Annotated in this window: 54 protein-coding genes, 1 tRNA gene and 3 pseudogenes (1 of these 58 running past the window's edge); 18 read left to right on the top strand and 40 right to left on the bottom strand. The window is 70.8% G+C overall.

Annotated elements, in window-relative coordinates; genetic code table 11:
• Positions 1-86: 86 nt before the first annotated feature.
• The 3 genes from MDN94_RS08635 to MDN94_RS08625 all read right to left on the bottom strand — a co-directional run bounded on the left by MDN94_RS08635 (position 87) and on the right by MDN94_RS08625 (position 1,456).
• On the bottom strand, positions 87-596 hold the full coding sequence (locus tag MDN94_RS08635) for a phosphoribosyltransferase (protein ID WP_482725297.1): 510 nt from the start codon (positions 594-596) through the stop codon (positions 87-89).
• Between the two features lie 13 nt (positions 597-609).
• On the bottom strand, positions 610-1,185 hold the full coding sequence (dcd, locus tag MDN94_RS08630; RefSeq protein WP_005314571.1) for a dCTP deaminase: 576 nt from the start codon (positions 1,183-1,185) through the stop codon (positions 610-612).
• 79 nt (positions 1,186-1,264) lie between these two features.
• A complete protein-coding gene (locus MDN94_RS08625; RefSeq protein ID WP_482725296.1) occupies positions 1,265-1,456 on the bottom strand; it encodes a hypothetical protein in 192 nt (63 codons plus the stop codon).
• A gap of 219 nt (positions 1,457-1,675) precedes the next feature.
• Between MDN94_RS08625 and MDN94_RS08620 the strand changes: the two genes are divergently transcribed.
• A tRNA-Gly gene (locus MDN94_RS08620) sits at positions 1,676-1,749 on the top strand.
• Between the two features lie 51 nt (positions 1,750-1,800).
• On the opposite strand, the gene MDN94_RS08615 is transcribed toward MDN94_RS08620, so the two are convergent.
• From MDN94_RS08615 to MDN94_RS08590, 6 genes and pseudogenes are all read right to left on the bottom strand, one after another.
• Positions 1,801-2,985 (bottom strand): tyrosine-type recombinase/integrase, encoded by a 1,185-nt coding sequence (locus MDN94_RS08615; protein ID WP_482725295.1) that lies wholly within the window; start codon positions 2,983-2,985, stop codon positions 1,801-1,803.
• Positions 2,985-3,193: pseudogene (locus MDN94_RS08610) on the bottom strand (excisionase family DNA-binding protein). Before MDN94_RS08610 ends, MDN94_RS08615 begins: the two are co-directional and overlap by 1 nt.
• A 124-nt stretch (positions 3,194-3,317) precedes the next feature.
• Positions 3,318-3,923 carry a hypothetical protein gene (locus MDN94_RS08605; RefSeq protein ID WP_482725294.1) on the bottom strand — a complete coding sequence of 202 codons (606 nt, stop codon included), beginning with the start codon at positions 3,921-3,923 and terminating at the stop codon, positions 3,318-3,320.
• Positions 3,924-3,934: 11 nt separating this feature from the next.
• Positions 3,935-4,126: a hypothetical protein gene (locus MDN94_RS08600; protein WP_482725293.1), complete on the bottom strand. Its 192-nt coding sequence runs from the start codon at positions 4,124-4,126 to the stop codon at positions 3,935-3,937.
• A 160-nt stretch (positions 4,127-4,286) separates the two neighbouring features.
• Positions 4,287-4,538, bottom strand: coding sequence for a hypothetical protein (locus MDN94_RS08595; protein ID WP_482725292.1), 252 nt, complete (start codon positions 4,536-4,538; stop codon positions 4,287-4,289).
• Positions 4,539-4,677: 139 nt separating this feature from the next.
• Positions 4,678-5,994, bottom strand: a pseudogene (locus MDN94_RS08590) (cell division protein FtsK); the annotation flags it as partial.
• A gap of 665 nt (positions 5,995-6,659) precedes the next feature.
• Between MDN94_RS08590 and MDN94_RS08585 the strand changes: the two are divergent.
• Positions 6,660-7,346 carry a hypothetical protein gene (locus MDN94_RS08585; RefSeq protein ID WP_482727120.1) on the top strand — a complete coding sequence of 229 codons (687 nt, stop codon included), beginning with the start codon at positions 6,660-6,662 and terminating at the stop codon, positions 7,344-7,346.
• 21 nt (positions 7,347-7,367) lie between these two features.
• Here the strand turns inward: MDN94_RS08585 and MDN94_RS08580 are convergent.
• Positions 7,368-7,481 (bottom strand): annotated as a pseudogene (locus MDN94_RS08580) (hypothetical protein); the annotation flags it as partial.
• On the opposite strand from MDN94_RS08580, the gene MDN94_RS08575 reads away from it, so the two are divergent.
• Together MDN94_RS08575 and MDN94_RS08570 are read left to right on the top strand one after the other, a co-directional pair.
• Positions 7,431-7,562 carry a hypothetical protein gene (locus MDN94_RS08575; protein ID WP_482727119.1) on the top strand — a complete coding sequence of 44 codons (132 nt, stop codon included), beginning with the start codon at positions 7,431-7,433 and terminating at the stop codon, positions 7,560-7,562. The pseudogene MDN94_RS08580 and the gene MDN94_RS08575 sit on opposite strands and share 51 nt — an antisense overlap.
• 107 nt (positions 7,563-7,669) lie before the next feature.
• Positions 7,670-7,936 (top strand): DUF6959 family protein, encoded by a 267-nt coding sequence (locus MDN94_RS08570; RefSeq protein WP_482725291.1) that lies wholly within the window; start codon positions 7,670-7,672, stop codon positions 7,934-7,936.
• A 287-nt stretch (positions 7,937-8,223) separates the two neighbouring features.
• Here the strand turns inward: MDN94_RS08570 and MDN94_RS08565 are convergent, their stop codons facing one another.
• Entirely contained in the window at positions 8,224-8,469 is a 246-nt protein-coding gene (locus MDN94_RS08565; RefSeq protein WP_482725290.1) for a hypothetical protein, read from the bottom strand.
• A 371-nt stretch (positions 8,470-8,840) separates the two neighbouring features.
• Between MDN94_RS08565 and MDN94_RS08560 the strand changes: the two genes are divergently transcribed.
• Entirely contained in the window at positions 8,841-10,055 is a 1,215-nt protein-coding gene (locus MDN94_RS08560; RefSeq protein WP_482725289.1) for a PP2C family protein-serine/threonine phosphatase, read from the top strand.
• Between the two features lie 653 nt (positions 10,056-10,708).
• On the opposite strand, the gene MDN94_RS08555 is transcribed toward MDN94_RS08560, so the two are convergent.
• On the bottom strand, positions 10,709-11,947 hold the full coding sequence (locus MDN94_RS08555; protein WP_482725288.1) for an IS256 family transposase: 1,239 nt from the start codon (positions 11,945-11,947) through the stop codon (positions 10,709-10,711).
• 832 nt (positions 11,948-12,779) lie between these two features.
• On the opposite strand from MDN94_RS08555, the gene MDN94_RS08550 reads away from it, so the two are divergent.
• Entirely contained in the window at positions 12,780-13,355 is a 576-nt protein-coding gene (locus MDN94_RS08550) for a hypothetical protein (RefSeq protein ID WP_482725287.1), read from the top strand.
• Between the two features lie 22 nt (positions 13,356-13,377).
• Here MDN94_RS08550 and MDN94_RS08545 read toward each other — a convergent pair whose 3' ends face one another.
• The 14 genes from MDN94_RS08545 to MDN94_RS08480 all read right to left on the bottom strand — a co-directional run bounded on the left by MDN94_RS08545 (position 13,378) and on the right by MDN94_RS08480 (position 27,977).
• Positions 13,378-14,658 carry an MFS transporter gene (locus MDN94_RS08545; protein WP_482725286.1) on the bottom strand — a complete coding sequence of 427 codons (1,281 nt, stop codon included), beginning with the start codon at positions 14,656-14,658 and terminating at the stop codon, positions 13,378-13,380.
• Between the two features lie 454 nt (positions 14,659-15,112).
• Positions 15,113-15,520: a hypothetical protein gene (locus MDN94_RS08540; RefSeq protein ID WP_482725285.1), complete on the bottom strand. Its 408-nt coding sequence runs from the start codon at positions 15,518-15,520 to the stop codon at positions 15,113-15,115.
• Between the two features lie 457 nt (positions 15,521-15,977).
• Positions 15,978-17,228 carry an MFS transporter gene (locus MDN94_RS08535; RefSeq protein WP_482725284.1) on the bottom strand — a complete coding sequence of 417 codons (1,251 nt, stop codon included), beginning with the start codon at positions 17,226-17,228 and terminating at the stop codon, positions 15,978-15,980.
• Positions 17,225-18,550 (bottom strand): amidohydrolase family protein, encoded by a 1,326-nt coding sequence (locus MDN94_RS08530; protein ID WP_482725283.1) that lies wholly within the window; start codon positions 18,548-18,550, stop codon positions 17,225-17,227. The genes MDN94_RS08535 and MDN94_RS08530 overlap by 4 nt, the downstream gene beginning before the upstream one ends.
• Positions 18,547-19,800 carry an ATP-grasp domain-containing protein gene (locus MDN94_RS08525; protein ID WP_482725282.1) on the bottom strand — a complete coding sequence of 418 codons (1,254 nt, stop codon included), beginning with the start codon at positions 19,798-19,800 and terminating at the stop codon, positions 18,547-18,549. The genes MDN94_RS08530 and MDN94_RS08525 overlap by 4 nt, the downstream gene beginning before the upstream one ends.
• A gap of 123 nt (positions 19,801-19,923) precedes the next feature.
• Complete coding sequence (locus MDN94_RS08520) at positions 19,924-20,871, bottom strand: transketolase family protein (RefSeq protein ID WP_482725281.1); 948 nt, start codon at positions 20,869-20,871, stop codon at positions 19,924-19,926.
• Entirely contained in the window at positions 20,868-21,683 is an 816-nt protein-coding gene (locus MDN94_RS08515) for a thiamine pyrophosphate-dependent enzyme (protein ID WP_482725280.1), read from the bottom strand. The genes MDN94_RS08520 and MDN94_RS08515 overlap by 4 nt, the downstream gene beginning before the upstream one ends.
• Positions 21,683-23,533 (bottom strand): M20/M25/M40 family metallo-hydrolase, encoded by a 1,851-nt coding sequence (locus MDN94_RS08510; RefSeq protein WP_482725279.1) that lies wholly within the window; start codon positions 23,531-23,533, stop codon positions 21,683-21,685. The genes MDN94_RS08515 and MDN94_RS08510 overlap by 1 nt, the downstream gene beginning before the upstream one ends.
• Complete coding sequence (gene argC / locus MDN94_RS08505; RefSeq protein WP_482725278.1) at positions 23,530-24,591, bottom strand: N-acetyl-gamma-glutamyl-phosphate reductase; 1,062 nt, start codon at positions 24,589-24,591, stop codon at positions 23,530-23,532. Before argC ends, MDN94_RS08510 begins: the two co-directional genes overlap by 4 nt.
• Entirely contained in the window at positions 24,584-25,903 is a 1,320-nt protein-coding gene (locus tag MDN94_RS08500; RefSeq protein WP_482725277.1) for a DegT/DnrJ/EryC1/StrS aminotransferase family protein, read from the bottom strand. The genes argC and MDN94_RS08500 overlap by 8 nt, the downstream gene beginning before the upstream one ends.
• Entirely contained in the window at positions 25,900-26,547 is a 648-nt protein-coding gene (locus MDN94_RS08495; protein WP_482725276.1) for a PLP-dependent aminotransferase family protein, read from the bottom strand. Before MDN94_RS08495 ends, MDN94_RS08500 begins: the two co-directional genes overlap by 4 nt.
• A 14-nt stretch (positions 26,548-26,561) precedes the next feature.
• Positions 26,562-27,431, bottom strand: a complete 870-nt coding sequence (locus MDN94_RS08490) for a RimK family alpha-L-glutamate ligase (protein WP_482725275.1) — start codon at positions 27,429-27,431, stop codon at positions 26,562-26,564.
• Entirely contained in the window at positions 27,428-27,616 is a 189-nt protein-coding gene (locus tag MDN94_RS08485) for a lysine biosynthesis protein LysW (RefSeq protein ID WP_364587540.1), read from the bottom strand. Before MDN94_RS08485 ends, MDN94_RS08490 begins: the two co-directional genes overlap by 4 nt.
• Before the next feature lie 208 nt (positions 27,617-27,824).
• Positions 27,825-27,977 (bottom strand): hypothetical protein, encoded by a 153-nt coding sequence (locus MDN94_RS08480; RefSeq protein ID WP_482725274.1) that lies wholly within the window; start codon positions 27,975-27,977, stop codon positions 27,825-27,827.
• A 200-nt stretch (positions 27,978-28,177) separates the two neighbouring features.
• Between MDN94_RS08480 and MDN94_RS08475 the strand changes: the two genes are divergently transcribed.
• Positions 28,178-29,146, top strand: coding sequence for a helix-turn-helix transcriptional regulator (locus MDN94_RS08475; protein ID WP_482725273.1), 969 nt, complete (start codon positions 28,178-28,180; stop codon positions 29,144-29,146).
• A gap of 70 nt (positions 29,147-29,216) precedes the next feature.
• Here MDN94_RS08475 and MDN94_RS08470 read toward each other — a convergent pair whose 3' ends face one another.
• The 5 genes from MDN94_RS08470 to MDN94_RS08450 all read right to left on the bottom strand — a co-directional run bounded on the left by MDN94_RS08470 (position 29,217) and on the right by MDN94_RS08450 (position 37,636).
• On the bottom strand, positions 29,217-29,825 hold the full coding sequence (locus tag MDN94_RS08470) for a pentapeptide repeat-containing protein (RefSeq protein WP_482725272.1): 609 nt from the start codon (positions 29,823-29,825) through the stop codon (positions 29,217-29,219).
• 27 nt (positions 29,826-29,852) lie between these two features.
• Positions 29,853-34,559: a putative T7SS-secreted protein gene (locus tag MDN94_RS08465; protein ID WP_482725271.1), complete on the bottom strand. Its 4,707-nt coding sequence runs from the start codon at positions 34,557-34,559 to the stop codon at positions 29,853-29,855.
• Positions 34,560-34,562: 3 nt separating this feature from the next.
• Entirely contained in the window at positions 34,563-35,213 is a 651-nt protein-coding gene (locus MDN94_RS08460; RefSeq protein ID WP_482727037.1) for a hypothetical protein, read from the bottom strand.
• Complete coding sequence (locus tag MDN94_RS08455) at positions 35,210-35,632, bottom strand: SseB family protein (RefSeq protein ID WP_482725270.1); 423 nt, start codon at positions 35,630-35,632, stop codon at positions 35,210-35,212. Before MDN94_RS08455 ends, MDN94_RS08460 begins: the two co-directional genes overlap by 4 nt.
• A 282-nt stretch (positions 35,633-35,914) precedes the next feature.
• Positions 35,915-37,636, bottom strand: a complete 1,722-nt coding sequence (locus MDN94_RS08450; protein WP_482725269.1) for a ricin-type beta-trefoil lectin domain protein — start codon at positions 37,634-37,636, stop codon at positions 35,915-35,917.
• Positions 37,637-37,957: 321 nt separating this feature from the next.
• Between MDN94_RS08450 and MDN94_RS08445 the strand changes: the two genes are divergently transcribed.
• Both MDN94_RS08445 and MDN94_RS08440 read left to right on the top strand, forming a co-directional pair.
• Entirely contained in the window at positions 37,958-38,725 is a 768-nt protein-coding gene (locus tag MDN94_RS08445; protein WP_482725268.1) for a DUF72 domain-containing protein, read from the top strand.
• Between the two features lie 165 nt (positions 38,726-38,890).
• Positions 38,891-39,451, top strand: a complete 561-nt coding sequence (locus tag MDN94_RS08440) for a potassium channel family protein (RefSeq protein WP_482725267.1) — start codon at positions 38,891-38,893, stop codon at positions 39,449-39,451.
• Positions 39,452-39,515: 64 nt separating this feature from the next.
• Here MDN94_RS08440 and MDN94_RS08435 read toward each other — a convergent pair whose 3' ends face one another.
• The 5 genes from MDN94_RS08435 to MDN94_RS08415 form a co-directional block, all read right to left on the bottom strand.
• Positions 39,516-39,698, bottom strand: a complete 183-nt coding sequence (locus MDN94_RS08435; protein WP_482725266.1) for a hypothetical protein — start codon at positions 39,696-39,698, stop codon at positions 39,516-39,518.
• Between the two features lie 12 nt (positions 39,699-39,710).
• Complete coding sequence (locus MDN94_RS08430; RefSeq protein ID WP_482725265.1) at positions 39,711-40,286, bottom strand: PadR family transcriptional regulator; 576 nt, start codon at positions 40,284-40,286, stop codon at positions 39,711-39,713.
• Between the two features lie 109 nt (positions 40,287-40,395).
• Positions 40,396-41,280: a septum formation family protein gene (locus tag MDN94_RS08425; RefSeq protein ID WP_482725264.1), complete on the bottom strand. Its 885-nt coding sequence runs from the start codon at positions 41,278-41,280 to the stop codon at positions 40,396-40,398.
• Between the two features lie 177 nt (positions 41,281-41,457).
• A complete protein-coding gene (locus tag MDN94_RS08420) occupies positions 41,458-43,512 on the bottom strand; it encodes an FAD-dependent oxidoreductase (RefSeq protein ID WP_482725263.1) in 2,055 nt (684 codons plus the stop codon).
• 307 nt (positions 43,513-43,819) lie between these two features.
• Positions 43,820-44,215 (bottom strand): hypothetical protein, encoded by a 396-nt coding sequence (locus tag MDN94_RS08415; RefSeq protein WP_482725262.1) that lies wholly within the window; start codon positions 44,213-44,215, stop codon positions 43,820-43,822.
• Here MDN94_RS08415 and MDN94_RS08410 point away from each other — a divergent pair.
• The 5 genes from MDN94_RS08410 (at position 44,208) to MDN94_RS08390 (ending at position 47,543) form a co-directional block, all read left to right on the top strand.
• The gene (locus tag MDN94_RS08410; protein ID WP_482725261.1) at positions 44,208-44,369 is read left to right on the top strand and encodes a hypothetical protein; all 162 of its coding nucleotides are present in this window, start codon (positions 44,208-44,210) and stop codon (positions 44,367-44,369) included. The two genes, MDN94_RS08415 and MDN94_RS08410, sit on opposite strands and share 8 nt — an antisense overlap.
• Positions 44,370-44,415: 46 nt before the next feature.
• Positions 44,416-45,207 (top strand): bestrophin-like domain, encoded by a 792-nt coding sequence (locus MDN94_RS08405; RefSeq protein ID WP_482725260.1) that lies wholly within the window; start codon positions 44,416-44,418, stop codon positions 45,205-45,207.
• Positions 45,208-45,325: 118 nt separating this feature from the next.
• Complete coding sequence (locus MDN94_RS08400) at positions 45,326-46,414, top strand: LLM class flavin-dependent oxidoreductase (protein ID WP_482725259.1); 1,089 nt, start codon at positions 45,326-45,328, stop codon at positions 46,412-46,414.
• A complete protein-coding gene (locus MDN94_RS08395) occupies positions 46,411-47,022 on the top strand; it encodes an FMN reductase (protein ID WP_482725258.1) in 612 nt (203 codons plus the stop codon). Before MDN94_RS08400 ends, MDN94_RS08395 begins: the two co-directional genes overlap by 4 nt.
• 68 nt (positions 47,023-47,090) lie before the next feature.
• Entirely contained in the window at positions 47,091-47,543 is a 453-nt protein-coding gene (locus tag MDN94_RS08390; protein WP_482725257.1) for a universal stress protein, read from the top strand.
• 73 nt (positions 47,544-47,616) lie between these two features.
• Here MDN94_RS08390 and MDN94_RS08385 read toward each other — a convergent pair whose 3' ends face one another.
• The 3 genes from MDN94_RS08385 to MDN94_RS08375 all read right to left on the bottom strand — a co-directional run bounded on the left by MDN94_RS08385 (position 47,617) and on the right by MDN94_RS08375 (position 50,062).
• Positions 47,617-48,474 carry an ABC transporter permease gene (locus tag MDN94_RS08385; protein WP_482725256.1) on the bottom strand — a complete coding sequence of 286 codons (858 nt, stop codon included), beginning with the start codon at positions 48,472-48,474 and terminating at the stop codon, positions 47,617-47,619.
• Entirely contained in the window at positions 48,471-49,439 is a 969-nt protein-coding gene (locus MDN94_RS08380; RefSeq protein WP_482725255.1) for an ATP-binding cassette domain-containing protein, read from the bottom strand. The genes MDN94_RS08385 and MDN94_RS08380 overlap by 4 nt, the downstream gene beginning before the upstream one ends.
• A gap of 218 nt (positions 49,440-49,657) precedes the next feature.
• Positions 49,658-50,062 carry a hypothetical protein gene (locus MDN94_RS08375; RefSeq protein ID WP_482725254.1) on the bottom strand — a complete coding sequence of 135 codons (405 nt, stop codon included), beginning with the start codon at positions 50,060-50,062 and terminating at the stop codon, positions 49,658-49,660.
• Positions 50,063-50,252: 190 nt separating this feature from the next.
• Here MDN94_RS08375 and MDN94_RS08370 point away from each other — a divergent pair, with 190 nt between their 5' ends.
• The 3 genes from MDN94_RS08370 (at position 50,253) to MDN94_RS08360 (ending at position 53,734) form a co-directional block, all read left to right on the top strand.
• Positions 50,253-51,278 (top strand): endonuclease/exonuclease/phosphatase family protein, encoded by a 1,026-nt coding sequence (locus MDN94_RS08370; RefSeq protein WP_482725253.1) that lies wholly within the window; start codon positions 50,253-50,255, stop codon positions 51,276-51,278.
• 155 nt (positions 51,279-51,433) lie between these two features.
• On the top strand, positions 51,434-51,703 hold the full coding sequence (locus MDN94_RS08365) for a DUF2630 family protein (protein WP_441263420.1): 270 nt from the start codon (positions 51,434-51,436) through the stop codon (positions 51,701-51,703).
• A gap of 69 nt (positions 51,704-51,772) precedes the next feature.
• Positions 51,773-53,734, top strand: coding sequence for an FUSC family protein (locus MDN94_RS08360; RefSeq protein WP_482725252.1), 1,962 nt, complete (start codon positions 51,773-51,775; stop codon positions 53,732-53,734).
• Between the two features lie 36 nt (positions 53,735-53,770).
• Here MDN94_RS08360 and MDN94_RS08355 read toward each other — a convergent pair whose 3' ends face one another.
• The gene (locus MDN94_RS08355) at positions 53,771-54,175 is read right to left on the bottom strand and encodes an RNA-binding S4 domain-containing protein (protein ID WP_482725251.1); all 405 of its coding nucleotides are present in this window, start codon (positions 54,173-54,175) and stop codon (positions 53,771-53,773) included.
• Positions 54,176-54,402: 227 nt separating this feature from the next.
• Between MDN94_RS08355 and MDN94_RS08350 the strand changes: the two genes are divergently transcribed.
• Positions 54,403-54,895, top strand: partial view of an APC family permease gene (locus MDN94_RS08350; protein WP_482725250.1) — the 5' end (the start) only. It continues 980 nt past the right edge of the window; the window shows 493 of its 1,473 coding nt (coding positions 1-493); it begins with the start codon at positions 54,403-54,405; the stop codon falls past the right edge of the window.

The raw sequence follows: 54,895 nt of genomic DNA, 5'->3' as shown, positions 1-54,895 counted from the left end.
GCCAGCACTCCGCGAGGTCAGCGGATCGCCTCCATGAGCATGCCAAGCAGTCGTTGTGTCGCCCCGGCTCAGCGCTGAGCCCAGGGCTACAGCGCTTCCCTGGAAGGCGTGATGGGCTCGCCCGCCTTACGCACGGGAGGCAACACGCTCCAGGGGAAGTTGATCCATTCGTCGGTCCGCTTCCACACGTACTCGCACTTCACGAGAGAGTGCGACTTCTCGTAGATCACCGCGCTGCGCACCTCGGCGACGTGGTCGAGGCAGAAGTCATGGACGAGCTTGAGCGTCTTGCCGGTGTCGGCGACGTCGTCCGCGATGAGGACCTTCTTGTTGGAGAAGTCGATGGCGTTGGGCACCGGCGCCAGCATGACCGGCATCTCCAGCGTGGTCCCCACACCGGTGTAGAACTCCACGTTCACCAGGTGGATGTTCTTGCAGTCAAGCGCGTACGCCAGTCCGCCGGCCACGAACACACCGCCGCGGGCGATGGACAGCACGACATCGGGCTCGTATCCGTCGTCGGCGATCGTCTGCGCCAGCTCTCGGATCGCCCCGCCGAACTTCTCGTAAGTCAGGTTCTCGCGTACGTCACTCATGCGCTGAAGGTCCTCACACCTGCGTCCGATGGAAATTCATGAACGACCGCGAGGCCGTCGGCCCCCGCTGCCCCTGGTAGCGGGAGCCGTAGCGCGCGCTCCCGTACGGCTCCTCCGCGGGAGAGCTGAGCCGGAACATGCACAGCTGCCCGATCTTCATGCCCGGCCAGAGCTTGATCGGCAGCGTGGCGAGGTTCGACAGCTCGAGCGTGACATGCCCGGAGAAACCGGGGTCGATGAAGCCGGCCGTCGAGTGCGTCACAAGACCGAGCCGCCCGAGACTGGACTTGCCCTCCAGCCTCGACGCGAGGTCGTCGGGCAGCGAGATGACCTCGTACGTCGACGCCAGCACGAACTCGCCGGGATGCAGGATGAACGCCTCGTCCCCCTCCGGTTCGACGAGCCGCGTCAGGTCGGCCTGCTCGACGGCGGGGTCGATGTGGGGGTAGCGGTGATTCTCGAACACCCGGAAGTAGCGGTCCAGCCGCACATCGATGCTCGAGGGCTGCACCATGGATTCGTCATACGGATCGATGCGCACGCGCCCGGCGTCGATCTCGGCCCGGATGTCCTTGTCTGAGAGAAGCACGCCCCGAGGATACGCAGAGCGCGCGGGCCGTCCCCAATCGGACACCTGCCCGCGCGCCCCTGACACTGCTGTCGCCTGCTTATCGCCCGTCCTGCTGCCCCTGCTGCCCGTGCACCACGGGCACGGCGCTCCTCAGCCGAGCGCAGCGCGGACACCGGATGAGCCGCCCCGGCCCGATCCGGTCCGTCCCGAGCTGCTGCATCGGAAACGAAGCGGTACTGAACACATGCCCCTCGGCACAGCGGACGACCGTGCGCTCCATCAGGTCCATCAGGCCCCTTCCCCAACGAATGCGGACGAACCACACATTAGGGGATATCCAGGACAGCGCCGCACGCGGCGCTCCGCCCGCCACGGTACGCCTCAACTCCCGCGCTCCGCACCCGTGTCCATGACCCGAGGAACACGAACGCCCCGCGGCGAAATACACCGTGGGGCGAGCGATGAGGTAGAGTGTGCGACGATGCGGCACCGATCACCGGTGCGCTGTGCGGGTGTAGTTTAATGGTAGAACATGAGCTTCCCAAGCTCAGAGCGCGGGTTCGATTCCCGTCACCCGCTCCAGCAGAAAGCCCCAGGCCAGCGGCCCGGGGCTTCTTTGTTGTCCAGACCGGATCAGGCTTCGCGTGCCCGTTCCGTGCCCGATGCCTGATCATCGGGCACGGTGTCGGCCTTCTCACGCTCGGCGCGGACACGGGCATCGATCCCGTCGGCCACCTCCCGCTGCCGCTCCAGGTTCGAGTGCTGATAGATCAGCGCGGCCCGCTCGGAGGACTGCCCGGCGCGGACCATCGTGTCCTTGAGCGTGGCACCCGACTGCGTCGAGAGCGTGTGACCGGTGTGACGAAGGTCGTAGAAGCGGAAGTTCTCCGGCAGCCCGACCGCCGCGCGAGCCTTCCGCCACTTCCGCCCGAACGTGGAACGCCGGAAGGGCTTGCCCCGCTCCCCCACGAACAGCAGTCCGTCCGGCTGCTTCTCCGCGTACCAGTCGAGATGCCTCCGCAGATCCGTGTGAAGGAAGGCCGGCAGAACCACAAGGCGATTGCCCGCCTCCGACTTCGTCGGCCCCTCTGCTCGCTTCCCGGTGTTCAGCTCGGGAGCTGCTTTGCGGACCCGGATCGTCATCGTGTCGAGGTCCACGTCTCTGCGCCGGAGCTCGGCCTGTTCCTCCGGCCGCAGTGGCCCGTAAGCCCCGAGGAACACCATCAGCCTCCAGCGCGGACCGACGGCGTCAGCGAGGGCATCCACCTGTTCCACGGTGGCGATCTCCCGCTCGGCTGCCGCTTCCTTGCCTGCTCCCCTGATGCGGCACGGGTGGCGCCGGATCAGTTCGTCATCGGCTGCGGTCTCAAGGATCGCCTTCAGCAGGCGGTACGCCTTGGCGACTGTGGTGGCAGCTCCGGTGGCGGCGATTCGTTCGGCCCTCCACTCGCGTACGCGAGGCGGGGTGATCTGGACTAGGTCGTACGTGCCGAACGTTGGGAAAATGTGCAGCCGAAGCAGCCGCCGATAGAGCTCATCCGTAGTGGGCAGAACCCCTCGTTCAGCAACCCACTTCAAGGCGTACTCCTTGAAGTTGACCGCGCCGGCATCCGGGTCCCGCCAGTCGCCGCGGGTGAGATCAGCCTCAACCTGCGAGAGCCAGATTTCGGCATCCGACTTGGTGTCGAAGGTGTCCGGTGCCCGACGCCTCTCCCCGGCCGGATCGAGGTAGGACGCCGTCCAGCGGCCGGAGCGATACTGCCTCACCGCTCCGAACCGACGGAAGTTCTTGCCCTTCTTCGGTCCCTTCTTTGCCACTAAGCGGCCCTCCTCACGCGGCGACGAGGGCGGATCGGTTCAACGGTGTTGGCCTCGATGAAGGCAGAGAGGACGCTTTCGGGGATGCGGACGTGACGCCCGACCTTCACGAACCTGATGCGGCGCTCGCGATGAGCCGCCTGGGGAAACGCTCGGTCGTACCGAGGAGTTCAGCGAACTCGGACACGGACAGGTACCTCTCACGCAAGGCGCTCTCCTCCCGGTGCGGACTCGGGACCGGACAGCCCGGACAGCTCGATTTCTGACTGTCCGGGTCGTTCTTGCAGGTCAGATGTGGGCGGGGTCGCAGATGATCCGGATCTCGAACATGGTCAGTTCTCCTTGGGTGTGGTGGTGGGCAGTTCGGGCAGTCCCGCGCGGGTGAGTTCCGTCGGATCGAAGCCGGGGAGCATGGCGCGGGCGGTCATGGCTTCGGCGAGCGCGGCGGCGTAGGCGGCGCCCTCGCGGGCCACCTCGATCTGCGTGCGCGACCGCATGGCCTCGATGCGCTCGATGTGGCCGTGGTCCTCGCGCTTCTCCGACATGCACCGCTCGAAGGTCACGGTGTCGCGGCGGTCGGTCCGCCAGTAGCGGGCGGCGAGCCCGTAGGCGACGGCGGTGGCCAGCGCCCACAGCAGCAGCGGGAGCGAGAGGCCGTCGGCGTATCCGGCGACCCCGGCGAGCGCGAGCCCCCCGGAGGCGGCGAAGCACGTACCGGCGAGGACTCCGTCACCGGCCCGGCCGACGGACGCGCAGACGCCGGCCGCCGCGGCTCCGGTGGCAAGCACGACCATGAGCGTGGCGTTGCCGACGGAGTGTTCGGCGCCGTTGGCGTTCCAGATCCGCCCGAGGATGAGCACGGTGGATGTGGCGACGGCGGGCGCGGCCTTGGGGGCGAGGACGGTGAGCGGGTGGCGGACGGTGATGGGCTGGTTCATCGCGTCTCTCCTCAGGTGATCTGTTGGATGGCGTCGATGACAGCTGTGGTGAGCTGGGAGATGGGCCCGGCCGCGCCGGTGGAGGCGAGGAAGAACCCGAACGCTGCGGCGACGAACGCGGAGCCGTAGCCGAGGGTCTTGGAGCGCAGGAGGAAGAACAGGACGAGCCCGAACAGGGCGACGAGTGAGACGGTCACGGCCATGCGGAAACTCCTGTGACGGTGGGTCGGTGACGGCGGATAGGGTGCGGGCACTCCGGGTGCTGACAAGCTCGGGGTCTTGGGCCGACGGTGCGCCCGCCTAGCTCCTGCTCGGAGCGGGGTACGTCTCATGACGGGCACCGTCGGCCGCTTCGCGTCCACGTCAGCGGGTGCCGTCGCGGTAGGCGCGGGCCCAGAGGTTGTAGAGGTGGCGGCCGACGCGGATGCGTTTGCCGGTGGCCTTGCAGCGGCGGCAGTCCTTGCCGCGCTTCATGCGGCCTTTGCGGTCGGTGGTGATCGCGTGGCCCATGCCGCGGCACTTGCGGCAGTCGCCGAACGGCGATCCCGCACACACCCCGACGTAACACAGGGTGATGGCGAGTAGGCAGGCGATAGCGAGCAGGGCAGGGGTCATGACGGGCCCTCCCAGGCGGGTTTCGGGGGTTCTCGGAGGTGGGCCGCTATCCGCTAGCAGCCTGATCAGGTGCGGTGTGGGGGCTAGCGGGGCCGCTAACGTAGCGGGGTGTGCCGCTAGCGCTAGCGGCCCCGGACGGTCAGCCCGCGTCCCGCTTTCGGTCACGCTCCGCAATCGCTGTGGTGATGTGGGAGCGGTCGATACCGCGCCAGTTGACGACCTTGCCGTCCACGCGGCGGCCCACCTGGATGGTGGTGATCCGGTGCGGCTTGAGCGCTGCGGCGAGCGCGTCGGGGTCCCAGCCGTCGTAGACCTCCGGGCGGGGCTCCGCGAGCCGTGCCACGACAGTCTCGGACCACACCTTCGTCTCCTTGGCCGTGACGACGGCGAGGGTCTCGGCGAGCAGGTCGTAGCCGCTGACCACCGTCTCCGGCTCCTCCCCGAGGGCGTGGCCGGAGAGCAGGCCGGCCTTCTCCCGCAGCGCGCGGGCGCGGGCGGCGACGGTGTCGGCGGCCGTCGACGTAGACGGAGGAGACGATCCGGGCATCGGAGCCTTCGCCCACGAAGTAGTGGATGCCCTTGTCTCCCCAGGCGAACATCGTCGCCCGCACCCCGCGCTTGTAGCTCGAGGTGCCGAGGACCATGTCGTTCTCCAGCTGACCCATGACCTTCAGGCACCAACGGGCCGACGCATTCGCGGAGATGCCGGTCGGCAGGGCCTTGGCCTCCGGCCGCTGCGTGGCCAGCAGAAGCACGATTCCGGTGGCCGGTCCGCGCTTGACCAGGTCGGTGGCGATCTCCTCGAACTCGTCCTTGTACTTCGGGTGCTCGAAGAGGACCTGGCACTCGTCCACGCCGACCACGATGGGATGCAGCCCCAACGAGCGCTTGTCCGCGAGCTGGCTGGTCACCTTGGACTCCGGGCAGATGTCCCGCGGCAGTGAGCGGATCACCTTCGTGCGGCGGCGCAGCTCCTCGCGCAGGGCGCGGAAGTCGGCGATGGCGTACTCGATCGACTCGTCGTCGTCGCCCGCGGCGTGACGGTGTGAGACCGCGTTGCCCACCGGGTCCAGGCGCCGGTTCCCTTCATGTCGTACGTGTGCAACTCCGCCTGCGGGTCCAGTGCCGCAATCAGCAGCAGCAGGCGGAGCAGGAACGTCTTGCCCATGCGGGGGATCGCGCCGATGATCCCCGCGATGTACATCAGGGTCACCTCGACCCAGCGTCCGCGCTGGTCGGTGCCGTAGGCGACCGGCTTGAACAGGTCCACCGAACACGAGCTGAGCAGGGGCCACTTGGGCTTGCGGGCGGTGGACATGTCCTGGTCGCCGACCCACAGGACCATGTGGGCGGTGTGCTCGTCCGGCACCGCCTCCGGCCACACGCACCCCAGCGGCCGGCGCAGGCCCGAGGCGAGGCGTTCGCGGCGCTCGATGATGTCCGTGACCGTCACGCCGCGCGAGTCACCTGGGTTCAGATCCCACACCCACCGCGTGTAGCCACATAAGGGTGAGAAGGGGTGCCCGGGGAATCCGGGCACCCCCTCTCGCGTTCGAACTGTCTCACGATTTCTCGCCTGTGCCTCGGTTCTGATCAGGCGTTGTCCCCCCAGGCGTCCCCCGGGCTGCTGGTGGTCCGATCCAATGTAGCCACGTCTATAGGCACGGGGGGTGTTACAGAGGGCGCCAGGGCGTATCCGAGCGTGCTCAGAATGGCCCGGGCAATGGAAACCGGCTAAGGCAGCCATGAAGGATTGAGCAGGGGCGCACCGGTGTGCAAAGAGGCGGTGCCTGGCGGCCGCGGGGCACCTCCATCGCGGGCTGCCCGGCCTCGAGGTCAAAAGGGTGTCGGCGCCGGGCACACCATGCCGTTCACCGCCGGCGCGCCCGGCACCCCTGATCTCCACGCGGTCTCCGGCCAGCGCGGCCACCACCACGCCGACGTGCTGCTCCGCCAGGCGGCTGGCGGTCTCGGCCGCCTCCGTCCGCAGCCGCTCGCTCTCGCTCGCGGCCTCGCCGACGAGCTGAGTGGAGGGAACGGTTCGGCGCTTCCGGTCGTGACAGTGGTCGAGAGGCCGCGCCGGCATCCGTGCGCTGGCGCCATAACTACTCGGGAGGCTTCATGTCAGCTGTCGGCGGGCCGGTCCTTTCGGCGGAAACCTCCTGTGCCCGGGCTCGTTTCGACGGCGACACCGTCACCGTGCAGCGTCGGCTCGCTCCCATCCTGCCGTGGCGGCCGCCGGTCACGTACCCGGTCACGCAGGTGCTGGGTGCGGAGCTGGTCTGGCTGGGAGGTGAGGGGGAGCGGCGGCGGTTCGAGCTGTGCCTGTCAGGGCATGCGCCGACCGTGACGTTCGCCGTGCCGATCGGTCGGAACCCCCACCGCTGGCCAGGCAGCTCGCGGGAGGCGCAGTGGAGCACGCTAGTCGGCACTGTGAACAGGGCGTCGGGGCAGTGGATGCGCCGTGTGCTCGACGCGACGATCGGGACGGGCCCGTGGAGCCAAGAGGTGTGGCACCGGGCGGAGACGCTGGCCCCGGAGCTGCATGTGTTCACCGAATGGGCCGGCGACGTATCGCCCTTCGGGGGCCGCACGGCGCGTTCCCATCGGGAGGTGATCGAGACCGGGGTGCTTGGTCCGCTCCGCGGCGATGCGTGGTGGAGCGGTTTCCGTGCCGACGCCTCCCCGCTGGACCGGGTGCAGGCCGAGGCGTGGCACAACCTGATCGGCCTGCTGGACCCCGGCGCGCTCTTCCTCGGCCCGGCGGGGGACGGCACGGTCGGCCACATCCCCGACGGTGACGTATGAGGCCCGGCCCCCGAAGAAGCCCGTGCCAGGGCGCCGGCCGTTGTCGATGTCGTCCTGGCGCGACCACTTCGACAACGTGACCGGATGGATGCCGAGATCAACGGCGGTCTGCTTCTGTTCTTTTCCTGCCCGCACCAACGCGATGGCGCGGGCGCGGAACTCAGCGGGGTAGGCGCGGGGCATGTCGGGCAGCCTTTCGTGAAGGCCGTCAGTTAGCCAGCAGAACTGGAACCTGAGAGGTGGGGCAGGTCAACCTGTCACCCAAACCTGCAGCAGACCCAACGCCGTTGATGTCAACTGGTGAAGTCAGCTTGGATGGCCGCATGAAACACGTCGAAGCCGAGCTGTTCACGGACGGCGGAAACAACGCTGTGGTCCGGCTGTCGCCCCGCCGGTTCCCCGGTGTCCTGATCCAGGGCGACTCACTCTCCATCATCCGCAGCGAAGTTGCCGAAGTGGTGGCCGCCTGCGACCAGGGCGACATCGCTGGTGCACGGGAAGCCGCTGGCCTCCTGCTCGCCGGCCTCGACGAGCTCTTGGCGCGGTACGCCGCTGCCCTGGAGGCTCACGAGATCCCGCGGCCGTACTGAGTCGCCGAGACCTGAGCTTGGGAATCACGGCCCGTTGGCCATCGAGTGCGGCGCTGAGCTGGACAGACACTCCGCTGCTGTCATGGCGAAGGCTGTTGCGGCATACCCGTGTTGACCGTGATTCACCGCTCGATCTGGCACGCCTCTGGCACGCCGACACCTGCTTTGTAAGTTCGATCACCGGGCTGTGCGGCCTGCTCCGTCCCTCATGACGCTGAGGGTTCCCAGCGCCCTTGTGGCTGTTTCGGTCCGTTGCCGTCCGGGGGCGTTGATGTCATCCGTTGATGTCAGTTCGCGGAGCATCGGCGGTTCGCCAGTCGTCGCAGCCTACGGCGGCGCTGTCCCGCTGCGCGCTGCTGAGCTCTCACGATGGCAACTGTCTGCGGATCACTGATGAGGTCGTAGTTGTGCATCAAGAACGCGTCGTCGTCCTCGGCAAGCAGGCACCGCAAAGTGTCGATGTGACGCTCAGGGCTGGTGAGTAGCCGCTTCGACTCCAGCCACGCGGCCGAACCACCATCGTCTTCCAACACGGGCCTACCGTAGTCAGCCGGCCCGGCTTCGTCGTACCAGTTCTCCGGGCTTGGGCATGGTGCTACCAGTGTCGCAGATCCAATCAGGTGACCTGTGGCTGTCGCCTGCTACGGCTGTCGTTAGTAGTCGTCACCGGTCGCCGCTGAGCGGCCTCGGACGACCCAGAGACGGCCCAGCGGAGATCACTCGTCGGCTGCCGGTCACTCATCAAGCCGGACCTTGACCTGGCGGTTGCGGGCGGTGGGCCAGAGGACCTCCCCATCAACCAGGGCCTTAGCTTCCTGATCGGGTTGCCGCCGAGGGAAGGCCCGTCTCCATCAGGAGGATGCCGGTAAGCGTGAATCGCACTACTTATCCCTATCCTGCATCCATGATTATCGACTACGCGGCAGTGTTCCAAGCACTGCCGGGCGCGGTCGCTCTGCTGACTCCCGAGCTGGTCTTCGCCGACGCCAACCTCGCGTGGCTGCGCCAGGCCGGACGCAGCCGCGACCAAGTGGTGGGCCGCTACCTCTTCGACGCCTTCCCCGGCACTCCGCGGGACCCGGCAGCCTCCGACGCCCGCCACCTGGAGGCATCCCTGCGCGCGGTCCTGGCCAACCGCAAGATCGACATGGACCTGCAGCGCTACGACGTGGAATCCGCGCAGCGCCCCGGCCATTGGGAGGAACGCTACTGGAGCGTGGTCAACGCGCCCGTCTTCGCGCCCGACGGCCAGATCGCCCTGGTGATCCACCGCGTCGAGGAAGTCACTGAACTCCTGCGCGCCACCAGCCGGCCGGACGGCTCACTCCAGCTCGAGGCCGAGCTCTTCAGCCGGATGCGGCAGCTGCACGAAATCAACGAGCACCTGCGTCGCGCCCACGCCCGCGAGCGTGAGGTCGCCCTCGCCCTGCAGCGCGCCATGCTCCCCGTTCCGCCCTCGATCGGCCATCACCGGTTCGCCGTCCGCTACCGGCCCGCGGTCGGCTCCCTCAATGTCTGTGGCGACTGGTACGACCTGGTCCAACTACAGGACGGCGACAAGATCGCCGTGGCCGTGGGCGATGTCGTCGGCCACGGCCTGGAGGCCGCAGGCATCATGGGCCAGCTCCGCAGCGCCCTGTCCGCCACCTCCCTGGTCGCCACCGGCCCCGCACAGGCCCTCGAGGTCCTCGCCCGGTACGCGCATTGCGTCACCGGCGCCGAGTCGACCACCGCGGTGACCGCCTTCATCGACTTCAGCCGCCACCTCATCACCTACTCCAGCGCCGGCCACCCCCCTCCGGTCCTTCTTCGCGCCGACGGCACTGTGGAGTTTTTGGACCAGGCGACCGATCCGCCGCTGGATGCCGTCTTCGAGTCCAGCCCCCGGCCGGAAGCCACCACCACCTTCACCGACGGCGGCACCCTCCTGCTCTACACCGACGGCCTCATCGAACGCCGCCACCAGGACATCGACACCGGACTCAGCCAGCTCGCCGACGCCCTGATCCGCCACAAGGAACGCACCACCCCCGAAGCACTCGCCGATGCCGTGATGAACGACCTGATCCCCGCCGAAGGCGTCACAGACGACACCGCCCTGGTCGTCGTCAGCCTGTGAGGCGTCTCAGTGATCGCACGGCAGGTCTCCGCCCGCCGATACAGCACAAGACCCGCACCACCCGAAGAGACGACGCGGTCTCTCCCCAGCGGCTGCAACTCCACCTGTCAGGCGGCCCAGAACTTCCAGTCGCCTGCCGAGCGACTTTGAAAACGGCTCACCAACGAAATTCGCTGATTTGCAGAAACGAGGGGCACGCGTCGCAAGAGCCCCACGCCTAGAAGTGGGGAGCTTCCCGTCTGACCCGCGAAGATTCCCAGCCTTGAGCCCGATGCGCGGGCGTGCGCCACTGGCTTGGCTTATGTCCGTCACAGTCTGTCCGGCATCCGCAACACCGATGACCGCCCAATGCATCCAAAAAGGCATTAACCAAAAAGAGGCACAGGGCCCCTTCGAGGGGGATGTCAGGCTGCTTCCATCACGGTTCCGGAGGGGCAGACCGGCATCCCAGCCACTCACCTCAACCCACCACTCTCCCCACCGCCACACCCCACCGGCCGGCACCCGCGTACGGCCCCCTCCATCCCGGAGCCTGAGCGCCCCCGCCGGAGGCATCGTCTTGACCCGCACTCGCGTACCGCCTCGGACACCTCGTGGGGGTCACGTCCGCTGGAGTGGTGTATCGACGGCCACTCGGTGATCTCGTTTTGAGGCTATGCGGTGAGTTCGGTGGGCAGGACGGTGTCGTCGGATTCTGACTCGATCGGGTGGAGGCGGGCCTTGGCCAACAGCTCGCGGCCCATGTAGCGGCGAGCCTCGGTCCACTCGTCGTTCTGCTCGGCCAGGACCGCGCCGACGAGCCGGAGGACGGCGGTGCGGTCAGGGAAGATGCCGACCACGTCGGTGCGGCGGCGGATCTCCTTGTTCAGCCGCTCCTGCGGATTGTTCGACCAGATCTGCCGCCAGATCTCACGCGGGAAGGCGGTGAAGGCCAGCAGGTCGTGCTGGGCGGTGTCCAAGTGGGCTGCGGCCTTGGGGAACTTGGCCTCCAGCGCGTCTAGGACATGCCGCATCTGGGCCTTCACGGCGTCGGTGTCGGGCTGTTCGAAGACGGTCCGCAGCAGGGTCGCCACCCAGGGCTGGGCCGACTTGGGGACCTGGCTCAGCAGGTTTCTGGCGTAGTGGGTCCGGCACCGCTGCCACGACGAGCCGGGCAGGACGGCGCCAACGGCGTCGACGAGGCCGGCGTGCGCGTCGGAGATGACGAGCTGGACGCCGGTCAGGCCGCGGGCGATGAGCGAGCGCAGGAAAGCGAGCCAGCCGGCACCGTCCTCCGCCGTGGCGACGTCGATGCCGAGGATCTCGCGGTGCCCGTCCGCATTGACGCCGACGGCGATCAGCGCGTGGACGTTGATGATGCGGCCGCCTTCCCGGACCTTCTGGGTCAGTGCGTCGACCCAGACGAAGGCATACGGCCCGGCGTCCAGCGGCCGGTTGCGGAACGCGGCGACCTGCTCGTCCAGGTGCTTGGCCATCGCGGAGACCTGGGACTTCGACAGCTGGGTGACGCCCAGGGACTCGGCGAGCTTCTCGACCCGCCGAGTGGAGACCCCGAGCAGGTAGGCGGTGGCGACCACCGAGATGAGGGCCTGCTCGGCCCGACGACGACGTTCCAGGAGCCAGTGCGGGAAGTAACTGCCCTGCCGCAGCTTGGGGATGGCCAGTTCGACGGTGCCGGCCCTGGTGTCCCACTCACGCGGGCGATAGCCGTTGCGGTGGTTGACGCGTTCGTCGCTGACCTGCCCGTATTCGGCGTTGCAGAGGGCGTCGGCCTCGGCGGACATGAGCGCGTCGGCGAACGTCTTGATCATCGCGCGCAGCAGATCGGGACTCGCCGCGGCGAGGTTGTCCTCGGCGAGGGCGTGCAGGGGCAGACTGTCGGGTGCGGTCATCGTGCTGATCTCCTTCGAGCTTCGACATCTCGAAGATCAGCCGGTGGCCGTTCATCTATGCGGGCACCATCCCGATGCCGGAGCAAACCCCCGGATCAGGTCGAACCCGTACACCACTTCCCAGGACGCAACCCTCGTGGGTTCGCCACCCATCAACCCGAGCCGTAGGCGTGCGGCCGGCGGCCGGGCTGGAGCGGGGCGCAGACAGGAGCGCAGGCCCGGGCGACGGGCCGCCTACCGCGCTCTCGACAATCGCCAGGACCCGAGCCGAGATCTCCGTCGCCGCCCCAAGGACGGTCCGCAGCAACGACCTCGTGTGTCCGGACTGTCCGGCTGTCCGGTTGGCACTCTGACCTGCGCAAACCACCCGGACACTCGAAACTAAGGCTGTCCGGGGTGTCCGGCAACAGGCGGCTGCAACATCCCGGTATGTTGCAGCCCGTCGGCGAAGCCGACCTCGATGGGGCGCAGGCGCCGAAGGCGACTCCCGCTGTCGCACGTGCACCACCTAGCACCACTCAGGGCGGACAGTCACGGTCAACTGCGGTGATGTCGAGCGGCAATCACAGCACTGCTCCAGCGTGGTTCTTGCAGGTCAGCCCACAACCCGGTGACCGCATTCTCTGGATTCCCAAGCTCAGAGCGCGGGTTCGATTCCCGTCACCCGCTCCACGCAGAAGGCCCAGGTCATAGACCCGGCTTGAGGACAGCAGGCCTGTTGCCTGGCGTAGCGCCAACTGCCGCACCTCAGAGCGTCGTTCCCGCGCTCATGTCCTCCGCTCCCCGTGGAGCCCTGAGGTGCTGTCGGTGGGGTCTTCTACTGTCACGCCTCATGGGAAACCACTTTCAGACCGTCGTCGACTTGGATGCCACGCCGGCAGACGCGGCGGCCCTCGCTGCTCGCGGCCTTGACTGGCTCGTCAGGGAAGGGATAGTCCGCGCCGAGCGCACGGACTGTGTTCTCGGCGCCCCGCTGGGGCACCCGCCCGGTCCGCTCTGGGCCAAGGCGGTGGGGCAAGTGGACTGGGAGCCCAGCGACGGACTCAAGATCGAGACGGGCCGAACCGTCTTCCACGGCGGGCAGGGCGACGCCATGTACGCCGTGTGCCCTCACTGTGCCGCCCGCGTGGACCTGTACACCGATGAGTGGGACATGATCGAGGCTGCCTGGGAGCCCTTCAGCAGGGCCATCCACACCTGGTACGACACGGGCCGAGCCGCCGTTACCTGCCCACGCTGTGATCGAGCCGGTGGCCTGACCGCGTGGGCCTTCGAGGACGACTACTACGCATTCGGCTACCTGGGCTTCGAGTTCTGGGACTGGCCCGAGTTCAGCCCCGGCTTTCTTGAACGATTCGCACGCGCGCTGGGTGGCCATCGCACGGTCCTGGTGGGAGGCAAACTCTGAGGAACGGGATGCGCGCGACCGCTCACCGGCCCGCCTTCCGGCTGGGCCTTTCGTACCACCCGGCCCGGTAGGCGGCGGGGCGCCCGCGCTCCGCGCGGCGGACCGCGGGGGTCATCACCGTCGCGGCGGCCAGGAGGACCGCTCCCAGGAGTAGCCAGCCCGCCGGGCCGAAGGTGACCAGCAAAGTGGTGGCCAGGGCCGGGCCCAGCGTGCGGGCCACCGGGATGCCGGAGCCGAAGAAGCCCTGGTACTGGCCGATCCGGTCGGGCGGTGCGAGGGAGAAGCTGATCTGCCACGCGCCGGCCGAGTGCTGCATCTCCGCGACGACCTGGAGCGCCGCCCCGAAGGTCAGTACGGCGAGCGCCGACCAGGCGGAGAGGCCGGACAAGGCGGTCGTGGCGAAGACCGCGCACGACGCGAGCATCACAAGTCCCGATCTGCGGACGGCGCGGGTCGCCGTCGCGGTGTCGGTCACCTTCCGGGCCACGCGGACCTGGCAGAGCGTCACCGCCAGGGTGTTGAGGACGAAGAGCGCCGACACCGTCCAGTCCGGCGCCTCCGTACGCTCGGCGATCCACAGCGGCAGGGCCAGACTGAGCAGCGGCAGTCGGAGCAGCAGGACTGCGTTCAGCAGCGTGACCAGCACGTAGGGGCGGTCGCGCAGCACCGCGAGGCCTGGTTTGCCCGGCACGGTGCCCGCGCCCGGCGGCATGGGCAGTACCCGAGGCAGCCGGTGCAGGATCAGCGCGCACGCCAGGAAGCAGGCCGCGTCGAGGGCGAAGACGGCGAGGTAGGCCGCGCGGGTGCCGGCGTGCAGGGCGAGCCCGCCGAGAGCGGCCCCTACGGCGAGCCCCGCGTTGAGCGTGGCTTGGAGCCGCGCCAGAACGCCTGTGCGCTCCGACGGTTCGACCAGCCCTGCGAGCAGCGCCTGCCGGGCGGCCGCGAGTCCGCACTGGGCCGTGGTGTACAGGCAGGCGGCGACGAGGAACGGCACGAAGGAGCGTATGAAGAGGAACGCGACGACCGTGGCGCTCGTCGCCAGAGCCAGCAGCAACGCGGTGCCGCGCGGCCCCCGGCGGTCCGCGAGCTGCCCGAGCGGTACGCCGGCAAGGGAACCCACGCCCCAGGCCGTCGTCAGGCCGAGGCCGATCTGCCCGGCCGACAGCCCGACGACCTGTGAGAAGTACAGAGCCGAGCAGGTGTAGAAGGCTCCGTCCCCGATGGAGTTGGCCAACTGCGCGGCGGCGAGCACACGAGGCGCGGCTCGATCCGTGGACGTCTGACGCGGTGGCGAAACAGGCATGCTCATGACGTTAGACGCGTGATCACGGGCTGCCTTGGGCCAGTTCTTGTGCCGGTTCGAGGGCCATTCACGCTGCGGTGCCCTGGGCCCGGGCTCTCCGTCCAGGGCTGCGTGCGGGTGCGTCACAGGAGGGCCTCTGCGATCGGCCCGGCCGCAGAGGCCTGCGGCTCGCTCACCATGTCTTCGTGCGACCGGCCATGTAGGCGAGGTGGCGAGAGTTCGAGGTCCTCCGCCGTCAGCGGCCGGCGTGGTCGGCGAGTTCCAGAACTTTGCAGGCGTCCGCCCGCTCCCGGACGGCGAAGGCTGCCTCGGCCGCGCTCCGGATCGTCGGTCACGGCCATGACGGTCGCCTGCCGCGCTCCGCATCATGGCGCTTTCCTGATCGGCCCGGGGGTGCGGTGCCCATCGCGTCCGGCCGCCCGCGCGCCGCTCCACCGCGGACGGGAGGGCGGGGCTACGTGGTGCGCCTGCGCCGACGTCCGTCTCGTGTCAGAAACGCGATCAGGGCGGACACGCCGGCGGTCACGGCGACGCTGCCGGCCATGACCATCAGCACGCCGACCATGAAGAGGCCGCTGGCGTCGTCCGACCAGTCGAAATAGGCCGCGGCGGTCAGACCGACCGGGATGCCGGCCACGGCCGCTATGAAGTTCCGGGACACCGCCCCGTACACCAGCGCCAGCAGGGTCAGCACCAGGCCGATCACCTGCCACGCCTCGTACGGGCCGGTCGTGGAGCCGTCCGGCTGCACGTCGCGCTGCTGGTCCCAGCCCAGCCAGGCGGCCCATGCCCCGACGGAGACGGCGGCCAGTACGAGGCCTGCCGCCAGCTGGGGAACGATTTTCGCAAGTCCTTGTCGCATGGCTCAAGCGTCCCGGCTGCTGCCGGGACGGGCCAGGGCGCACGTACTCAGTTCCGACCAGGTACTTCGACGCGGATGACCGCTTCCTGGCTTCGCGCGCGTGCAGGAAGAGAGGTGAGCTGCCGGCCGGGGCCGCATGGTGATCCGGTCGGAGGACGGCGGTGTCTGCCGGGTCCGTGCACGGCAGGTTGGTGGCCTCTCGTGTGCGATCGCCGGTAAGTCAGTGTGGTCACGCCGAGGGTGACGGCGAGAACGGTCGTGACGGCCGCGGCGAGCTGCCGCCGGACGGGTCGTGCGTGAGGCAGGTGTGTTCCTTCCGAGAGGGACCGGGGCGTGCGAGGCGCAACGCGATGGTCGGACTCCCGCTCGGGCGGAGAGGTCGTACGCCGTGTCGTGCCGGGACACGGCGGAGCGCCGAGCGGGGGGCGCCGGGTGCGCCCCGGGCTCGCGACGGTTGTTACGCGGGGGCAGCCTCCGTCTCCGGCGCGGGCTCTTCGGCCGGTTGCACCGCGGCCGCTGCGTCCCGGCTGATCAGGCAGATGACGGCACAGGCTGCCGCCACCGCGGCGGCGGCGTACCAGTTGGCGCCCGGGACGCCGAGGGAGAGCGACAGGTCGAACAGGACGCCGGCGAGGAGCGAGCCGACCATGTTGCCCGCGCTGCGGAAGAAGTGCATGGCGCCCATGGCCTTGGCGAGTCGCTGCTCGGGGACCTTGCGGGCGACCCAGATGTCGAAGGACGGCACGAAGAGGACCTCGCCGAGGACGACGACGAGGCAGCCGACGATCACCCAGGCGGCACTGCGGCCGGCGCCGAAGGCGAGGAAGGCGGCGGTCATGCCGGCCAGGCCGACGGCCATGACGGCGCCTGGACGCAGGTGCTTGATCAGGAACTTGAAGAGGGGGTACTGGAGCACCAGGACGCTCAGACCGGTGATCCAGAACGGTGCGGACGGCGCCCACTGCGGCGCGTACTCCTCCATGTGCAGCGGAATGCCGACCAGGAAGCCGATCGAGAGGAACCAGAACACGGCCGAGAGCAGGAAGTACCGGGTGGCTCCCCGTACGTCGATGCCCTTGAACACGGTCAGACTGAACAGCGGCTTGGGTGCCCCGGCAGCCTCGGCCGCCCGTGCGTCGGCCGCTGCCCGTGTCTCGAACCCGTCGCGCGGGATGAACGCCGAGGACGCGAGGCAGAAGCCGATGAAGATGGCGAACACGACGCTGAAGAGGGTGCGCAGATCCACGTCGGCGAGCAGACCGCCGAGCAGCGCACCGCCGAACAGGCCCACCTGCGCCGACATCTGGAAGGTGGAGAACGCCTTGGGCCGCTCGTCGTCCGGGTAAGAGACGAGGATGTTCTTCAGGCCGGGGAAGGCGGTTCCGGAACCGAATCCGATGAAGAACGCGAGCACGCTGTAGACGAGTACGCCGCCGCTGAAGCCCATGGCGCCCAGCGCCACCGCCTCCATGGCGGTGCCGAGGAACACCGCACCCCGGATGCCGATGCGGGCCGCGGTCCCCTCGTAGAAGAAGGTGGCGAGCAGACGGCCCACGTACGTCATACACATGACCACGCCGGCCCAGAAGCCGCTGTCGGTGCCGCCGAGCGAGGCGAGGAGTACGGGGAACCAGATGAAGTTCCCGATGTGGGCGAGGAAGATGCCGGCGTTGACGCCGATGAGCGCCCGCCTGCGTTCGATGGTCATAGCGCGACCTTTCCCTTGGACTCGGTGGCGCGGAGGTCCGCGATGGCGCGCGCGACGGCGGGCCGGTCGACCGGTACACCCCGGACGACGGTGGCCAGGGGCAGTGCCGAGAGCGGCTTGCCGGGTGCGTGCAGGTTGTACGTGGCCGCCGCCCCGGGGCTCAGCGGGTGGGCTCCGGCGGTGTCGCCGCGCAGTTCGTCGAAGTAGCGGCGGCCGCCGACCGTGGCCTGCCGACGCAGCGCTCCGGCCGACGAGAGGTCGTCGCCGCGCAGCAGGTCGAGCTCACTGAGGAGGGAGTAGCCGTGGTAGGCGCCGGTGTTGCCGGAGTCGGTGCCGACGAGCAGGTTGCCGTGGCGCAGCGCGGTGAGGGCGTTGCGCCGCATGTCGGCCAGTGCGGCGGTGCGGGTCTCCTGGCAGCCGTACTCGATCCCGAAGGGCTTCTCGATGTCCTGGACGAATGCGAGGTTGCCGCGGTCCTGGGTCTCCGCGAATCCCTCGCGGCCGTAGTCGGCAAGGAACTCCTCCCGGGTCATGACCATGGGGCTCAGTCCGGCGAGGGTGGAGACGAACCGGGCGCCCTCGAGCCGCTTCCAGTCGGCCGCGTCCAGGGTCCGGTCCCGCACGGAGTGGGCGAAGAGCCGGAATCCGCAGTCGTAGGCCCAGAGGGTCTCCTGGAGCGTGTTGCAGTCGATGACCGCGGTGATGCCGCGCTCGGCGGCGATGCGGGCGGTGAACTTGAGGACCCGCTCGGACAGGCGGGAGAAGCGTACGGGGGTGCCCGGCTGCTCCGTGCCGTCCGTGAACATGACCTTGAGGAAGGTGCCGCCCCGCTCGGTGTTGGTGCGCAGCGCGTGGTCCAGGTCGGCCTCGACGGCGAGCATGTGGACGGGCGCCGGGAATTCGACGCCGTGCCCGCGCAGTCCGGCCGCGTTGGTCATCGCCGTCACCGCATATCCGCAGTGGGCGATCTCGGGGTACGGCCAGGGCGAGGTGCTGCTGCCGGCTTCCCAGGCGTCGGACACCAGGGGGAAGCCGAACATGTCCACGACGTGGGTGACCCCGTGGTAGAGGTACTGGAGGGCGACGATCCGCGGGTCGTCGACGGAGTCGTCCCAGTTGGCGGGAAGCGAGACATGGGCGTGGGTCTCGGTGTAGCCGGGCCACAGCTCCGTCTCGCCTCCGCCGCGGGTGCCCGACGGTTCGATGCGGGTGAAGACGCCGTCCTCGGTGGTGACGTCGAACAGCGCCTCGTCGTCGAGGGCGGGCACGGCCACGCCCCGGAGGGTCGCGGGCGGCGCCTGACGGTGGGCGGTCGTGTTCATCGGGCCACGTCGACCTTCATCCGAAGGTCGATGCCGTCGAGGGCCGCCTCGCACCGCTTGTTGACCTCGTCGCGGTCGGCGCCGGTGAAGATGATGTGGCCGATCCAGTCGAAGTTGCTGCGGGACAGCCGGGTGACCTGGGTGCCCGGCTTCTTGTAGGCAAGGGCGCTGTGGAAGCCGGGGAGCTTCTCGATGGAGTCGAAGCCGATGGCCTCTACGGTGCCGGCGACCGGGGCGCCGAACCAGTGGCCGCCCGCGGTGGTCTCGCCGGGGAAGGGGAGTTCGGGCCGCTCGCCGAGGGCCTGCCGGATGACCTCCAGGTAGGGGTCGACGCCGGACGTGATCTGCATGAGGCTCGGCACGATCCCGCCGATGAGACGGCCGTTGACCTCGCACAGCACCGGGCCGTCCGCGCCGAGCAGGTACTCGGTGTGGATGAAGCCGAAGTCGACGCCGAGTTCGTTCAGTACGCGGGTGGTTGTGGCGAACAGCTCGTCCTGGAGCGGGTGTCCGCTGAAGTAGGTGGCGCCCATCTCGATGAAGTGCGGGAACCCGCTCAACGGCCGGTCGGTCAGGCCGAGGTTGACGACCTCGCCGTTGCCGAGGACGCAGGACTCCACGGAGATCAGCTCGCCGGTGACGAACTCCTCGATGAGGATGTCCGGGATGCGTACGACGCCGCGGCCGTAGTCGACGACGTCCGCCAGTTCGGCCAGATAATCGCGCAGGTCGTCCTCGTCCTTGAGGTGCAGCACGTGCAGGCTCGCCGTGCCGTCGGAGGGCTTGACCACGCAGGGGAAGCCGATCTCGCGGACGGCCGCCTCGACCCCGGCCGGGTCGGCGACGTGGGCGAAGCGCGGCTGCCGTACGCCGGTGCCGTCCAGGCTGAGGCGGGTCAGGTGCTTGTGCCGGGCGTTGCGGGCACCCTCGACGCTCATGCCCGGCAGGCCGAGCGCCTCGGCGACCGCCGCGGTGTGGACGGTGTGGTACTCGCTGTAGGTGGTGACGCCGTGGACCGGCTTCTCGGCGTGCAGGCTGCGTGCGAGGGCTGTCAGGTCCTCGATGGAGAAGGCCTGTTCGCTCTTGACGACCTGGCACCTGGGGTGCGCGTAGGCGGCCTCCGCCAGGGGCGAGACGCCGAGGTAGAAGTCGGGGTCGACCGACACGAGGGTGACGTCGTGGCCCAGTTCCAGGGCGTTGGCGATGCCGGCGATCCCGTTCGGGTTGCATTCGATCATGAGGATATGCATGGGTGTGTACTCCTGAGGTCTCGTGGTCGCTGCCGGTTGTGTGGTGTGCGGCAGCGCGGGGATGTGGTGGGTGGGGGATGCGCGTGATGCGGTCGGGTGCGGGTGCCTGCCCGGGGCGGCGGCTCAGCGTGCGGCGGCTCCGGAGGCCGCCGCCGGCGCCCGGGACCCGGCCCTGTCCACGGCCGCGAGCACGGCGGGCAGGTCGAGGCCGAGCGCGGCCATGACCTCCTCGTGGTCGCCGCCCCGGTAGGGCCAGCTCTGGTCCGCGCTCACCGACGTGACCTCGCACCGGGGCATCAGCAGCGCGAGACCCTCGGCGATGCCGCCCTGGCCCCGGTGCTCCTCGATGACGACGAACCGGCTGTGGTGGCGGGCGAGTTCGGCGGCGGCCAGGGTCAGGTGCGCGTGGTCCAGGTAGACAAGGTGCGCGTGGGCGGCGCCGGGCACGGCCGGCCGGGCCGCCATGGCCAGGCGGGTGCCCTCCTCCCCCACCGACACCAGGCAGACCTCCTCCGGTGTGGAGCGGAACTCCCAATTGACGAGGGGAGGTTGCTCGCCCGTCCAGTCGATCGAGTCGTACGCGGCGTTGCGGCCGGTGCGGATGTAGTGCGGCTTGCCGGAGCGCACGGCCGCCCGGACCACCGCGCGCATCTCGGCCTCTCCGTAAGGGGCCGCGATGGTCACGCCGGGGACGCTGCGCAGGATCGCCAGGTCCTCCAGGCAGTGGTGGGTGGTCCCGAACCACGCTCCGGAGACACCCGCGTAGGGCGCCACGACGGTGACCCCGGCGGACAGGTAGCCGAGGGTCAGCTTCAGGCTCTCCGCCGCCCGCAGGGCCGCGAACGGCGCGAAGGTGCTGGCGAACGGCTTGTGGCCGCCTGCCGCGAGACCCGCCGCCATGTCCACCATGGCGCCTTCCGCGATGCCGAGGTTGAAGAACCGTTCCGGATGGGCGGCCTGGAAGGGGTGGCCCTTGCCGCCAAGGTCCGCCTCCAGGCACACGATGGAGTCGTCCTCGGCGGCGAGCCCGGTGAGCTCGTCCCGATAGGCGTCCCGGCCGGAGAGAGTCATCGGATCGCTCGCTTCCACTTGGCGGCGCGCGCGGCGTCGATGGTCACGTAATGGGAGGCGGCCTTCCCCTCCACGGCCGGCACACCCTTCCCCTTGACGGTGTCCGCGACGACGGCCAGCGGCCGCCGGGCCGTCGACCGGTCCGCGGCGAACAGCGCCGTGAGGGCGGCGAGATCGTGCCCGTCCATCTCCGCCACTTCGAACCCGAAGGCCGCGAACCGGTCGGCGAGGCGGGGCAGCGGCGAGATGTCGGCCACCGGCCCGTCGTTCTGGCCGCCGTTGCGGTCCACGACGAGCACGAAGTTGCCCAGCCCCTGGGCAGCGGCGACCTGGCAGGTCTCCCAGACCAGCCCCTCCTGGAGTTCGCCGTCACCAGCGACGGCGATGCCGAGCCCCGGCCGGCCCGCGATCCGGCGGGACAGCGCCCACCCGGCGGCGTACGGCACTCCGTGGCCGAGGCTCCCGGTGGGGAACCGGACGCCGGGCACCTTGGGGCCCGGGTGTCCGGTGAAGGGCCCGTCCGCCATGCCGTACAGCGGGGCGGGGTTCTCCGGCAGGACGCCGCTGACGTGCAGGGCGGCGTAGAGGCCGGCGGCCGCGTGGCCCTTGCTCAGGACGACCTCCGTGCCGTCGCCGGCCGAGGCCCGGTGCAGCGCCGCGATCAGGATGTCGAGCACGGACAGGCTGCCGCCGAGGTGGCAGCCGCGCGGGCTCGCGGCCATGTCGACGACCAGCCGCCTGGCCTCCACCGCGCGTGCGGCGAGGGTGTCCAGGACGGGCAGGGTCTCCGGCGGGTCGAGAACGGCGGTCATCAGCGGCTCCCTTCGGGCAGGGTGAACCATCGGTTGACGGCGTCGGCGAGCAGCGAGCGCGCGGTCCGGTACTCCATGCCGCCGATGCGCTCCTCGTCGGTGTGGTCGAGCGAGGAGTCGCCGGGCCCGTACGCCACCATCGGCACGTCGTGCCAGGTGGTGGCCAGCGTGTTCATGTCGGAGGTCCCCTTCTTCACCACGAAGCGGGGCCTGATCCCTGCATCGGCGAAGGCCCGGGTGAAGGCCTTGACCAGTGGGCCGGAACGGCCGCCTGCGTAACCGGGGGTGGCGCGCAGCACGTCGATCTCCAAGCCCTCGCGGACATGTCCGAGCGCGGCGGTGCGCAGCGCTTCCAGGTCCGCCGTGGGCGGCACCCGGAAGTTGAGGATCCCGGTGGCCCGGTTCCGCTCGCGCCCGCTCGCGCAGCTGATGTCGATGACAGCGCTCAGGGCGTCGGGCGCCTCCTCGAGGACCGAGGTACGGATCTCGCGGAGGGCACCGATCAGGTGGTCCGGGGCGGACACCGCGTCCATGCCGGCCGAGTGCCCGCTGGGCACGGACGCGGTCACCTCGAGCTTGAACAGGCCGAAGTAGCCGAGGGTCAGGGTCCGCGAGCCGCTGGGCTCACCGATGACGACGGCGTCGGCCGGATAGGTGTCGCGGACGTGGAAGGCGCCCTTGGAGGAGGAGATCTCCTCCTCCACCGCGCCGATCGCGCACAGCTGCCCGTCCTCCGGGATGTCCGCGTGCGCGAGCACCTCCAAGAAGCTCGCCAGGCTGCCCTTGGCGTCGACGCTGCCGCGTCCCCACAGTTCGTCCTCGCGCCATTCGGCGGGCCAGTGGTGCGGCACCGTGTCGAGGTGGCCGAGGAGCAGCAGCCGCCGGGGGCCGTCGCCGCGGGTCGCGACCAGGTTTCCCGCCTCGTCGACCCTGGCCCTCATGCCGCGCTCCTGGCACCACTCGGCCAGGAACGAGGCCAGTTCCGCCTCGTCGCCGGAGACCGAAGGCACGGAGACCAGCCGGGTGAGCAGGCCGAGGTCGGCGGCGGGTTCCCTGGTGCGCCAGAAGCGGGTCCAACCCCCCGGCTCCGTCATGGTGTGCGGACCGGTGACGGCCACGTCCGCGCTGCCGTCCAGGGCGATCTCGGCGGCGCGGACCTTCTGGCGCATCCTGCCCCGCGCGTACTGCGCGCCGTCGCCCGGATAGGCGTTGCACAGGGTCGAGCGGGGGTCGTCCGGGTCGGTCAGCAGTCCGGGTGTGCCGGTGACCAGCCGCAGATGGTCGGCGTGCAGGGCGTTGGAGAGGACCGCGGCAAGGACGTCGGCGTCGACGTTCAGCGGCGGCTCGCCGGCCGGACCCGCCACCGGCGGCGACAGGCACACCACGTCGTACGTGTCGAGCAGGGCGTTCAGCCGTACGGTGTCGACATCGACGGGAACTCCGGCGCGGTGGTCGCGGACCACGACGGGACGGCCCTCGGGGGACATCGCCTTCAAGGGGCGGTTGGCCCGGCCGGTCACCAGGCCGCCGCGCGCGGCCACGGCGGTGAACACGCTCAGCCCGAGGGTCCGCAGGCCCTGCTCCACGGCCGGCAGGGTGACCCGCTCGTAGGCGTCGACCAGGTGCGCCATCTCCTCGGGCGGGCAGTAGCGGACCGAGTCGCCGCCTGCGAGCCGCAGTTGCGGCATCGGCCGGCCGATCGCCGAGTAGTGCCGCTCGATGCCGGTGGCGCCGCCGGTGACCAGGAGCACCCGGGCGCCGCGGGCCACCACGTCCGCGATCTCCTTGTGGATGGTCTCGCGGTCGAGCGTCGCGCTGCCGACCTTGATCACGTAGAGGGGCCGGGTCATGGCGACACCGCCGTGGTGGGCAGCCCGGACGTCTCGTCGAAGCCGAAGATCAGGTTCATGGCCTGCACGGCCTGGCCTGCGGCGCCCTTGATCAGGTTGTCGAGGGCGGCCACGGCGACGCACTGACCGTCGCGGACCGCGATCGCGACCTCGGCGACGTTCGAGCCGACGACGGCCTTGAGCATGGGGAAGTCCTGCGGCACCTTGGGCGCCGGCCGGACCCGCACGAACGGCTTGCCGACGTACGCCTTGGCGTAGGCGCGCTTGACGTCCAGCGCCGCGACGCCGGGCCGCAGTTCGGTGTACGCGGTGACCATGATGCCGCGGGCCACGTCGAGGCTGTGGGTGGAGAACCGCAGGTCCATGGCCGCGCCGGTGTGGTCGGCGATGGCCTGGCGGACCTCCGGCGCGTGCCGGTGCCCGTACAGCTTGTGCACACGGAAGTTGCCGCTGCGCTCCGCGGGCGGCTCGCTGCCGCCGCGGCCGCCGCCCGTGGAGCCGGTCTTGGCGTCGACGACCACACGGCCGTCCACGAGGGACTCGGCGAACAGCGGGTACAAGGCGTAGACGCTGGTGACGGCCATGCAGCCGGGCAGGCTGATGAACCGGCTCTCCGGGACCCCGTCGCTGAGCTCGGGGACGTAGTAGGCGAAGTCCTCCGCCGGCGGGTTGGCGGCGGTCCGCGGATAGTGCGTCAGGACCTCCGCGCTGTCCCGCAGCCGGAAGTCGCCGCCCAGGTTCACGACCCGCTTGGCGTGCTCGGCGATCAGCGGCAGCTGCTCGGGCAGGGCGCCGGTGGGCAGGCAGCCGAAGGCGATGTCGACGGCGTCGATGTCCGCCAGCTGCGCCAGGGGGCGGAACTTGAGCCCGGCCGCCTTGGGGTGGTTGCGCAGCCACGGATGGACGCTGCCGATGGTGGCGCCCGCGCTGCGCTCCGCGGAGAGGAAGGCGAGCTCGACGTGCGGGTGCTCCAGCAGGAGCCGGATCATCTCCCCGCCGGTGTAACCGCTGGCGCCGATGACGGCGACGCGGATCGTCTCGTGAGAGGTCTCAGCCAAGGCGGGCCGCCTTCTCGTACGGGCGGCGGTGGTCGCCCTGTTCGACGAGCTTGCGGATGGCGTCCGGACGCCGGGCGACCTTCCGGAAGGCGTCGGCGTAGCGCAGGATGCGCTCGTACTCGACCGGGGAGCGCAGCTCGCGGCAGAGGACCAGGGTGCTGTCCAGCATCCCCAGGGTGACCGGGAAGTCCTCCGGGCGGTGATCGCGCACGGCTCCCGGGTTGAGGGTGAACGGGTAGCCGCTTCCGAAGCCGTCCCGGTGCCGGAAGGGCAGGTGGCACGGGATCGGGGTGTTCTGCCATTCGCGGGCGGGGACGCCCTCGGCGACGAGCAGTTCGTGCACCGCCTCCTTGACGGCGTGCACCGGGAGGTCGCCGAGGCCCACGGCGTCCGGGTGCAGGGTCATCCGGTACATGTTGTACGCGTGGACATGCCCGTCCGGGACGTGCGGCGGGGTGAACAGGCCGGTCTCGCGCAGGGCTTCGCCGATCAGGGCGGCGTTGCGGGCCCGGATCTCGTCGTAGTAGGGCAGGCGTGCCAGTTGGCTGGTGCCGAAGGCCGCCGCGACCCACGACATGCCGTAGTCGATGCCGTGCCGATCCAGATGGGCGACGGCCCGGTCGTACGCCTCCTCGGTCGAGAAGAACGCGATACCGCCCTCGCCGCCGAGCGGGAAGTTCTTGTCGGCCATCAGGCTCTGCCCGGCGGCGTCGCCGAAGGAACCGGCCAGCCGGTCGCCGATCTTCGCGGAATGGGCGTGCGAGGCGTCCTCGACGAGCGCGATGCCGTGGCTGTCGGCCAGGGCGCGCAGCGCGGGGACGTCCGCGGGCAGGCCGTGGACGTGCACCGGCATGAGCGCGCGGGTCCGGTCGGTGATCGCGGCGGCGGCGGCCTGCGGGTCCATGCAGTACGTGACCGGGTCGATGTCGACGAACACCGGGATCGCGTGCGCGGCGACGACGGCCTGGGCGGTGGCGATGAACGTGAACGCGGGGACGATGACCTCGTCACCGGGCTGCACGCCGGCGCCCACCAGCGCCATGTGGAGGCTGGACGTGCCGCTGGCGGTGGGCAGGGCGTACCGGGCGCCGACGTAGGAGCGGTAGGCCTCGGCGAAGCCGGCGACGACCTTCTCGGGCGTCTGCCGCTGGGCGAGCATCAGGTTGAAGACGTCTTCCTTGGTGATGACCGGGAAGAGTGTGCGGCGCATGGCCTTGGGGATCACCGCCCCGCCGCCGAGGGCGGCGAGCTCCGCTTCGATGTCCGCGGCGTCGGGGAGCGGCAGCGGTGCCGCCGGGAAGTCAGTGATCATGAGCGTGCTCCGGAAGTGGCGGCGGGACGCGCCGCTCGGGTCAGGGCCATCCGTGCGCAGGCGGCCACCAGGGGGCTCAGCCGGTAGTTGAACTGGACGCCGGGCACCAGCGAGGCGTCGGCCTCCTCCTGCGTCCACATCGTGCGCAGGTCGTAGGCGCCGAAGATCTTCAGCCGCTCGGCGCGGGCCCAGAGCCCGGCATCGTCGGTCAGCACGGCCGCGGCCGGTCCGAAGCCGAGTCCGGTCAGGTCCACGACCAGCGCGGGGGAACTAGCGCCGGCTGCCAGTTCGGTCAGCCGGTCGGCGTTGGTCGCGTCCAGTGCCACGTGGTCGTAGGCGACCGGCCGCGCGCCCTGTTCGTCCACCGCGGGCTCCACGGTGACGCCGAGCCAGTTCAGGAACGCTTCGGTGGCCGCGTCCGGCTCGGGCAGCGACACGGTGTCGCCGTGGCCGATGCCCTGGCCGGCGAGGGCCGCGTGGACGGCTCCCGTACGGCTGTTGAGGAGGACCGCCTTCGCGCGTCCGGTCTGCTTGGTCAGCAGCCTTTCCAGACCGGGCAGTTCCCGGTCGCTCTTCTCGATGCTCATGACCACGCCCGAGGTGAGGACGCGAGTGAGCACCGTCGCTGTGTCGAACAGTTCCATGGGTCGTCTCCGTGTCACGCGGCCGCGGCCGCGAGCTGCTCCGCGACGTAGGCGGCGAGGTGGCCGGCCACGTTGACTCCGTGCTGGGCGGAGGAGCGGGCGAATTCGGGGTTGGCATTCACTTCGAGCACGAGCAGCTCACCGGTGGTCCGGTCCTCGACCAGGTCCACTCCGTAGAAACCGGGGCCGAGGATGTCGACGACGTGGCCGCAGAGCTTTTCGATCTCCGTGGTGACCTCGGTCCGCCGGACCTCCGCCCCGAGGTGGGTATTGGTACGCCAGTCGGTCGAGACGCGCTGGATCGCCACGACGGGGGTGCGTCCGACGACGACCACGCGCAGGTCGTGGCCCGGCTTGTCGATGTACTCCTGTACGACGACGGGGAAGAGCTTCCCCGCGGCGTCGGCGGACTCGCGGCCGCCGGCCCAGGCCTCGACACACTCCGCGTTGGCCATCTTGGTGACACCGCGCCCCCAGGACCCGCTCACGGGCTTCACCACGGCGGGCAGGCCGAGTTCGGCGACGCTCGCGTGCACCTGCTCGTAGCTGAAGGCGTGCCGGGTGACGGGGTGGGGGACGCCGTGGCGCTCGAAGAGCAGCGCCTGAAGTCCCTTGTCGTTGCAGGTCTCGATGGTCGCCGACCGGTTGAGGGTGGTGGCTCCGGCGTGCTCGAGCCGGCGGGAGACGCTGATCGCCTCGCGGTGGGACAGGTTCCTGATGAGGACGAGACCGGGCGGGCCCGTGCGGCCCGCCACGACCTCGGCCAGATCCTTCACGAGCAACGGCCTTGCCGTCAGACCCTCGTCACGCAGTGCGCCGAGAAGGAGCTTCTCGTCGGGGCGCAGCATCGTGACCGAGAGCAGGACCTGGTCGGCGGAAGTCACTCGCCCCAGTCCTCTTCCACCTCGGGGGCGAGGTCCAGCCGCGCGCCGGCGTCGGACTTCTCGACGACCTCGTGCTCCTGGCCGCAGGCCGCGCACTCGGTGATCTCACCCTTTTCCCAGGCTTCCTGAACCTCGAATTCCGTGTCGCACACGAGGCATTTCGGAGCCGCAATGGCGGTGGTCATTTTTTCGAAACTCCTTCTGTAAATAGGCATGCTGATACGGCCGGCGTCGCGGGAGTCCCGCGGAGCGGGGCCCGCGTGCCGCGGGCCCCGCTCCGCGGCACGGCGGTCGGGTGGTGAAGGTGTGCTGCAGGCGCCCGGCGAAGGCGTGCCCGGTGAAGGCGTGCCTGGTGGGGCAGGTGTGCCTGATGGGGCAGCCGTGCCTGGTGGGTCAGACCCAGCCCGGGTCCTGCGGGCTCGACGTTCCGGTTCCGGCGACCGCGGACCGGTCGGTGTCACCCGGAACGACGGAGAAGGCGATCAACGCGGCGGCGGCGATCATGCACGCCGCGAAATACTTGACTGAACGCGTGACGTACTTCATTTCGTGTCCCCCCTGGACGGTTAGTGGTCAGTCGTTCGCGTGCCGCTGTCCACATGAAGAGACTGCCCTGAGAAGGACATTGCCGGAAGGAGTTACAGGGGTCATGATCATGCAGTGCAGAAAGTCGAAGGGGGCGGCAGATGTGCAGCAAAACGGATATAAGCGAAGACAGCGCACATATAGAGATCTGTGCTGAGGGGATGGCGGTCTACCGGACCGCGCTCGTGGCGGGCAGGATCGCACGGGCAAACGCCCCCGCGTGCCTGCCGGACCTCGGACTGCTGGTGCCCGCGGTGGACGATCCCGAGGCCATGGTGCCCGTGCCGCCCGCTGTCGCCGAAGCGACGCTGGTGCGTCCCCTGGAGCGGCGCGTCAACGAACAGCAGCGGACGGTGGCCACACTCCGGGCGTCCATGTCCCAGGTGGAGAGCGTCTACCGGGGCCTGCGGGAGGGGAGCCATGCCGTTCAGCGGCTCACCGGAGCGGCGATGATCGCCGCCGCGGTGGAGGCGGAGGCACAGTCCGCCACGCGTGAGACGCTCACCGCGCATCCCGGTGGGGGCCGTCCGGAAGAAGTCCTCGCCAAGTCCTTGTCGTACACGCTGGAGGCGAAGAAGCGCGGCGTCAGGCAGCGGACGCTGTACCAGCACACGGTACGGACGCACGGCCCGACGCTCGACTACATCAAGGCTGCCACCAGCGCCGGGGCCGAAGTGCGCACCGTCGACGAGGTCTTCGACCGCATGCTCATCTGGGACCGCTCGGTCGCCTTCATCCCCGACAAGGAGAAGGAGCATCACAACCACGCCCTGAGAGTCACCGACCCGGGCATCGTGCACTTCCTCGTCTCCGTCTTCGAGCACGCCTGGGACCGTGCGGAACCGGTCGTCTACGAGCCCGACCAGCAGCGCCCCAAGATCCTCACCGACGAGACGCGCCGGCGCGTGCTGCGGATGATGGTCGACGGCTACACCGACGCCGCCATCGCGGCCCGGCTCGGAATGAGCGTCCGTACCGTGGCGACCCACCTGAAGAAGGTGTCGGACGCGCTGGGCAGCAAGAGCCGGGCGCAGCTCGCGTATCTGACCGCCCAGAGCGGTCTGCTGGACGTGTCCCCGGGCCCGGACCGCCACTGCGGCACCGGCCGGCAGGACTCCCCGCACGACTGATCACGGCGGACACGCGGGGCAAGCCGGCGACCCTGCCCCAGGGCCCGTCGGCGGCCGTCCCGCGGGGGACTCAGGGCCGCAGGGATCCGCGGCGCGCACCGTCCGTCCGGGCACCGGTCATGACTGCCCCGTCGGTCCTCGCTCCGATGAGTACGGCAAAGGACAGGTCCGCGTCCGTGAGGTCCGCGTCCGTGAGATCGGCCGCCATGAGCTTGGCCCTGCGCAGCGACGCGCCGCGCAGGGTGGTGCGGACAAGACGGGCACGCGACAGTACGGCGTCGTCGGCGCGGACACCGCCGAGCTCGGCACCCGTGAGGTCGCAGAGGCCGGCGTTCACCCCGGTCAGCGTCGCGCCCGTGAGGTCCGCGCCGGTCAGGTCCGCGCCGGTCAGTGACGCGTCGGAGAGGTCGCAGCCGCTCAGCGAGCACTCGCGCAGGTCCGCGTAGGCGAGGTAGACGCCCTTCAGGTCCCTGCCCGTGAGGTCGGTCCCCGCCAGCGGGATGCCCCCGAGGTCGTTGTCGGTGCCCCACGGCTGCGACCACTCACGCAGCAGGCCGCGCCAGGCGCCGCCGCCCACCAGCGCTTCCCTCAGAGCGGCGAGGACGTCGGCGTTCTCCGGCCGGGTCCACCGGTCGCGCAGCTCGGTCTCGTGCCGGGTGTCGTCCGGTGGTGTGCTCATGGCCTGGCGCTCCCGGGGGCGGGTCGGTCACCGTTGGATCTGGTGGAGGAACCCCTTCACACGGTCCAGGTGGTAGACGGTCTCGTCGTGCTTCTTGAGGAGGACTTCCAGGCCCCGTTCGGTCATACCGTCAGGCAGCCGTTCCATCTCCTTCCACAGTATCCGACGGACGTTCTCCAGCCCTTGTTGTGCTTGCGTCAGGTCCTTGACGTGGTCGTACGGCGTCCCGTCCGGTCTGCGTGCCACGACCTCACCCGCCGCCTCACGTCGGGCCGCCGAGTAATGGTTGTGGTTCGGCTCCGAGTTGATGCGGCCGATCGGGTCGGCCTTGATGTTCTCAAGCTTGTTGATGGCGTTCATCGCCTCGTCGCTGAGGCCCAGACCCCGGTAGGGCGAGAGGCCCATCGGGTCGGACCAGGTGAACGGGTTGTGGACGTAGGCGGCCGGGTTGGGTGCCGGGGACAGGCCGAGCGGGTCGGGTGTGAGGTAGCGGGCCGTCTCCGGGTCGTACTGCCGGAAGTAGTTCTGGTGGAGGCCGGTCTCCGGGTCGTAGTACTGGCCGGGGAAGCGCAGCGGGGTGTAGGCGGTGGCGGATCTGGTCCAGGTCGTGGTGCCCCAGAGCGTGGCGCGGGTGTGCCAGGCCACGTCACCCGATTCGTCGACGAGTTCGGTGGGCGTGCCGACGATGTCCGTGACGATGGCGAAGAAGCGTTCGTCGACGTCCTGTTGGGGCGCGTCCGCGCCGAGCACGCGCTCGGTCTGGGCGAGCGGCCGGGCACCGTGGTGCTCCCAGGTCAGGACGACGGGGCGCGGCAGCTCGGGGGCGGTGGTGGTCTGTTCGCACAGCGTCGTGCCGTCCCAGGTGAACAGCACCTCCTCGACCACGCTCTCGCCGTCGTCGGCCAGGCGCTGCTTGGCTGTGCGGCGGCCCAGCGGGTCGTAGCGGTAGCGCCAGCGCGTCCCGTCGGGCGTGGTGACGGCCGTGAGGCGGTCCTCCGCGTCCCAGGAGTAGTGCCAGGTGTCGGGCTTGCGGGACAGCCGCGTCTTCCTGCGCAGGGTGATGCGGCCGGCGCCGTCGTGTTCGTAACGCACCGACCCGGCACGGGTGATGGTGGTGCCGGTGTAGTCGCGCGAACCGGTCGCCTCCTGGCCCGGGTGGCCGGCGGGCCAGGTGGCGGAGGTCTGGTTCCCGGCCGCGTCGTAGGCGTACGTCTCCGACCAGTCGGCGGCCGTCACCGCCGTGACCCGGCCGGCGGGGTCGAGGTCGAAGCGGAAGGAGCCCCGGAGGGTGTCGTCGAGTGCGGTGAGGTGCCCGTCGGCGCGATAGGTGTAGGCCCGGCGGTTGATGGTGCGAGCGCCGGTGGTGAGGTGCTGGCCGGCCAGACGGCCGGTCTCGTCCCAGATCGACGCCAGCGTGAGGGAGTCGCCGAATACGCGTCGCAGCTCGCGTCCCGCCGCGTCGTGTGTGAAGGAGACGCGGTGCGTGCCGCTGGTGAGGTGCGTGGGCCGGCCGGCGGCGTCGTAGCCGTACGTGGTGACGCGGCCGGTGGGTGTGATGCGGCGGACCCGGCGGCCCACGGAATCGTAGGTGTAGGTGATGGGGCGGCCGTCGACCAGCTCGGCCTTCAGGTCGCCCCGGCGGTCGTACTGCCGGATCAGCTCGCTGTCCGGGCCGGTGGCCCGGACCATCCGCCCGGCGGGGTCGTAGGCATAGGTGGTGACGGCGCCCGCGGCGTCCTTCCTGACGACCCGGTCGAGCTGGTCGCGCTCGTAGGAGACCGTCCGGCCGAGCGGGTTCGTACGGGCCGCGACCTGGCCGACGGCGTCGATCGCGTAGCTGACCGTCCGCCCGTCGAAGTCGGTCTCCGAGACCATCCGGCCGGCCGCGTCGTAGCTGTAGGACCAGGTCAGGCCCTGCGGGTCGGTGACCTTGGCGAGCCGCAGCGAGGCGTCGTGCTCGAATTCGTGGCGCACGCCGTCGGGGCCGGTGCGGGCGGCCGGCAGGTCGAAGTGGGTGTACTCGAAGCGGGTCGTCCGCCCGGTCGCGTCGGTGTGGCCGGTGCAGTTCCCCTCCCCGTCGTACGTCCATGACTCGCTGCTGCCGTCCGGACGGGTGCGCCGGGCCAGTTCGCCGTCGGCGGTCCACTCGAGGGTGGTGACCGCGCCGAGGGGGTCGGTGATGCGGACGAGCCGGCCGAAGGCGTCGCGTTCGCACCGCGTGGTGCCGCCGAGCGGGTCGGTGACCTCCAGCGGCATGCCGGCCGCGTCGCAGCGGAAGGTGGTGACGGCGCCGAACGCGTCGGTGGAGGACACGAGATGCCCGCGGGAGTCGTACGCGTAGCGGGTGGTGCGGCCGGAGGGGTCCGTGACGCAGAGGCGGTTGCCCCGGTCGTCGAACTCCTGCCGCCAGCTCGTCCCGTCGGCCTCGGTGAACTCGACCGGCAGACCCCGTTCGTCGCGGACGGTGCTGATCCTGGTGCCGTCGGGGCGCACGACGGCGAGGAGCCTGCGCGCCTCGTCGTACGTGTAGGAAGTCGTCCGGCCGAGGGCGTCGGTGCGGGTCAGCCGGTTCCCCCGCGCGTCATGGGTGTAGCGGGTGGTGTGACCGAGCGGATCGGTGGTGGCCACGACCCGGCAGGCGCTGTCGATCAGATGGCGGGTGGTCCGGCCGTCGGCGGTGGTCAGCTCGGTCACCCGGTGTCCGGTGGCCGGGTCGGGAAGGCCGTAGGACAGGGTGAGCTGTACGTGGCCGGCCTGACCGCCCTCGCCGATCACGCGGTCGTGGTCGTCGTAGGCGTAGTCGTACCGGCTGCCGTTGGAGTCGATCCAGGCGATCACCCGTCGGCGCTCGTCGTACTCGAACGTGAGCGTGGCGCCCGAAGGTCTGGTGACGGCGGTGAGGTTGCCGTCCGTGTAGCCGTAGCCGGCGACCGGCTGCTCCGTGCCGTCCGGCAGCGCCAGGGACAGGCCGGTCACCCGGCCGTCCGCCGTGGCCACCGAGAGCCGGCTGCCCGCGGAGTGGACGAGCGCAAGCGGCGTGCCGGTCTCGTCGCGGTCGACGGTGACGCTGTGGCCGTTGCGGTCGCTGATCCGCTCGAGCCAGGCGTCCCCGTCGTCACCCGGTTCGGTGCCGGACGGTGCGGTGAAGTGGCGGGTCAGGCCGCTCTCCGGGTCGGTGACGGTGTAGTCGCCGCTCTCCTCGCGGGTGAGCGGACGGCACCCGGTACCGGACTCGGGAAGCGTGGGGACCCCGGGCACCGGGTGGGGGTAGGTGAGCAGGAGACCGTCGTCGGTGACGTGGACGACGCCTTTGGCGTCGATCTCCAGGCGTTCGTCGACGGTGGAGGACCAGGACGGCCCGAAGAAGCGCCCGACGGTGTAACCGGACTCGACGCGGCGGGTGAAGGCGAGCGGCAGCGTGCCGGGGACGACGGCGTCGGTCTGCGGCAGGAACATCCGGCCGGAGGCGAGGTCGACGGGGTCGGTCTCGTCGATCAGACGCTGTCCGTCGGGACGGTCGTGGGTGCCGTTCGGTACGTCGTCGATCAGCCTGCGGGCACGGTTGGCGTCACTGGCCAGGTCCGCCGCCTCCGCGGCGACCCGTACCCCCTTGACGCCGGCCCCGGCGCCACCCGTGGCCGCGGTGAGCAGCAGGTCGGGAACGAGACGGCCGAAGCCCTCCGCCGGATCCTTCATGAAGTTGTCGAGCATCTGCTTGCCCGCGCCCCACGGGTCGTTGGCGACCAGCACCAGCCCGGAGGCCAGGTTGTTCAAGTTGGTGAGGTACTCGGCGGGGTGCGTGATGTTGTACGGGTCGGTGGGGTTGATGCCGCGTACGAAGGTGACGAGGCCCGCTGTTCCCTTGACGATGCCCGCGCCGAAGTGGGTCTGCATCACCTGCAGTTCCTCCAGGCCGTCCATGGCCTGTTCGGCGTACGACGGCTTGGGGGGCGCCGCGTCCCTGGCGGCCTGCACGGCGGTGCGCGCGGTGTCCGCCGCGGCGTTCCGCTGTTTGCGGGCCTCGGCCAGGATCTGCTGGGCCTCCTCCATCTGCGCCTTGCCCGGATCGCTGAACGCACCCGGTTTCGGCGGCAGGGAGGAAGGGTCCCGCTGGTCCTCGGGCTGGGCGTTGTAGCGGTCGGCCGCGCTGTTGTACGCGTCGACCTTCTTGTTGTGCGCGTCCAGCGCGTCCGACGACGCCTTGGTGCCGGCCTTCCACTTGTCGATGGCGGTCTGCGCCTGCCGCTGCGCCCACTCGACCGTCAGGGCGAAACTCGCCAGCGCGTCGGCTGCCTTGCCGAAGGCGTCCGCGCCCTTGAACCACTTCGGCGGCTCGATGGACACCGTCTCGCGGAACGCGTCCGCCGCCTCACCTTTGATCTCGGAGGAGTCCAGGCCCTTGAGCCCCTCGCCCACCAGGTCGAACGACTTCTGGAGATCCCGCAGGTGCGAGGCGGTCGTGCGCAGTTTGTCGGGGCTGCCGTAGATGAGCTTGGTCTTGTCCTCGGTCTGCCCGAGGTCCATCTCGTCGACCTCTGCGCCCATCCGGTTGGCCAGCGAACGGGACTGCTCGCGGACCCAGTCCGCGCCCGACTCCCAGCCCACGTCCTCGAGCCGGTCGGCGGTCCAGTCACCGGCGTCCTCGACGCGGTCGCCGAGCCATTCGGTACCGTCCTCGACCGCGTCCTCGACGACGTCCGGAGTGATGTCGCTGACGAAATCCCCGATGCCCACGGCTCAGTTCCCCCCGGTACCCGGCTGTTGCTGGGCGGCCCGCTCCTCGGGCGACGGACCGAACGTGTCGTCCACGGCCCGGTCGAACGCCTCCTGGTCCACGCCCAGCATCTCGTTCAGGATCTGCGACTGGCGCCCGCCGTTGCCCTCCGTCAACACCGCCCGCCCGGTGTCCTTCCAGGTCTGCGCGGCGTCCTCGCCCGCACGCTGGAAGGATTCCTGGCTCCAGTCGGGGTTCAGGTAGTCGGGTGTGAGCACATCGCCCCAGTTCTGCTTGACGATGTCCTCCTCGGAGGCGTGCGGATTGCCGACGGCCGCGTTCACCGCGATCTTGAAGGTGCCCTGGAGGTACTGGTCCTCCTCCCAGACCATCCCGGCGGCGAGTCCGAGCGTCGCGGCGATGGTGTTGGCGTCCTGGATCAACGCCCGCACGCCCCATTCCCAGCGCTCGCAGTAGTCCTCGAAGTCCACCGACAGACCGTGGTGCCCGGCCTCCATGCCGGTCATCGCCAGGTCCGAGAAGCCCTTGCCGAGGACGGCCCCGGTCCCGGTGCCGACCTCCCGCAGCTCGGCGATCGCCGACCGCAGGCCCTCGGTGATCTGCCGTACGCTCTCCGGACCGACCCGCAGGTCCTGTGCCCCGCCGCCCATCAGGCGGCCCCCTCCGCGGCGGGCGCGTCGACCGCGACGGCGTCGGGCACGATGCCCACCGCCGGCGGGAAGAGCATCGCCCCGTCCGGGTCGGCGACGTCGACGGCCACCCCGGCCGGCACGCCCATGGCCGGAACGATCTCGTCGAGCAGCCGTGCCCCGCGCATTTCGGCGAACTCCCAGGACCGGCCCGTCTCCTGGCCGTCCCCCGCGTCACGGGCGCGTGCGAACCGGGCGAGCGCCTCCTCGCTGGTGAAGGCGCAGATCCAGCGCACCCCGCCGAGCGGCGCCGTCCACAGGCCGCCCGCGTCGACAGGGACGAGAACCAGTGCGCGCCGCAACTCGCCCACCATGGCCATCGGATCGCCGGAACCGTCCCGCCGCTCGGCGATCCGCTCCGCGAGTGCCGTGCCGTCGCCCATCCGAAGCTCCTTCCAGCCGCCAGGTGTCTTCCCGTCCCGTGTACGCAGGACACCACGCAGTCCTGAGGCCGGGCGGTTCCCCGGGACGCTCGCCGCCGGTGCGAGTACGCAGATCGGCCTCCGGGCCGGCCACACCGGGAACACCGCGAGGCCGGCTTCCTTCACGCTGAACGGAGCAGCCTGCTCCACCGGTTGACGCTTTCGGTGCCGTCTCCGCCTGCGGAGCCCGGGCCGCCGGGGCCGGGACGCCACCGGACGCGTCGACCCGTGGTCCCGTGCGGGTCAGCGGCCGGCGGTCCAGCGCTGGTCGCTGTCCCCGTCGGCCGGATCGAAGTCGAGGGTGCCGCCGCCGGAGTCCCCGAGTGGTTCGAGCGCGAAGTCCGGCGCGATCCGGGGGCGGACGACTCCGGCGGAGTCGACGATGAACAGCAGGTTGAGACCGTTCCTGCCGCTGACGGAGGAGCAGGACCAGATGCCCACACCGCGGTCCGTGGCACCACGCGAGTCCAGGCAGTAGTCCGGGTCGGCGCTGCTGCGCAGAAGGCCGATGGACTCCAGCTTCCACTGCTGGCTCGGGGTGCCGTCGCACGGGGCGGTGAGGACGTCGGTGCGGTCCTGCATGACACCGCCGTCGATGTCCAGGCACAGCCCGGAGGCAGCGTTGACGACCTGGGTGTATCCGCTGCCGGCGGCGATGGGCACCGGCCGGGGCGGCGTGCTCTTCGACGGGGCGGGCGGCCGGGGCTTCGGCGCCGGTGCCGCCGTCGTGGGTGCCGCGGTGGTGCGGCTCGGTGACGCCGAGGGCTTCTTCGACGGGGAAGGCGACGGCGCGGCGGTCGCCGAGGGCGCGGCAGTGGGGAGGACGGCGGGCGGCCGTGCCTCCCAGCGCGAGGGTTCCTCCGCGCCGGCACGGGCGTGGTCCTCTCCGGAGGCCTGGTCCCCGGACCCCGTCGCCAGCAGGGTTCCGATCACGACGGCCGCCACCACAACGGCGACGAGCACGGCGGGCCGGGACGGCCGCCGCCCACCGTGGCCCGCCGTCCCCTCGCCCGGTCTTTGACGACCTGCGGCGGCGTGCGGCACGGGCAACGCGGCCCTTGCGCTCTCCCACCGTTCGATCGTGGCGGGTTCGGCGGCGTACCGGGCCCGTACGGGGCCACCGGCCGCGTAGGCCGCGCCGCCCCACCGCAGCAGGCCCTCGGCGAGCACGGCCCGCGGGCCGGCCGCCATCCGGCTCAGTTCCTCGGTCAGCCGGGCACAGCCGGGACACTCGGCGAGATGAAGGGCCAGGTCGTTGCTGCGTCGCCCGTCCCCCGGCTGCGACGCCGCCTCGATGATGCGGCGGAAGCCCTGGCACTTCCTGCTGCCGCTGTCCTCCAGATACGCCTGGATGTAGGCGCGCCTCAGCGCGTCCAGTGCCTTGCCCCGCAGTTCGGGGACCATGGCCGGGCTCAATCCGACAAATGTGGCGACCGTGGTGTCCGGCTCGTCGTCGACCATCGCGTACCAGAGGATGCCCCTCGTCTGTTCGGGCAGCCGCTGGAAGCCGGTCAGCATGGGAGACGTCGCCCGGAGCCGGGGTCGTGGGGAGTCCGGCGGATACGGCGGCGCGACGTCGGTGTTGTCGTCGAGCCACGCGGCGAAGCCGGGCTCGAGCCGGGCGCGGCGGCTGCCCGCCGCCCAGGTGAGCCCGATCCGCTGAAGCACCATCAGCAGATGCCTGCCCCAGCATCCTTCGGGGCCGATGCCCCGGCATGCCTCCTGGGTGGCGAGGTCGAATGCCTGTACCGCCAGCTGGTTGCCGGCAAGGGTGTTGCGACCGCAGAGCATGGCGTAGCCGCGGAGGGCCGGCATGTGGCGGCGTCTGAGTTCCTGGACGGCGGGATACGCGGACGGGGCGCCGGCGCGGATGCGTTCGGTGAGTTCCCCGTCGGGCAGAGCGGTGCAGCCGGCGTTGTCGGCCGCCATCTCCACAACGGCCTTCTGGAGCTTCGGCTTCGACACCCTCTTGACTCCTCGTTCAGTCACGATGCGGCACATCCGCCCGTCCGTGACCGGAGGGGCTCCCGTGTTACTGGCCGGAAACAGGACCCCATAGTGGAGCAGGGCCACCCGCCTGGAAAGTGTTCCCGCAGGTAACAACAGAGCCTGAACGGGCCTGTCTTCGTGCCTTTCTGCCGGGCGTCCCCGGCCCTGTCGCACGAGCGGAGAGAGCGGAGGACGGTCCCACGGATCCGCCGCGCCACGAACGCGGCCCTCGTCGGCGCCCCCGCGGCACCCCCGTGGCGCGATAGACCGGCCCGCGGCACGGGCAGGCATCAGCCCATGCCCATGTTGGTCGGAACCTCCGGATGGCAGTACAAGGACTGGCGCGGCATCCTCTATCAGCCCGGCCTCCCGCAGCGGCTGTGGCTCGAGGAGTACGCCGCGCGATTCGCCACCGTGGAGAACAACAACGCCTTCTACCGGCTCCCCACCACCGAGATCTTCACATCGTGGCGTGAGCGGACGCCGGACGGGTTCGTCATGGCGGTCAAGGCGAGCCGCTACCTGACCCACCTGAAGCGGCTCCGGGAGCCCGCGGAGCCGGTGCACCGGCTGCTGGACCGGACAGCGGGCCTCGGCGACCGGATGGGTCCGGTGCTGCTGCAACTGCCACCGAACTTCCAGGCGGACACCGACGCGCTGGACGCCTGTCTGAAGTGCTTCCCCCGCACCGTCCGCGTGGCCGTGGAACTCCGGCATGCCTCGTGGTGGGCGGCGGAGCCCCGGCTGCGTACGGTGCTGGAACGGCACGGCGCCGCCCTGTGCTGGGCGGACCGCGGATCCCGCCCCGTGACACCGCTGTGGCGGACGGCGTCATGGGGCTACGTACGCTTCCACGCCGGCCTCGCCCAGCCGCCGCCGCGCTACGGCCGCGCAGCGCTGAAGTCCTGGGCCGTACGCGTCACCGACGCCTGGTCCGACGAGGACGACGTGTACGTGTACTTCAACAACGATCCCGGCGGGGCCGCCGTCCTGGACGCGGCACAGTTCGCGCGGGCCGCCACCGCGCTGGGCCGGACCGTGAGCCGTACGCCGGGGGACCCCTGACCCCGGCCGCACGGACGGCGGGCCACCCCTTTGGGCCAGGGGCCGCGTGCGCCGTTCGGCCGTGCCCGGATGGCGGCGGGCCGAAGGACCGGCCGATCGTGGGCGACGACGGCAAGCGAGCATCGTGGGCGACGACGGCAGGCGGGCGAGCGGGGAGGCACACGGATGGCGGACGACCGCACGGCACGCCGCCCGGGGCGGGGACGGCTGAGGCTGGCCGCCCTCTGCGGAGGCATCCTCATGACCGTGGGGTACTTCCTCCTACCCCTGGAGGAGCTCGGCCCCGACCGCCCCGCCGTCAGCTGGACCCTCTTCACCCTGGTACTGGTGTCGATCGCCCTGCTGCTTCTCTTCCAGGTCAGGGACGTGCTCACCGAGCGGCCCAGCACCCGCCCGGGCATCGCCATCCCGCTGCTGATGTGCCTTTCCGTGCTCGTCTTCTCCGGCGCGTACCACACCCTCGCCAGGGAACCGGGCGAGTTCACCGGCCTGCACACCCGTATGGACGCCCTGTACTTCACCGTCGTCACCCTCGCGACGGTCGGCTACGGCGACATCCACCCACGCGGTCAGAGCGCCCGCCTGGTGACGATCCTGCAGATCCTCTACACCTTCGTCTTCCTCACAGCCGCGGCCACCGCCCTCTCCCGCTGGCTCCACGCCCGGCTCACCGACCGCGCGCAGGAGGCCCGCAGGACCACCGGCTCGGGCACCGACCCGGACTGACCTGGCGCGTGCAACGAGAACCGGCCCACGAGTACGGCGGGACCCGCGCGCAGGCGGCGGGGCGTCAGGTCAGCGTGATGAACAGGCCCAGCGTCAGTACGGCGATCCCGCAGCCGTACAGCGCCGTCGTCACGTGGCGCGCCTCCGCGGACGGGTCGGCGCCGCCGGCGCGGGCGAGGCCGACGGCGGATCTGAGCAACAGCGCGAGAGCAGCCACGCAGAACGCGGCCATCAAGGTGTCCGTCACGCGGCGACGATCTCACGGCCCGTCAGGTGCCGCATGTCGGGAGGGTCCGTCCTCGGGACCCCTGAGCTCGGCGAGGGTGTCCGTCAGCCACTTCGTCCAGAACGTCTCGAGTTCGATGCCGCCCCGCAGCACCACATGGCGCAGCCGGTCCTGCCTGGTCACCCGGCGCTCGGGCGGGAAGTCGCGCTGCTCGAACGCCAGGTAATCGTCCAACTGGGCCCGGTGGAGCTCCAGGTGGCGTACGAGCTCCGCCTCCATGTCCGCGCCACCCACCACCGCCGCCGCACGCAGCCGCAGCAGCAGTGGGTCACGGATCTGCCGGGGGTCCTCGGGGCGGGTCACCCAGCTCGTCAGTTCCTCCAGGCCGGCGGGCAGGACCTCGTACTCCTTCTTCTGCCCGCGGGCCGGCTGCTCGGTGGGCAGCGCCCGGATGTGTCCGGCCTGCTCGAGCTTGCCCAGCTCCCGGTAGATCTGCTGGTGGGTCGCCGACCAGAAGTAGCCGATCGACCGGTCGAACCGGCGGGTCAGCTCCAGACCGGACGAGGGCTTCTCCAGCAGGGCGGTGAGGATGGCGTGCGGCAGGGACATGGCCGCATCGTAGGACTCGCCCCGCCGCGGCCCGTCACACGCCCGGCCCCGCGCGGGGCCGGGCGGCGGGACCGGCGTCCCGGCGGACGCGGGCCCCCTCCGGCGGGCGTCAGCCCGCCCAGACCTCCGCGTCGTCGGCCGGGACGGTGGTGGCCAGGCCGAGCTCCTTGCGCGCGGCGACCGTCCCGTTCGGGTCGAGGCCGGTGAAGGCCGGGTCGTAGGAAACGTAGAACGCGTCGGCGTCGGCGGCGTTCGCGGCCTTCTTCCAGTGCCCGGCGGTCTTCTCCAACTGCGCGCGCAGCTTGCCGGTCTCCACGCCCTTGATGTCCTTCATGCCCGCGATGTGCGTGTCGAGGGCGGCGGCAACGGCCTTGGCCTGCGCCTTGTAGCCGGCGAGGTCGTCCTCGACGGTCTCCGCTTCGGGCTGGGTCGTCCACAGCGCGTCGTAGACCGCGTTGGCGCCCTTGAGGTAAGCGGTCTGCTCCGGCTTCGACGCCTCGGGGCCGGCCTTCAGCGAGCCGGTGAGCTTGCCCGTCTCCTGGGTGTAGCTGCAGCTCACGGAGCGGTCGCCGGTCGCCCAGCTCTCGCTGGTCGGCGTGTAGTAGAAGATCTCCACGCCCTTGGGCAGCGCCCAGGTGTCCGGCGAGAACTTCTGGGCCTCCGCCGGGCAGCGCTCGTCGGCGATCGCCCAGATCGCGTCGTTGCCGGGGAAGGTCTTGCCTTCGTCGAGCGTGAACTCGCCGACGACCTCCGCCTGGTGCGGCTCGGCGCACGGAACGACCTCGATGGCGACCGCTTCACCCTCGGTGGCCTTGCCGTTCGGGTTGTAGCAGTCCCCCGGGTTGAGCGAGAACACGGACCGCTGCCGGGCCACCTTCTTCGCCCCGTCCTTGGCGCCGTCGACGACTTCCGAGCACCCCACCGCGCCTACGGCGAGCAGAGCGACGGCGGCGGACATACCGCGCAGGGACCGGGACAGGGAGCGGACTGCCATGACGCGTACATCCTCTTACGAAAGTCTTATAAATGTCGTGCGCATGGTATGCCACCCCTGTGACCGGCTCGTGAGCGCGGGCCGGACGGCCGGAAGGGACCCGAGCGGGTCGCCTCCCGGCCGGACACCGAGGCCGGGGGCAGCGCCGGCGTCCCGCCGCCCGGCCGGGATCACCCGTCAGAGGGTGGCGGCCAGCCGGGTGCCCTGGTCGATGGCGCGCTTCGCGTCCAACTCGGCTGCCACGTCCGCCCCACCGATGAGGTGCACGGTCCGGCCGGCCGCGGCGAGCTCGTCGTACAGTCCGCGCTGCGGCTCCTGGCCGGTGCAGAGCACGACCGTGTCGACGGGCAGCACGGACGCGGTGCCGTCGACGGTCAGGTGCAGGCCCTCGTCGTCGATCCGCTCGTAGGTGGCGCCCGCCGTCATCGTCACGCCGCGGTGCTTGAGCTCCGTGCGGTGAATCCAGCCCGTCGTCTTCCCGAGACCGGCACCGACCTTGCTGGTCTTGCGCTGGAGGAGGTGCACGGCCCGCGGCGGGGCCGGGCGCACGGGCTCGGTCAGCCCGCCACGGGCCGCGTAACCGGTGTCGACGCCCCACTGACGGAAATACGTCTCCGGGTCCTGGCTCGCGCCCTCGCCGCCGTCGGTGAGGAACTCCGCGACGTCGAAGCCGATCCCGCCGGCGCCGATGACGGCGACGCGCTCACCGACCGCGGCACCGTCACGCAGCACGTCGAGGTAGCTGACGACGCTCGGGTGGTCGACGCCGTCGATCTCGGGGGTGCGCGGTGTGACGCCGGTGGCGACGACGACCTCGTCGAAGTCGGCGGCCGGGAGGTCGCCGGCGCCGACGCGGGTACCGAGACGCAGGCGGACACCGCGCTCCGCGAGCTGGGTGCGGAAATAGCGGAGGGTCTCGTCGAACTCCTCCTTGCCCGGGACCCGCTTGGCGATGTTCAGCTGGCCGCCGATCTCGTCCGCGGCGTCGAAGAGGGTCACCTCGTGGCCTCGCTCGGCGGCGGAGACGGCGCAGGCCAGACCGGCGGGACCGGCGCCGACGACGGCGATGCGCTTCTTCAGCCGGGTGGGCGCGAGGACCAGTTCGGTCTCGTGGCAGGCGCGCGGGTTCACCAGACACGAGGTGATCTTGAGGTTGAACGTGTGGTCCAGGCAGGCCTGGTTGCAGCCGATGCAGGTGTTGATCGCGTCGGCGCGCCCGGCCCGTGCCTTGGCGACGAACTCGGGGTCCGCGAGGAAGGGGCGGGCCAGGGACACCATGTCGGCGCGCCCGTCGGCGAGCAACTCCTCCGCGACCTCGGGGGTGTTGATCCGGTTGCTCGTCACCAGCGGCACCGAGACGGCACCCATCAGCTTCTTGGTCACCCAGCTGTAAGCGCCGCGCGGCACGGACGTCGCGATGGTGGGGATGCGGGCCTCGTGCCAGCCGATGCCGGTGTTGATGATCGTGGCGCCCGCCGCCTCGATCTCCTTGGCGAGCGTCACTACCTCTTCGAGAGAGGAGCCGCCGGGCACCAGGTCGAGCATGGAGAGCCGGTAGATCAGGATGAAGTCGGTGCCGACCGCTTCACGCGTCCGGCGGACGATCTCCAGGGGCAGCCGGATGCGGTTCTCGTAGCTGCCGCCCCAGCGGTCGGTGCGGTGGTTGGTGGCGCTCGCGATGAACTCGTTGATGAAGTAGCCCTCGGAGCCCATGATCTCGACGCCGTCGTAGCCCGCCGACTTGGCGAGGGTGGCCGCCCTGACGAAGTCCTCGATGGTCTCCTCGACCTCGGCGTCGGTCAGGGCGTGCGGGACGAAGGGGCTGATGGGCGCCTGGATCGCGCTGGGCGCGACCAGGTCCTGGTGGTAGGCGTACCGGCCGAAGTGGAGGATCTGCATGGCGATCCGGCCGCCCTCGGCGTGCACGGCCTCGGTGACGATGCGGTGCTGCGCGGCCTCTTCGTCGGTGGTCATCCTGGCCCCGCCCTCGTACGGACGGCCGCGGTCGTTGGGCGATATGCCACCGGTGACGATGAGGCCGACACCGCCGCGGGCACGCTCCGCGTAGAAGGCGGCCATGCGCTCGAAGCCGCGCTCCGCCTCTTCGAGGCCGACGTGCATGGATCCCATCAGGACGCGGTTGGGCAGGGTGGTGAACCCGAGGTCGAGCGGGCTCAGCAGATGCGGGTACGGCGTCGGCCCGGCCGTGGTGGTGCTGGTGCTCGTGCTCATCGGTCCTCCTCGCGCGGGGTGTCGACTGAATGTTTAGCCGCCCCCGGGCCCTTTTGCAACAAAGTGCAAAATGACTCGCGCCACAGAGCGCCCGCACGGTCGAATGAACTCACTAATCATCCAAACGGGTGATTTTGCCCATAAGGCCCCTTCCGGACCTCTACCGTGGCGTCGTGGCGGGATGGCAGCACGTGAGCGCACTGGGGGTCGCGGCGATTCTCGGAACACACGGGGCGGGGATCGTTGCCGCCGCGTCCGGGAACGCCGGCGGATCAGGGCACGCCGACGTATCGGCGACCGCATCCGATCATGAGCCCGGGCCGGAGCACAGCACAGAGGATCCGACCCTGTCGGTGTCGGTGGCGTTACCGGGGCTGATCGGCGTCGGAGTGTCGGTGACCATCGGCGGGGACTGCCCGCCCGGGCCCACGCCGACGCCGCCTGCGCCGACACCCCCGCCCACTCCGTCGCCGGCGCCCGAGCCCCCGCAGACGCCCGCCCCTTCGCCGCCGCCCGCACCCGCGCCGACGCCCTCGCCTCCCCCGGCACCGACACCGTCGCCGTCCGCCGAACCGCCTGCCCCGCCCGTGGTGCGGACCGAGGCGCCCGCGGCGCCGGCCCCACCGGCGCCTTCCGAACCGCCGGCCCCCGCCCCACCCGCCGCGGCCCCCGCGCCGCCGGCCCGCGCGAAGGCCGTGGCCATCCGCACATACCGGCCCGCGACCGGGGGAGTGGAGCCCGCCGACGGGACGCCCCTCACGATCCTGATGCTGGTCACCACCACTCCGGCCGTGCTCGCCGCGGCCCTGCTGCGCCCCCGCTCGCAGTCCGCCGCCAACCGGCGCGGCCGGGCCTGACCCTCGCCCCGCCCTCCCAGACCTCACCTCACCACCGGAGACCCCCATGTCCGAATGGCTGGTCCTGGCCATCGTGATGGCCGCCGCCTGCGCCGTCGTCCTCGTCGTCACCCTCCTCAGCCAGCGCACACGCGACGCCGCGGCGGAGACCGGCATCGAGGAGCGGGAGGCCCCGGAGACACCTGATGTGCTCGAGTACATGGTGATGATGGTCGGCGTCGTGTACGCGATCGTGCTCGGCCTCGCCATCGCCGGCGTCTGGGAAGCTCGCGGCGCGGCGCAGGACGCAGTCCGCACGGAGGCACAGGCGCTGCACGAGGTCACCCAGCGCGCCCAGGTCTATCCGGCCGACTTCCGCGACCGGCTCCGGGAGGACATCGACGTCTATGTCGCGGAGGTCGTCGAGACCGAGTGGCCCCGGATGATCGACCACAAGGAGCTGTCGCCCCGCGGCACCGAGTTGCTGGCGGCCGTGCGCTCCGAAGTAGCGGAGCGCGAGCCGAAGAACGAGCTGGAGGCCCAGGCCTATCAGCCGATGCTCGACCAGGTCGCGGCCGCGGAGGACGCGCGCAACGCCCGTGCGTCGGGTGCCGAGGAGACGCTGCCGGGCATCGTTTGGTTCGGCCTGATCAGCGGGGCCGCCGTCACGATCGGACTGATCTTCACGATGCAGATCGGCCGCACGTTCCGGGAGTTGCTGCTCGCGGGTCTCTTCAGCGCATTGATCGCGTTCCTCCTCTTCCTCGTCTGGGACTTCGACGCACCGTTCGGCCGGTCGGGCTCCGAGTCGGCGGACGCCTTCCGCCAGCTGTTCCCTGGCGCCGTCGGCCCGAGCTGAGGCCCGCGGGCCGGTGGGGACGGCGGTGGTCCGGCGCGGCCGGAATAGCCGCCGGGGTGTCACGGTTGAGCGATATAGTTAGTTCAACGTTCAACCAACCCCGAGAGGTGAACCCGTCATGCAGTTCGGCATCTTCACGGTCGGCGACGTCACGCCGGACCCGACCACCGGCCGTACGCCGAGCGAGCACGAGCGGATCAAGGCGACGGTCGCCATCGCCCGCAAGGCGGAAGAGGTCGGTCTCGACGTCTTCGCGACCGGCGAGCACCACAACCCGCCGTTCGTCCCCTCCTCACCGACCACCCTGCTCGGGCACGTCGCCGCCCTGACCGAGCGGATCATGCTCTCCACGTCGACCACGCTGATCACCACCAACGACCCGGTGAAGATCGCCGAGGACTACGCGTACCTCCAGCACATCGCGGACGGCCGCGTCGACCTGATGATGGGCCGCGGCAACACCGGCCCGGTCTATCCGTGGTTCGGCAAGGACATCCGCCAAGGCATCCCCCTGGCCATGGAGAACTACGCGCTCCTCCACAGGCTGTGGAGGGAGGACGTCGTCGACTGGGAGGGCAGGTTCCGTACGCCCCTCCAGGGCTTCACCGCGACCCCGCGCCCGCTCGACGGCGTCCCGCCCTTCGTCTGGCACGGCTCGATCCGCTCCCCCGAGATCGCCGAGCAGGCCGCGTACTACGGCGACGGTTTCTTCCACAACAACATCTTCTGGCCCATGTCCCACACCAAGAAGATGGTCGGGCTGTACCGGCAGCGGTTCGCGCACCACGGCCACGGCACCCCCGAGCAGGCCATCGTCGGGCTGGGCGGCCAGGTGTTCATGCGCAGGAACTCGCAGGACGCGGTGCGCGAGTTCCGGCCGTACTTCGACAACGCGCCCGTCTACGGCCACGGGCCGTCCCTGGAGGACTTCACCGAGCAGACACCACTGACCGTCGGCTCCCCGCAGCAGGTCATCGAGCGCACGCTCGGCTTCCGCGACGCGGTCGGCGACTACCAGCGACAGCTGTTCCTGATGGACCACGCGGGGCTCCCGCTGAAGACCGTCCTCGAGCAGCTCGACATCCTCGGCGAGGAGGTCGTGCCGGTGCTGCGCGAGGAGTTCGCCAAGCTGCGGCCGGCCGGAGTCCCGAAGACCGCCCCGCAGCACCCCGCCGTCCTCGGCCGGAACACGAAGGAGACGTCATGACGCAGACATCAGGCCCCGTGAACCTCGTCGTCGTATCGGCCGGGCTGGGCGTCCCGTCCTCCAGCCGGCTGCTTGCCGACCGGATCACCGAGTCCGTGCGCCGGGAACTCGCGGGCGGGCGCGAGGTGCGGGTGACGGTCGTCGAGCTGCGCGACCTCGCCGTGTCCATCGCCAACAACCTGGTGACGGGCTTCCCGGCGGAGCCGCTCGCCGACGCGATCGACGCGGTGACCGGCGCCGACGGGCTGATAGCCGTGACGCCCGTGTTCACCGCCTCGTACAGCGGACTGTTCAAGTCGTTCTTCGACCTGATCGAGCCCGACGCGCTCACCGGGAAGCCGGTGCTGATCGCGGCGACCGGCGGGACCGCAAGGCACTCGCTGGTGCTGGAGCATGCGCTGCGACCGCTGTTCGCCTACCTGCGGGCGCTCGTCGTGCCGACCGCCGTGTACGCGGCGTCCGAGGACTGGGGCGGCTCGGGCGATCCGATGACCGACACCCTGCCCGACCGGATCGCCCGCGCGGGCCGCGAGCTCGCCACTCTGATGGCCTCGCGAACCACCGGCGCACCGGACCACGCCACGGCAACAGCCGACCTGTTTGCATAGATTTACATAGGCTTGCACCGGTTACGGCCGGAAAGGCCATGGGCCAGGTGGCTATGGAGGTGGCGGACATGACGGACACGACCGGCGCGGCGGGCAGGATCGTCGTGGGCGTCGACGGCTCGGAGCCGTCGATCAGGGCCCTGCGATGGGCCGTACGGCAGGCCGGGATGACAGGGGACTCCCTGGAGGCCGTCATCAGCTGGGAGTACCCCGCCGCCGGCTGGGCCTCGATGGTCGCCGCCGTCCCGGCCGACTTCGACCCTCAGGCGCTGGCGGCCAAGGTGCTCGACGACACCCTCGAGCAGACACTCGGCGCCGAGGCCGCCGCGGCCGTGACCCGCACCGTCCTGATCGGCAGTGCGGCGCAGGCCCTTATGGACAGGTCGGCGGGCGCCTCGCTGCTGGTCGTCGGCGAACGGGGCTACAGCGGCTTCAAGGCGACGCTGCTCGGCTCCGTCGGCCTGCACCTCGCCCAGCACGCGCCCTGCCCGGTCGTCGTCGTACGCGGCGAGAGCGACTGACGCACCTTCCGCTTGACGGCGACGCCCCCGGCCTCTTCACGGGTCAGGGGCGACGCCGTTGCGGCAGGCGGGGTCACTTGCGGTTGTAGAGGCGCATCGTGACCGTGCCGAAGACGACCACGAGCACGGCCGACCAGCCGAGCGACCAGGCGATGTCCGCCGCCGGCCAGTTGCCCGCCATCAGCTCACGCACCGCGGTGGAGACATGGGTCACGGGGCTGTTGTTGACGAAGGCCTGGAGCCAGCCGGGCATCGTCCGCGGGTCGACGAACACGTTGCTCAGGAACGTCATCGGGAAGATGACCATCATGCTGACGCCCATCACCGACTTCTCGGTGCGCAGCAGCAGACCGAACATCGTCCAGATCCACGAGAACGCGAACGAGAAGACCATCAGCACCGCGATACCGAGGACGATGCCGACCGGCCCGCCGTCGGGGCGGTACCCGATCATCAGCCCGACGGCCAGCATCACGACGGATGCGATCAGATAGCGGACCACGTCGCCGAGCAGATAGCCGACCATCGGCGCGGGCCGCCAGATCGGCAGCGTACGGAACCGGTCGAAGACGCCCTTGGAGATGTCGTTGTTGACGGCGACACCCGTGTACATCGTGATCATCACGACGCTCATGGTCAGGATGCCGGGCAGCAGGAACTGGATGTACGCGTCGACGGAGCCGGCGATCGCGCCTCCGAAGAGGTACGTGTACATCAGCACCATCATGATCGGGAACGCCGTCACGTCGAACAGCTGCTCCGGCACATGCTTGATCTTGAGCATGGCGCGCCAGCCGAACGTCAGCGACGCCGACCACGCACCGGGCCTCGGGGGCCGCTCCGCGGCCACCAGCAGCGAGGCGAGGTCCTCCGCCTTCGGTGCTTCGAATTCCAGCTCGCCGGGGTCCTTGGTGGTGGTCGCGGTGCTCATGCGGCGTCCCCCTTCTTGTCGGTCAGGGCGAGGAAGACCTCGTCCAGGCTGGGTTGTCCCAGCGCGAAGTTGTCCACGGTGATGCCCGAGCGGGCGAGCTCGGCCAGCGCGTGCGCCGCCTGCTCCGCCGCTCCGCGTTCGGTGGACCGGCCGTCGACCCGGGCGGTGAGGGCGACCGGATCGGCGTCGAGCAGCACCTCCGCGCCCAGCGCCTCCGCCAGCACCCGCTCGGCCCTTGGCCGCTGGTCGGCATCGCGCAGCCGCAGGTGCACGGCCCCCGACCCGACGGAGGCCTTCAGCTCGCCCTTCGTTCCCTCGGCGATGACCTTGCCGTGGTCGATCACGGCGATGCGCGACGCGAGGTGGTCGGCCTCGTCGAGGTACTGCGTCGTGAGCAGCACCGTCGTCCCCTGGGAGACGACGGCCCGCACGATGTCCCAGACCTGGTTGCGGCTGCGCGGGTCGAGGCCGGTGGTGGGCTCGTCCAGGAAGAGCAGGTCCGGGGTGTTGAGGATGGACGCGGCGATGTCGATGCGGCGCCGCATGCCTCCCGAGTAGTTCTTCACCTGCTTGCCGGCCGCCTCGCGCAGACCGAACGCCTCCAGCAGCTGGGCAGCCCGGTCCCTGGCGGCCGGCTTGGCGTGGCCGAGCAGCCGCGCGAGCAGCACCAGGTTCTCCGTGCCCGTCAGGTCCTCGTCGACGGAGGCGTACTGGCCGGTGAGGCTCACCCGGCTGCGGACGGCGTCGGCGTCCTTCTGCACGTCCTTGCCGAAGACGCGGGCCTCGCCACCGTCCGGTCGCAGCAGGGTGGCGAGCATCCGCACCGTGGTCGTCTTGCCGGCGCCGTTCGGTCCGAGAACCCCGTAGACCGTGCCGGCCGGCACCCGGAGGTCGACGCCGTCCACGGCGCGGTTGTCGCCGAAGACCTTCACCAGTCCGGTGGTCTCGATTGCCAGGTCACTCATCGTCAAGTCCTTCGGTCCTTTGGTGCCCGTGCAGTAGAGACGCCGCGGGATGCCGGAAGTCATCGGTCGGGCGGAAGATCGCGGCCGACCCGTCAGCGCGACGCCCACGGCGGCCGCCTGTGACGGTCGCGGCAGGACGCCGGCCCCGGCGGCATCGCTTCGGCGGGCCGTCGTTGACGGCCCGCCGATCGAGGTTTCTGCCCGTGACTCAGCCTGTCTCACTCGCGCGTGTAGTAGAAGTAGAAGGTCATGGCGGCCACACCCGCCCCGACCGCCACGCCGATCCCCGCGGCCCGCAGGACGCTCCCTCCGGCGAGACTGGTCAGGAATCCGACCGTCGCCGCGGTCAGGGCCCCGTAGGCCAGGGCCCGCAGTTCACGGGGCAGCGCGTGCTGGACGCGCATCAGCGCGAACAACAGCACGGCGATGACGACCGCGGTGATCACTCCGAGGACCCACTGGCCCCCGGTCGCCACGCCGTCGTTCTGGGCCCGCTTGATGAACGCCGCCCAGATTCCGAGGAGAAGTCCCACGGTGACGGGCACCGCCCAGGCGGTGGGACTGTGGTGCTGTCGTTCTGAAGTCCGGCGCCGGCGGTGCGGCATCGCTGCGTGTGCGGCCATGGCGGAACGCTCCTTCCCTCTTCCCCCGCGCCCTTTCAGGGCACACCCGTGGGCGGCCGCGGGCAAGTCCTGGGAGGACCTGACCGGGACCGGCGCTCCGTGTCGGGGGCATCCGCAACGAACCTGCGGAAACGGGCGTCTCATGTCCCAGGGGCCACACGTTCCCGTACGCACAGGCTCGGAGGCCGGTTTGGACAGGGCGACCTGGGAGAGCACGGAGGAGGACGGGGCACGGACCCCGTACGGCACGGCCGGCTCCGGCGCACGGCGCACCGCGGGACGGCTCGCCGCGCTGCTGCTCCTCGCTCCCACCGCCGTCGCCGCCTGCCGCGCCGCGGACACGGACGGTGTCACGCCCGTCCCGCAACTGCTCGCGTTCCTGCCGTGGCTGCTGCTGCCCGCCGGCGCCGCCCTGCTCCTCGCTCTGCCTGCGCGCAGCCGTCTCCTCGCGGGCTGGGCGGTCGCGGTGCTCGCGGTCACGGGGTGGTTCGTCAGGCCCTACGACACCGGACTGACCGAGAAGCCGCCCGGTCCCGTCGTCGCCCGCCTCGACGTGCTGACCTCGAACGTCGAGTTCGGGCAGGCCACCGGGGCACTGGTGGCCACGCTGCGCCGCGAGCGGCCGGACATCGTCTTCGTCCAGGAATGCGACCACGCGTGCGCCGACGCCCTGGAGGCGGACGTGCCGCGTGCCGACTACCCGTACCGTCAGGTCGTGGCGGACTTCTCCGCCGCCGGTTCCGCGATCCTCAGCAGGCATCCGCTGCGGGCCTCCCCCGGTGTCGACAGCACGCTCGCCATGCCGGGGGCCGTCGTCGACGTCGCCGGGCGTGAGGTCGGCCTCCAGCTCGCGCATCCCCTGCCGCCGGTCCCTGACGCCGTGGACGACTGGCGCCGGGAACTGGGACTGCTTCGGGACCACGCGGCCCGCGCGAAGGGCTCGCCGACCGTCGTGGCGGGCGATTTCAACGCGGGCCAGGACCACGCCGCGTTCCGCCGCATCCTGCGGGCGGGCGGGCTGAGCGACAGCGCCACCCTCGCCGGCGCCGCCCGCACGCCCTCCTGGCCGGCAGCGCTGCCCCGCCCGCTGGGCACGCAGATCGACCATGTGCTGGTGAGCGACGACTTCTCGGTGCGCCGTGCCCGCTTCCTGGACCTCCCGGACACCGACCACCGCTCGCTCCTCGTCGAACTCGAACTGCACGACGTGCGCTGACCGCCGGCGCGAGCGAAAGTGGGTACGTGGTGCGGGACGGCGGGGGCCCCGGTCAGGAGGCACCGGACGGGCGCCTCGAGCCGTGACCGTGTGACCGCTCACCGCCGAGGACGGCACACCGGGCACCCCGCACGACGGACCACGGAGCGGACGCCATGGACCACGAGCAGAAGAACGAGCAGGTCGATGAGCAGATCATCGACGACATCGGGAACCTCGTCGCCGAGGAGCGGGCGCTGCGCGACCGCTCCACCGACCAGCGCGGCCTCGGTCCCGACGAACAGGCCCGGCTGCGCCAGCTGGAGATCCGGCTCGACCAGTGTTGGGACCTGCTGCGCCGGCGTCGCGCGAAGGCCGAGTTCGGTGAGGACCCCGGCACGGTGCGGGAGCGGCCCGCCGAAGAGGTCGAGAACTACCGCAGCTGAGCACGGTCGCGGCAGCCCGGGCCGCGGTGAAGCTTGCGCCCGGCGGCCCGTTCGGGGTCTCTTGAAGCCATGGGACGACGCGAGGACGGCAACGGCGGCCGCACGGGGCGCCTGACGCCGCCGGACTGGCTGATGCACAGTCTGCGGCCCGCGTCCGTGCCCGTCCCCAAGGCCGCTGTCGGTCGCGCCGCCGTCGCCCTCGCCGCGCCACTGGCCGTCGGTCTGGCGACCGGCCGCCCCGAATACGGCGCGCTGGTGTCCATGGGCGCACTGGCCGGCGTCATCGGCGACACCGCCGATGCCTACCGGATGCGCCTGCTGAACATCGCCGTCCCGCAGTTCTTCGGAGCGGTCGGCGTGACCCTCGGCATCCTCGTCCACGGGGAGGGATGGGTCGCGGTCGGTGCGCTCACCCTGGTCGCGCTCGTCTCCGGCATGATCTCCTCCATCGGTGCGGTGGCCTCCGTGTCCGGGCTGCTGCTCCTGCTCAACGCGGTGGTGGGAGCAGGGCTGCCGATGCCGGCGCCCTGGTGGAAGGCGCCGCTCCTGCTGACGCTCGGCGGGCTGTTCGTCCTCGTACTGACCCTGCTGGCCTGGCCGGTGCGTGCCCGGGTCCCGGAGCAGGCGGCGGTCGCCGCGACCTACCGCAGCGTCGCCGCGCTGCTGGCCGCCGCGGGCACCACCGAGTACGACGCCCGCCGTCAGGACGTCACCCAGTCGCTCAACACCTCGTACGACCTCGTCCTGGCCAGGCGTGCCCGCGACCACGGCCGGCGGGGCGGGCTGGTCCGGCTGCTCGCCCAGCTCAATGTGATCGTCCCGCTCGTCGAGGCTGCGGCCGCGGCGCACCTTTACGGGCGTGCCTCCCGGCGGCCCGAGATCGCGGCGGCGGTAAGCGAGTTGGCCCAATCGGTGGAGCAGGGACGCACCACCGCGCCCGAGTTCGTGCTGCCCGAGCCCGAAGGCCCGGCCGACCGTGCCGTGAACAGCGCCCTGCGCCACGCGTCGGCAGTCGTCCACCGGACCGACCCCGACCCCGCGGGCGTGGACGACCGCCTGGGCCGGCCGGCGGCGCTCGGCGTCAGGGCGCGTCTGGCGGCCCGCAACGTACTGCTGTCGGAGTCCTCTTGGCGCTACGGACTGCGGCTCGCGCTCTGCATCGGGCTGGCGCAGACACTGGTGTCGCTGGTCCCGGTCACACGTTCCTACTGGGTGGCCCTCACGGTCACGTTCGTCCTGAAACCGGACTTCGGTTCGGTGTTCTCCCGCGCCGTGCTGCGCGCGGTCGGCACGGCCGCCGGTCTCCTCGTCGCGGCCGCCGTGCTGGCGGCGGTGGAACGCGGCTGGTGGGACGTGCCCGTGATGATGGTTCTCGCGGCGCTGATCCCGGCGTTCTCCGTCAAGGGCTACGCCTTCCAGACCGCGGCGATCACCCCGGTGATCCTCATGCTGTCGGACATCCTCGACCACGAGGGCTTCCATCTGGTGCTGCCGCGTCTGGTGGACAGCCTCATCGGGTGCGCCATCGTGCTGGTCGCCGGCTATCTGATGTGGCCGGAGAGCTGGCACACCCGGATCGGCGACCGGCTCGCGCAGTGCGTGGAGGACACGGCGCACTATGTGGCGTCCGCGTTCCGCGGCACGGACCACACGGAGCGGGCGCACGCCCGGCGGCGGATCTACCGCGACCTGTCCTCCGTGCGTTCCGAGTTCCAGCGGGCCCTGACGGAGCCGCCGCCGACCGGCGCGCGGGCCGCCGCCTGGTGGCCGCTGGTCGTCGCCGCCGAGCGGGTCGTGGACGCCACGACAGCGGCACGGGTCCGCGTCGACCACGGCGCCGACCCGCCCGACGCCGCCGAGGTCACCGACATCGAGCGGCAGCTGCGCGAGCTGGCTGACGGGCTGCGGTCGAGCGAGGTACTGGTCGAGGTGCGGGCGGATCTGCCGGGCGACGAGGAGGGTGTGCTGGCGCCGCTGCGCCAGGAGGTGCGGGCGGCGCGGGCGATCGCGTCACCCGCGCCGAGGTCGTGACGGCGCTCCGCCGCCGCGTGCTCCCCGCCGGACCGGTCAGCCCTTGTGCCGGGCGCCGTGGAGCCGCTCCAGCTCGCGCCGGTCGCGCTTGGTCGGACGGCCGGCCCCGCGGTCACGTACCGCCGCCGGGGCGGCGAACTCCTTGGGCGGGGGCGGCGGGCTGTTGTCCACGTACGCCTCCGCCGCGACCGGCGGGCCCACCCGCTTCCGCAGGATCTTCGAGACGACCACAAGACGCTCGCGCCCGGCGTGGAACAGCCGTACCTGGTCCCCGACGCGCAGCGCCTGGGCGGGCTTGACGCGCTCGCCGTTGACACGCACATGGCCGGCGCGGCAGGCGGCGGACGCCTGCGAGCGGGTCTTGGTGAGCCGTACGGACCAGATCCACACGTCGACGCGTACGGTCCCCTCGCCTGACGTGGACGCTCCCTGTGCAGCCATGTCCCGACTCTACGACCCGCGGCCGCTCCGCGGCACGGACCCGTACGGACCGGCGCGGACCCCGTCCGCCCCCCTGCGGACGGGAGCGGACCCCGCCCCCTCACCCGTACGCACACATCCGACTACGATGCGCACGATCCCCGGAACGGAGCCTTCCCTCCGTACGGGCGACCCCTTTCTGATGCGCCGGCACCTACCGCGCGGCACAAGGGCTTTCGGAGACTTCCATGCGCAGCAGCTCCGGCAGAGGGCTCCGGCCCAATGTCCTCGGGACGTTCGACACCATCGTGATGGCCGTGGCGGGCAGTGCCCCCGCCTATTCGATCGCGGCCACCACGGCGGTGCTCGTCGCCACGGTCGGACTCGCCGGTCCCGCGGCGCTGCTGTACTGCGCGATCCCCATGCTCGGCATCGTCCTCGCCTTCGGCAGGCTCGGCCGTATCGACGTCAACGCGGGCGCCGGTTACTCCTGGGTCGGGCGGACCCTCCACCCGTTCCTGGGATTCCTCTCCGGGTGGGCGCTGGTCGTCTCGACGACGATCTTCATGGTGGCGGGGTCGCTGCCCGCGGGCGCGATGACCCTGGCGCTCTTCGACCCGGATCTCGCCGACGACCGGTTCCTCGCGACGGCCGTGGGGGCGGCGTGGTTCCTGGCGATGCTGCTGATCGTGCTGGGCGGGGCGCGGCTGACGGTACGTGCCCAGCTGATCCTGACCGGCA

The organism is Streptomyces sp. WAC00040, assembly GCF_056835925.1.
The sequence above is the reverse complement of the archived record's forward strand: the minus strand, read 5'-3'. Positions and strand labels throughout refer to the sequence as shown.

Bases quoted from the DNA above. Each gene is read 5' to 3' on its own strand.
- MDN94_RS08515 (WP_482725280.1), bottom strand. From the start codon at position 21,683: ATGACCGCCGTTCTCGACCCGCCGGAGACCCTGCCCGTCCTGGACACC.
- MDN94_RS08550 (WP_482725287.1), top strand. From the start codon at position 12,780: ATGGGAAACCACTTTCAGACCGTCGTCGACTTGGATGCCACGCCGGCA.
- MDN94_RS08560 (WP_482725289.1), top strand. From the start codon at position 8,841: ATGATTATCGACTACGCGGCAGTGTTCCAAGCACTGCCGGGCGCGGTC.
- MDN94_RS08390 (WP_482725257.1), top strand. From the start codon at position 47,091: ATGACGGACACGACCGGCGCGGCGGGCAGGATCGTCGTGGGCGTCGAC.
- MDN94_RS08365 (WP_441263420.1), top strand. From the start codon at position 51,434: ATGGACCACGAGCAGAAGAACGAGCAGGTCGATGAGCAGATCATCGAC.
- MDN94_RS08420 (WP_482725263.1), bottom strand. From the start codon at position 43,512: ATGAGCACGAGCACCAGCACCACCACGGCCGGGCCGACGCCGTACCCG.
- MDN94_RS08500 (WP_482725277.1), bottom strand. From the start codon at position 25,903: ATGATCACTGACTTCCCGGCGGCACCGCTGCCGCTCCCCGACGCCGCG.
- MDN94_RS08625 (WP_482725296.1), bottom strand. From the start codon at position 1,456: ATGGACCTGATGGAGCGCACGGTCGTCCGCTGTGCCGAGGGGCATGTG.
- MDN94_RS08360 (WP_482725252.1), top strand. From the start codon at position 51,773: ATGGGACGACGCGAGGACGGCAACGGCGGCCGCACGGGGCGCCTGACG.
- MDN94_RS08575 (WP_482727119.1), top strand. From the start codon at position 7,431: ATGGATGCCGAGATCAACGGCGGTCTGCTTCTGTTCTTTTCCTGCCCG.
- MDN94_RS08380 (WP_482725255.1), bottom strand. From the start codon at position 49,439: ATGAGTGACCTGGCAATCGAGACCACCGGACTGGTGAAGGTCTTCGGC.
- MDN94_RS08475 (WP_482725273.1), top strand. From the start codon at position 28,178: ATGGCGGTCTACCGGACCGCGCTCGTGGCGGGCAGGATCGCACGGGCA.
- MDN94_RS08600 (WP_482725293.1), bottom strand. From the start codon at position 4,126: ATGGCCGTGACCGTCTCACTCGTCGCCCTGTTCGGGCTCGTCCTGTTC.
- MDN94_RS08385 (WP_482725256.1), bottom strand. From the start codon at position 48,474: ATGAGCACCGCGACCACCACCAAGGACCCCGGCGAGCTGGAATTCGAA.
- MDN94_RS08470 (WP_482725272.1), bottom strand. From the start codon at position 29,825: ATGAGCACACCACCGGACGACACCCGGCACGAGACCGAGCTGCGCGAC.
- MDN94_RS08415 (WP_482725262.1), bottom strand. From the start codon at position 44,215: ATGGCCACGGCCTTCGCGCGGGCCGGCGGCGCGGGGGCCGCGGCGGGT.
- MDN94_RS08480 (WP_482725274.1), bottom strand. From the start codon at position 27,977: ATGAAGTACGTCACGCGTTCAGTCAAGTATTTCGCGGCGTGCATGATC.
- MDN94_RS08405 (WP_482725260.1), top strand. From the start codon at position 44,416: ATGTCCGAATGGCTGGTCCTGGCCATCGTGATGGCCGCCGCCTGCGCC.
- MDN94_RS08605 (WP_482725294.1), bottom strand. From the start codon at position 3,923: ATGAACCAGCCCATCACCGTCCGCCACCCGCTCACCGTCCTCGCCCCC.
- MDN94_RS08545 (WP_482725286.1), bottom strand. From the start codon at position 14,658: ATGCCTGTTTCGCCACCGCGTCAGACGTCCACGGATCGAGCCGCGCCT.
- MDN94_RS08635 (WP_482725297.1), bottom strand. From the start codon at position 596: ATGAGTGACGTACGCGAGAACCTGACTTACGAGAAGTTCGGCGGGGCG.
- MDN94_RS08375 (WP_482725254.1), bottom strand. From the start codon at position 50,062: ATGGCCGCACACGCAGCGATGCCGCACCGCCGGCGCCGGACTTCAGAA.
- MDN94_RS08445 (WP_482725268.1), top strand. From the start codon at position 37,958: ATGCCCATGTTGGTCGGAACCTCCGGATGGCAGTACAAGGACTGGCGC.
- MDN94_RS08595 (WP_482725292.1), bottom strand. From the start codon at position 4,538: ATGACCCCTGCCCTGCTCGCTATCGCCTGCCTACTCGCCATCACCCTG.
- MDN94_RS08530 (WP_482725283.1), bottom strand. From the start codon at position 18,550: ATGAACACGACCGCCCACCGTCAGGCGCCGCCCGCGACCCTCCGGGGC.
- MDN94_RS08425 (WP_482725264.1), bottom strand. From the start codon at position 41,280: ATGGCAGTCCGCTCCCTGTCCCGGTCCCTGCGCGGTATGTCCGCCGCC.
- MDN94_RS08355 (WP_482725251.1), bottom strand. From the start codon at position 54,175: ATGGCTGCACAGGGAGCGTCCACGTCAGGCGAGGGGACCGTACGCGTC.
- MDN94_RS08495 (WP_482725276.1), bottom strand. From the start codon at position 26,547: ATGGAACTGTTCGACACAGCGACGGTGCTCACTCGCGTCCTCACCTCG.
- MDN94_RS08585 (WP_482727120.1), top strand. From the start codon at position 6,660: ATGTCAGCTGTCGGCGGGCCGGTCCTTTCGGCGGAAACCTCCTGTGCC.
- MDN94_RS08395 (WP_482725258.1), top strand. From the start codon at position 46,411: ATGACGCAGACATCAGGCCCCGTGAACCTCGTCGTCGTATCGGCCGGG.
- MDN94_RS08485 (WP_364587540.1), bottom strand. From the start codon at position 27,616: ATGACCACCGCCATTGCGGCTCCGAAATGCCTCGTGTGCGACACGGAA.
- MDN94_RS08570 (WP_482725291.1), top strand. From the start codon at position 7,670: ATGAAACACGTCGAAGCCGAGCTGTTCACGGACGGCGGAAACAACGCT.
- MDN94_RS08525 (WP_482725282.1), bottom strand. From the start codon at position 19,800: ATGCATATCCTCATGATCGAATGCAACCCGAACGGGATCGCCGGCATC.
- MDN94_RS08555 (WP_482725288.1), bottom strand. From the start codon at position 11,947: ATGACCGCACCCGACAGTCTGCCCCTGCACGCCCTCGCCGAGGACAAC.
- MDN94_RS08430 (WP_482725265.1), bottom strand. From the start codon at position 40,286: ATGTCCCTGCCGCACGCCATCCTCACCGCCCTGCTGGAGAAGCCCTCG.
- MDN94_RS08540 (WP_482725285.1), bottom strand. From the start codon at position 15,520: ATGCGACAAGGACTTGCGAAAATCGTTCCCCAGCTGGCGGCAGGCCTC.
- MDN94_RS08400 (WP_482725259.1), top strand. From the start codon at position 45,326: ATGCAGTTCGGCATCTTCACGGTCGGCGACGTCACGCCGGACCCGACC.
- MDN94_RS08440 (WP_482725267.1), top strand. From the start codon at position 38,891: ATGGCGGACGACCGCACGGCACGCCGCCCGGGGCGGGGACGGCTGAGG.
- MDN94_RS08535 (WP_482725284.1), bottom strand. From the start codon at position 17,228: ATGACCATCGAACGCAGGCGGGCGCTCATCGGCGTCAACGCCGGCATC.
- MDN94_RS08520 (WP_482725281.1), bottom strand. From the start codon at position 20,871: ATGACTCTCTCCGGCCGGGACGCCTATCGGGACGAGCTCACCGGGCTC.
- MDN94_RS08510 (WP_482725279.1), bottom strand. From the start codon at position 23,533: ATGACCCGGCCCCTCTACGTGATCAAGGTCGGCAGCGCGACGCTCGAC.
- MDN94_RS08455 (WP_482725270.1), bottom strand. From the start codon at position 35,632: ATGGGCGACGGCACGGCACTCGCGGAGCGGATCGCCGAGCGGCGGGAC.